The organism is Kribbella sindirgiensis (assembly GCF_004331435.1).
Taxonomy (GTDB): Bacteria; Actinomycetota; Actinomycetes; order Propionibacteriales; family Kribbellaceae; genus Kribbella; species Kribbella sindirgiensis.
Map to the genome: position 1 here is coordinate 57,672 of NZ_SJKA01000012.1, position 56,435 is coordinate 114,106.

General features: G+C 69.6%; 51 protein-coding genes and 1 pseudogene (2 of these 52 cut by a window edge). 26 read left to right on the forward strand and 26 right to left on the reverse strand.

Annotated elements, in window-relative coordinates:
- The 3 genes in view from E0H50_RS29230 to E0H50_RS29240 are tightly spaced (at most 39 nt apart) and all read right to left on the reverse strand, a layout consistent with a single transcriptional unit that may run on beyond the window.
- Nucleotides 1-500, reverse strand: the 5' end (the start) of a protein-coding gene (locus E0H50_RS29230) for an ABC transporter substrate-binding protein (RefSeq protein ID WP_131293755.1). It extends 1,015 nt beyond the left edge of the window; only the first 500 of its 1,515 coding nucleotides appear in the window; its start codon is at nt 498-500; its stop codon lies off the left edge, out of view.
- 21 nt (nt 501-521) lie between these two features.
- A complete protein-coding gene (locus E0H50_RS29235; protein WP_131293756.1) occupies nt 522-2,102 on the reverse strand; it encodes a sulfatase family protein in 1,581 nt (526 codons plus the stop codon).
- A gap of 39 nt (nt 2,103-2,141) precedes the next feature.
- Nucleotides 2,142-2,729, reverse strand: a complete 588-nt coding sequence (locus E0H50_RS29240; protein WP_131293757.1) for a PadR family transcriptional regulator — start codon at nt 2,727-2,729, stop codon at nt 2,142-2,144.
- 156 nt (nt 2,730-2,885) lie between these two features.
- Between E0H50_RS29240 and E0H50_RS29245 the strand changes: the two genes are divergently transcribed.
- The 5 genes from E0H50_RS29245 (at nt 2,886) to E0H50_RS29265 (ending at nt 8,491) form a co-directional block, all read left to right on the forward strand.
- On the forward strand, nt 2,886-3,881 hold the full coding sequence (locus E0H50_RS29245; RefSeq protein WP_238151339.1) for an acetylxylan esterase: 996 nt from the start codon (nt 2,886-2,888) through the stop codon (nt 3,879-3,881).
- A 106-nt stretch (nt 3,882-3,987) separates the two neighbouring features.
- Complete coding sequence (locus tag E0H50_RS29250) at nt 3,988-4,401, forward strand: glyoxalase superfamily protein (RefSeq protein ID WP_131293759.1); 414 nt, start codon at nt 3,988-3,990, stop codon at nt 4,399-4,401.
- Nucleotides 4,398-5,348 (forward strand): sigma-70 family RNA polymerase sigma factor, encoded by a 951-nt coding sequence (locus E0H50_RS29255; RefSeq protein ID WP_131293760.1) that lies wholly within the window; start codon nt 4,398-4,400, stop codon nt 5,346-5,348. Before E0H50_RS29250 ends, E0H50_RS29255 begins: the two co-directional genes overlap by 4 nt.
- A 20-nt stretch (nt 5,349-5,368) precedes the next feature.
- Entirely contained in the window at nt 5,369-6,121 is a 753-nt protein-coding gene (locus E0H50_RS29260) for a beta-phosphoglucomutase family hydrolase (RefSeq protein WP_131293761.1), read from the forward strand.
- Nucleotides 6,122-8,491 carry a glycoside hydrolase family 65 protein gene (locus E0H50_RS29265; protein ID WP_131293762.1) on the forward strand — a complete coding sequence of 790 codons (2,370 nt, stop codon included), beginning with the start codon at nt 6,122-6,124 and terminating at the stop codon, nt 8,489-8,491.
- A 23-nt stretch (nt 8,492-8,514) separates the two neighbouring features.
- Here E0H50_RS29265 and E0H50_RS29270 read toward each other — a convergent pair whose 3' ends face one another.
- A complete protein-coding gene (locus E0H50_RS29270) occupies nt 8,515-8,781 on the reverse strand; it encodes a GlsB/YeaQ/YmgE family stress response membrane protein (RefSeq protein ID WP_131293763.1) in 267 nt (88 codons plus the stop codon).
- Between the two features lie 116 nt (nt 8,782-8,897).
- Nucleotides 8,898-9,641, reverse strand: a complete 744-nt coding sequence (locus tag E0H50_RS29275; protein WP_131293764.1) for a hypothetical protein — start codon at nt 9,639-9,641, stop codon at nt 8,898-8,900.
- Between the two features lie 204 nt (nt 9,642-9,845).
- Here E0H50_RS29275 and E0H50_RS29280 point away from each other — a divergent pair, with 204 nt between their 5' ends.
- Both E0H50_RS29280 and E0H50_RS29285 read left to right on the forward strand, forming a co-directional pair.
- Nucleotides 9,846-10,949 (forward strand): DNA glycosylase AlkZ-like family protein, encoded by a 1,104-nt coding sequence (locus E0H50_RS29280; protein WP_131293765.1) that lies wholly within the window; start codon nt 9,846-9,848, stop codon nt 10,947-10,949.
- 60 nt (nt 10,950-11,009) lie between these two features.
- Nucleotides 11,010-12,392, forward strand: a complete 1,383-nt coding sequence (locus E0H50_RS29285; protein WP_131293766.1) for a ricin-type beta-trefoil lectin domain protein — start codon at nt 11,010-11,012, stop codon at nt 12,390-12,392.
- Here the strand turns inward: E0H50_RS29285 and E0H50_RS29290 are convergent.
- On the reverse strand, nt 12,389-13,255 hold the full coding sequence (locus E0H50_RS29290; protein ID WP_131293767.1) for a DMT family transporter: 867 nt from the start codon (nt 13,253-13,255) through the stop codon (nt 12,389-12,391). The two genes, E0H50_RS29285 and E0H50_RS29290, sit on opposite strands and share 4 nt — an antisense overlap.
- A gap of 81 nt (nt 13,256-13,336) precedes the next feature.
- Between E0H50_RS29290 and E0H50_RS29295 the strand changes: the two genes are divergently transcribed.
- Complete coding sequence (locus E0H50_RS29295; protein WP_131293768.1) at nt 13,337-14,233, forward strand: LysR family transcriptional regulator; 897 nt, start codon at nt 13,337-13,339, stop codon at nt 14,231-14,233.
- Between the two features lie 63 nt (nt 14,234-14,296).
- Nucleotides 14,297-14,881 (forward strand): superoxide dismutase family protein, encoded by a 585-nt coding sequence (locus E0H50_RS29300; RefSeq protein ID WP_131293769.1) that lies wholly within the window; start codon nt 14,297-14,299, stop codon nt 14,879-14,881.
- Here the strand turns inward: E0H50_RS29300 and E0H50_RS43970 are convergent.
- From E0H50_RS43970 to E0H50_RS29330, 5 genes are all read right to left on the reverse strand, one after another.
- Nucleotides 14,878-16,824: an HNH endonuclease signature motif containing protein gene (locus E0H50_RS43970; protein ID WP_238151340.1), complete on the reverse strand. Its 1,947-nt coding sequence runs from the start codon at nt 16,822-16,824 to the stop codon at nt 14,878-14,880. The genes E0H50_RS29300 and E0H50_RS43970 overlap by 4 nt on opposite strands.
- 127 nt (nt 16,825-16,951) lie before the next feature.
- Nucleotides 16,952-17,146 (reverse strand): DUF1918 domain-containing protein, encoded by a 195-nt coding sequence (locus tag E0H50_RS29315; protein ID WP_238151341.1) that lies wholly within the window; start codon nt 17,144-17,146, stop codon nt 16,952-16,954.
- A 34-nt stretch (nt 17,147-17,180) separates the two neighbouring features.
- Nucleotides 17,181-17,825: a LysE family translocator gene (locus tag E0H50_RS29320; protein ID WP_131293770.1), complete on the reverse strand. Its 645-nt coding sequence runs from the start codon at nt 17,823-17,825 to the stop codon at nt 17,181-17,183.
- Nucleotides 17,826-17,880: 55 nt separating this feature from the next.
- Entirely contained in the window at nt 17,881-19,176 is a 1,296-nt protein-coding gene (locus E0H50_RS29325) for a sensor histidine kinase (RefSeq protein WP_420323264.1), read from the reverse strand.
- Between the two features lie 132 nt (nt 19,177-19,308).
- Nucleotides 19,309-19,986: a response regulator transcription factor gene (locus tag E0H50_RS29330; protein ID WP_131293772.1), complete on the reverse strand. Its 678-nt coding sequence runs from the start codon at nt 19,984-19,986 to the stop codon at nt 19,309-19,311.
- 124 nt (nt 19,987-20,110) lie between these two features.
- On the opposite strand from E0H50_RS29330, the gene yicI reads away from it, so the two are divergent.
- Complete coding sequence (gene yicI, locus E0H50_RS29335) at nt 20,111-22,165, forward strand: alpha-xylosidase (RefSeq protein ID WP_131293773.1); 2,055 nt, start codon at nt 20,111-20,113, stop codon at nt 22,163-22,165.
- 1 nt (nt 22,166) lies between these two features.
- Here yicI and E0H50_RS29340 read toward each other — a convergent pair whose 3' ends face one another.
- The 4 genes and pseudogenes from E0H50_RS29340 to E0H50_RS43980 form a co-directional block, all read right to left on the reverse strand.
- Nucleotides 22,167-22,949 (reverse strand): ABC transporter permease, encoded by a 783-nt coding sequence (locus E0H50_RS29340; protein WP_238151385.1) that lies wholly within the window; start codon nt 22,947-22,949, stop codon nt 22,167-22,169.
- Complete coding sequence (locus tag E0H50_RS29345; protein ID WP_165547336.1) at nt 22,949-23,719, reverse strand: ABC-2 family transporter protein; 771 nt, start codon at nt 23,717-23,719, stop codon at nt 22,949-22,951. Before E0H50_RS29345 ends, E0H50_RS29340 begins: the two co-directional genes overlap by 1 nt.
- Nucleotides 23,716-24,180 (reverse strand): hypothetical protein, encoded by a 465-nt coding sequence (locus E0H50_RS43975; RefSeq protein WP_238151342.1) that lies wholly within the window; start codon nt 24,178-24,180, stop codon nt 23,716-23,718. Before E0H50_RS43975 ends, E0H50_RS29345 begins: the two co-directional genes overlap by 4 nt.
- A gap of 36 nt (nt 24,181-24,216) precedes the next feature.
- A pseudogene (locus tag E0H50_RS43980) lies at nt 24,217-24,709 on the reverse strand (ATP-binding cassette domain-containing protein); the annotation flags it as partial.
- Between the two features lie 103 nt (nt 24,710-24,812).
- On the opposite strand from E0H50_RS43980, the gene E0H50_RS29355 reads away from it, so the two are divergent.
- The gene (locus tag E0H50_RS29355) at nt 24,813-25,577 is read left to right on the forward strand and encodes a MerR family transcriptional regulator (protein ID WP_131293776.1); all 765 of its coding nucleotides are present in this window, start codon (nt 24,813-24,815) and stop codon (nt 25,575-25,577) included.
- Here E0H50_RS29355 and E0H50_RS29360 read toward each other — a convergent pair.
- The gene (locus E0H50_RS29360) at nt 25,514-28,393 is read right to left on the reverse strand and encodes a glycoside hydrolase family 3 protein (protein ID WP_131293777.1); all 2,880 of its coding nucleotides are present in this window, start codon (nt 28,391-28,393) and stop codon (nt 25,514-25,516) included. The genes E0H50_RS29355 and E0H50_RS29360 overlap by 64 nt on opposite strands.
- Nucleotides 28,394-28,627: 234 nt before the next feature.
- Complete coding sequence (locus tag E0H50_RS29365; protein WP_131293778.1) at nt 28,628-29,818, reverse strand: ROK family transcriptional regulator; 1,191 nt, start codon at nt 29,816-29,818, stop codon at nt 28,628-28,630.
- Nucleotides 29,819-29,926: 108 nt separating this feature from the next.
- On the opposite strand from E0H50_RS29365, the gene E0H50_RS29370 reads away from it, so the two are divergent.
- From E0H50_RS29370 to E0H50_RS29390, 5 genes are read left to right on the forward strand one after another with little or no spacing between them, the layout of a single operon-like run.
- On the forward strand, nt 29,927-31,588 hold the full coding sequence (locus tag E0H50_RS29370) for a type 2 periplasmic-binding domain-containing protein (protein ID WP_131293779.1): 1,662 nt from the start codon (nt 29,927-29,929) through the stop codon (nt 31,586-31,588).
- Between the two features lie 46 nt (nt 31,589-31,634).
- A complete protein-coding gene (locus E0H50_RS29375; protein ID WP_131293780.1) occupies nt 31,635-32,543 on the forward strand; it encodes an ABC transporter permease in 909 nt (302 codons plus the stop codon).
- On the forward strand, nt 32,540-33,442 hold the full coding sequence (locus tag E0H50_RS29380; RefSeq protein ID WP_131293781.1) for a carbohydrate ABC transporter permease: 903 nt from the start codon (nt 32,540-32,542) through the stop codon (nt 33,440-33,442). The genes E0H50_RS29375 and E0H50_RS29380 overlap by 4 nt, the downstream gene beginning before the upstream one ends.
- Complete coding sequence (locus E0H50_RS29385; protein ID WP_238151344.1) at nt 33,442-35,610, forward strand: WD40/YVTN/BNR-like repeat-containing protein; 2,169 nt, start codon at nt 33,442-33,444, stop codon at nt 35,608-35,610. Before E0H50_RS29380 ends, E0H50_RS29385 begins: the two co-directional genes overlap by 1 nt.
- A complete protein-coding gene (locus E0H50_RS29390) occupies nt 35,607-37,505 on the forward strand; it encodes a beta-galactosidase (RefSeq protein ID WP_131293782.1) in 1,899 nt (632 codons plus the stop codon). The genes E0H50_RS29385 and E0H50_RS29390 overlap by 4 nt, the downstream gene beginning before the upstream one ends.
- On the opposite strand, the gene E0H50_RS29395 is transcribed toward E0H50_RS29390, so the two are convergent.
- Nucleotides 37,481-38,506, reverse strand: coding sequence for a LacI family DNA-binding transcriptional regulator (locus E0H50_RS29395; RefSeq protein WP_131293783.1), 1,026 nt, complete (start codon nt 38,504-38,506; stop codon nt 37,481-37,483). The two genes, E0H50_RS29390 and E0H50_RS29395, sit on opposite strands and share 25 nt — an antisense overlap.
- Nucleotides 38,507-38,625: 119 nt before the next feature.
- On the opposite strand from E0H50_RS29395, the gene E0H50_RS29400 reads away from it, so the two are divergent.
- The gene (locus E0H50_RS29400; protein ID WP_131293784.1) at nt 38,626-39,318 is read left to right on the forward strand and encodes a glycoside hydrolase family 12 protein; all 693 of its coding nucleotides are present in this window, start codon (nt 38,626-38,628) and stop codon (nt 39,316-39,318) included.
- Here E0H50_RS29400 and E0H50_RS29405 read toward each other — a convergent pair.
- Complete coding sequence (locus E0H50_RS29405; protein WP_131293785.1) at nt 39,297-40,193, reverse strand: DMT family transporter; 897 nt, start codon at nt 40,191-40,193, stop codon at nt 39,297-39,299. The genes E0H50_RS29400 and E0H50_RS29405 overlap by 22 nt on opposite strands.
- A gap of 40 nt (nt 40,194-40,233) precedes the next feature.
- On the opposite strand from E0H50_RS29405, the gene E0H50_RS29410 reads away from it, so the two are divergent.
- From E0H50_RS29410 to E0H50_RS29430, 5 genes are all read left to right on the forward strand, one after another.
- Nucleotides 40,234-40,716 carry a MarR family winged helix-turn-helix transcriptional regulator gene (locus tag E0H50_RS29410; RefSeq protein ID WP_238151346.1) on the forward strand — a complete coding sequence of 161 codons (483 nt, stop codon included), beginning with the start codon at nt 40,234-40,236 and terminating at the stop codon, nt 40,714-40,716.
- 42 nt (nt 40,717-40,758) lie between these two features.
- Nucleotides 40,759-41,547 (forward strand): AfsR/SARP family transcriptional regulator, encoded by a 789-nt coding sequence (locus E0H50_RS29415; RefSeq protein WP_131293787.1) that lies wholly within the window; start codon nt 40,759-40,761, stop codon nt 41,545-41,547.
- A 41-nt stretch (nt 41,548-41,588) separates the two neighbouring features.
- Nucleotides 41,589-44,339: an AfsR/SARP family transcriptional regulator gene (locus E0H50_RS29420; RefSeq protein WP_131293788.1), complete on the forward strand. Its 2,751-nt coding sequence runs from the start codon at nt 41,589-41,591 to the stop codon at nt 44,337-44,339.
- A 40-nt stretch (nt 44,340-44,379) separates the two neighbouring features.
- Nucleotides 44,380-45,171: an alpha/beta fold hydrolase gene (locus E0H50_RS29425; protein ID WP_165547337.1), complete on the forward strand. Its 792-nt coding sequence runs from the start codon at nt 44,380-44,382 to the stop codon at nt 45,169-45,171.
- 81 nt (nt 45,172-45,252) lie between these two features.
- Nucleotides 45,253-46,698: a glycosyltransferase family 87 protein gene (locus E0H50_RS29430; protein ID WP_131293790.1), complete on the forward strand. Its 1,446-nt coding sequence runs from the start codon at nt 45,253-45,255 to the stop codon at nt 46,696-46,698.
- On the opposite strand, the gene E0H50_RS29435 is transcribed toward E0H50_RS29430, so the two are convergent.
- From E0H50_RS29435 to E0H50_RS29455, 5 genes are all read right to left on the reverse strand, one after another.
- A complete protein-coding gene (locus E0H50_RS29435; RefSeq protein ID WP_131293791.1) occupies nt 46,695-47,621 on the reverse strand; it encodes a threonine ammonia-lyase in 927 nt (308 codons plus the stop codon). The two genes, E0H50_RS29430 and E0H50_RS29435, sit on opposite strands and share 4 nt — an antisense overlap.
- A gap of 60 nt (nt 47,622-47,681) precedes the next feature.
- Nucleotides 47,682-48,533 carry an ATP-grasp domain-containing protein gene (locus E0H50_RS29440; RefSeq protein WP_131293792.1) on the reverse strand — a complete coding sequence of 284 codons (852 nt, stop codon included), beginning with the start codon at nt 48,531-48,533 and terminating at the stop codon, nt 47,682-47,684.
- Nucleotides 48,490-49,818 carry a glycosyltransferase 87 family protein gene (locus E0H50_RS29445; protein WP_131293793.1) on the reverse strand — a complete coding sequence of 443 codons (1,329 nt, stop codon included), beginning with the start codon at nt 49,816-49,818 and terminating at the stop codon, nt 48,490-48,492. Before E0H50_RS29445 ends, E0H50_RS29440 begins: the two co-directional genes overlap by 44 nt.
- 107 nt (nt 49,819-49,925) lie before the next feature.
- Nucleotides 49,926-51,176, reverse strand: coding sequence for a DUF2064 domain-containing protein (locus E0H50_RS43560; protein ID WP_131293794.1), 1,251 nt, complete (start codon nt 51,174-51,176; stop codon nt 49,926-49,928).
- Nucleotides 51,176-51,823: a glycosyltransferase family 2 protein gene (locus tag E0H50_RS29455; RefSeq protein WP_131293795.1), complete on the reverse strand. Its 648-nt coding sequence runs from the start codon at nt 51,821-51,823 to the stop codon at nt 51,176-51,178. The genes E0H50_RS43560 and E0H50_RS29455 overlap by 1 nt, the downstream gene beginning before the upstream one ends.
- A gap of 122 nt (nt 51,824-51,945) precedes the next feature.
- Here E0H50_RS29455 and E0H50_RS29460 point away from each other — a divergent pair, with 122 nt between their 5' ends.
- Both E0H50_RS29460 and E0H50_RS29465 read left to right on the forward strand, forming a co-directional pair.
- Nucleotides 51,946-52,641, forward strand: coding sequence for a response regulator transcription factor (locus tag E0H50_RS29460; RefSeq protein ID WP_238151347.1), 696 nt, complete (start codon nt 51,946-51,948; stop codon nt 52,639-52,641).
- An 11-nt stretch (nt 52,642-52,652) separates the two neighbouring features.
- Entirely contained in the window at nt 52,653-53,777 is a 1,125-nt protein-coding gene (locus E0H50_RS29465) for a sensor histidine kinase (RefSeq protein ID WP_238151348.1), read from the forward strand.
- Here E0H50_RS29465 and E0H50_RS29470 read toward each other — a convergent pair.
- Nucleotides 53,754-54,782 (reverse strand): NAD-dependent epimerase/dehydratase family protein, encoded by a 1,029-nt coding sequence (locus E0H50_RS29470; protein WP_131293798.1) that lies wholly within the window; start codon nt 54,780-54,782, stop codon nt 53,754-53,756. The genes E0H50_RS29465 and E0H50_RS29470 overlap by 24 nt on opposite strands.
- Nucleotides 54,779-55,531, reverse strand: coding sequence for an S-methyl-5'-thioadenosine phosphorylase (locus E0H50_RS29475; RefSeq protein WP_131293799.1), 753 nt, complete (start codon nt 55,529-55,531; stop codon nt 54,779-54,781). Before E0H50_RS29475 ends, E0H50_RS29470 begins: the two co-directional genes overlap by 4 nt.
- 76 nt (nt 55,532-55,607) lie before the next feature.
- Between E0H50_RS29475 and E0H50_RS29480 the strand changes: the two genes are divergently transcribed.
- Together E0H50_RS29480 and E0H50_RS29485 are read left to right on the forward strand one after the other, a co-directional pair.
- Nucleotides 55,608-56,102, forward strand: a complete 495-nt coding sequence (locus tag E0H50_RS29480) for a hypothetical protein (protein ID WP_165547338.1) — start codon at nt 55,608-55,610, stop codon at nt 56,100-56,102.
- Nucleotides 56,099-56,435: the 5' end (the start) of an RNA polymerase subunit sigma-70 gene (locus tag E0H50_RS29485; RefSeq protein ID WP_131293800.1), read on the forward strand. 614 nt of this gene lie beyond the right edge of the window; only the first 337 of its 951 coding nucleotides appear in the window; the start codon lies at nt 56,099-56,101; its stop codon lies beyond the right edge, outside the window. The genes E0H50_RS29480 and E0H50_RS29485 overlap by 4 nt, the downstream gene beginning before the upstream one ends.

The following is a 56,435-nucleotide window of genomic DNA, read 5'->3' on the forward strand; positions in this document are numbered from 1 at the left end:
GCGCCGCCGACGCTGGCCAGGTAGTCGATCAGCCCGGGATCGGGCGACTTCAGTTTCAGGTTGAGCTCGGTCGGGCTGACGATCTGGTACGTCGCGATCGACCGGCTCATGTACGAGTTCTGACCGGTCCCGGCGCCCAGGTTGACCAGGTTGTCCTTCACCGCGGTCGCGTCGAACAGGGTACCGTCGCTGAACTTCACACCGCTCTTGAGTTTGAGATTCAGCGTGGTGCGCGCGGCGTCGTACTTCCAGGCCGTGGCGAGCCACGGCTGCAGCTTGTTGTCCTTGTCGCGGGTCAGCAGTGTGTCGAAGACGGGTGACCAGTACTGCATCTGGTTGCCGATGTTCAGCTGGGTGGGGTCGAAGGAGTTGTTGTCCAGGACCGCGGCGATGGTCAGCGTCTTGGCCGCTGACGAGCTGGCGCCCGCGCCCGAGCAGGCGCCGGCACCGACGACGAGAGCGGCAGCGGCCAGGAGGGCGCTGCAGCGACGGATGAGCATGATCGGCTCCTTACGTGCGATTCAACGTGCGATCGGGACGTCTGCGCAGGGCTGGAAGCCGAGCCGCCAGGTCTTGACCCAGATCGGTGCGGATGGGGTGAACGGGGCGGTGTAGAGCTGCCAGCGGCGCCTTCCGACGATTGCAGAGCCAGCCGTCGGAGGGTCGGTGGTCCAGCCGATGAGGGAGCCGTCCGTCGAGCACGTGATCGCCACCAGGCCGTCACTGCTCTCGACCTCGGGCGCGGCCGTCTGCGGACGCTGCCCGTCCGGATGCCACTCGGCCAGCAGGTCCTGTTCGGGTCTTCGGCCGAGGTCGCCGGTCCGCTCCAGCCAGGAGTCCAGTGCGTCGGCGAGCCGCTGCTGTACGTCGGCGTACTCCGGCAACCCTGCGAGGTTGTGCTCCTCGTGCGGGTCGGCGTCGATGTCGTAGAGCTCTTCAGGAGCACGTTTGCTTGCGGCAACGATCGTGCGTTGCAGGTCGGTGAGGATCGACGGCGGTTCGCCGAACGCCAGCTGTTGCTGGGCTTCCTGCGCGAACAGCCGGCGGAGTTCCTTCCAGGTCCACAGGTTGTCCGGGTACTCGGTGTGGCCCATCGGCGAACGGTCCGGATGCAGATGGCGGGTGTAGCGGAACCGGCGGTCGCGGATCGAGCGGGAGGTGTCCTCGGCCTCACCCATCCGGTCCCGGGCGCTCACGACGTACTCGCTGCGCCGCTCGAACAGGACCTCGCCGTGCATGTGGCCAGGAACGTCGAGGCCGCACATCGACAGCATCGTCGGCGCGAGATCCATCAGCCCGACCGGTTCGGCGTACCTCGACCCGGCGGCGATCTTCCCCGGCCACCGGATGATCAACGGCTCGCGGAACCCGAGCTCCGTCGCCCACCGCTTGCCGCGTGGCATCCCGAGTCCGTGGTCGCTCCAGAACACCACGATCGTGTTGTCCGCGAGCCCGTCCTCCTCGAGCTGGTCGAGGATCGTGCCGACCCAGTGGTCCATCTGGCTGATCAGTTCGAGGTAGCGGCGCCACGACGTCCGGTACACCTCGGTGTCCGGGTGGTACGGCGGTACGTCGGCCTTCTCGACCCGCTGCGCATCGGCTGTTTTGCGGGCGAACTCGTCGTCGTCCTGGTAGAGCTGCGACTCGTGCGTGATCAGGCTGTGGAAGGCCATGAAGAACGGCTGCTCCGGGTCGTCCCGCAGCCGCCAGTGCGCGTGGTCGCCGAGTTCGTCGTACACCGGCTCGGGAACGTCGACCTGGAAGTCGGTGAACGCGGTGTTGCCGGTCCAGTAGCCCGCGGCCCGGAAGTACTCGGGCAGCAGCCGGACCTCCGGCGGGGGAGTGGCCCGCGTCCGCATGTGCATGGTGCCGATCGCCGGCGGGAAGCAGCCGGTGACGATCGCGCTCCGGGAGGGACCGCACACCGGGGCGGCGGCGAAGGCCTGCTCGAACAGCAGCCCGTCGGCGGCGAGCGCGTCGAGACGCGGCGTGGACGCCTGCTCGGCACCCGGCCAGATCCCGGCGTAGCACCCGAGATGCGGGTTGATGTCATGCGTGCTGATCCACAGCACGTTCGGCTGAGTCGACGCAGAAGTAGGCATAGCTGTGCTCCTGAAGGGGCGACTGGCGTGGTCCTGCGGTCAGTCGACCGCGCGGATGCGCCGCTGGGAGCTGCGACTCTGCAGCTCTTCGCGGAGCTCGATGCACCAGGCGACGTGCTGGTCCATGTGGAGCGAACCGAGCTCGTGCGACCGCTCCTCGACGAAGTCCTGGAGCTCCGCGTCGAACGGCAGCTCCGGCTCCCCGGGGACGGTCCGGTCCCGGTCGCGGTAGCGCTTGATCTGCAGCTGCCGGGCGAGGATCTCCCGATCGAGCAGCTCGATCACCTGGTCGGGCTGGAGGAACCCGCAGAACGCGAGCCGCCCGTAGAACCCGGGGTCCCGGGTGTAGATCGTGGTCGGGGAGTACGGCGCCGTGAGCCAGTCCATGAACACCGTGATCCCTTCGTCGGTGACCCGGTAGGTCTTGGCGTCCTGGGCACCCGGCCGCGGCTCGACGGTGTGCCAGACCCAGCCGCGCTCCTCCATCGAGGACAGACAGCGGTAGACCTGGCTCATCTGGGTGTTGGGGCGCAGGAACGTCCCGCGGGCGTCCATGTAGCGCTTGAGGTCGTACCCGGTGCTGGGGCGCATCAGCAGCACGCCGAGAAGGATGTGCTCGAGCTTCATGATCGCCTCCGGCCCTGGATGACACTGTATGACACAAGTGGAATACCCGTGAGGACACCACAAGTGGAATACCCCGTCAAGAGTTCGGCACAGGACCAGATGTGGACACCGCTGACCGGCAGGTGCCGCGTGGGCGTAGGTTTGGCGCTTATGGCCATGTTCGACCTTTCCCTCGACAAGCTCCGCGAGTACCGGCCCGATGTGGCCGCTCCCGCCGACCTGGTCGACTTCTGGCGCCGCTCCATCGAGAAGGCGCGCACCGACGACCTGTCCGCCGTGTTCACCCCGATCGACAACAAGCTCGCGGTGATCGACACCTACGACGTCACGTACGCCGGCTTCGGCGGCTCGCCCGTGAAGGGCTGGCTGCATGTCCCGGCCGGCACGGACGGCCCGCTGCCGACCGTGGTGCAGTACCACGGGTACTCCGGCGGCCGCGGCTTCCCGCACGCGACCACGCTGTGGGCCCAGGCCGGTTACGCGCACTTCGTGATGGACACCCGCGGCCAGGGCTACAGCTCCGGCGGCCTCGACGGTACGCCGGACGACACGCCGTACGCCGGTCTCAACCACACGCCCGGCTTCATGACCGCGGGCATCACCGACCCCGAGACGTACTACTACCGCCGCGTGTACATCGACGCGGTGCGGGCCCTCGAGGCGGCGCGGACGTCGCCGTTCGTGGATCCGGGTCGCGTGATCGTCAGCGGCGGCAGCCAGGGCGGCGGCATCTCGATCGCCGCGGCCGGTCTCGCCCCGATCGCGGGGATCGAGCTGCTCGGCTGCGCTCCCGACGTACCGTTCCTGTGCCACTTCCAGCGGGCGCTGCAGATCACCGACAAGGACCCGTACGGCGAGATCACGCGGTACCTGAAGGGGTTCCGGCACGACGTCGACGCGGCGCTGAACACCCTCAGCTACTTCGACGGCGTGAACCTCGGCCGGTTGGCCACGGCGCCGGCGCTGTTCTCGGTCGCGCTGATGGACGCCACCTGCCCGCCGTCGACGGTCTTCGCGGCGTACAACCACTACGGGTGCGACCAGAAAGACATCGAGGTCTACCACTACAACAACCACGAGGGCGGCCAGACGTACCAGCAGCTCGCCCAGCTCGACTGGTTCGCGCAGATCTTCGAGGCCGCCGGAAAATAGTCATCGATCGGCCGATGAGTTTCCGGTTCGCACCGCGTTACACGGGCATGGATGTCGGTCGGACTGGACCGACGGTGACCGCGGGAGGCCGTAGGAGATGGCACAGATGGACTGGAAACTCGAGCTCGTGATCGTGCCGGTGTCGGACGTGGATCGGGCGAAGAAGTTCTACACCGACCAGCTCGGGTTCACCGAGGACGTCGACCACCGGGCGGGCGACTCGTTCCGGGTCGTGCAGCTCACGCCGCCCGGGTCGGCGTGCTCGATCACCATCGGCACCGGGGTGACCTCGGCGACGCCGGGCACCTACCAGGGCACGCACCTGGTGGTGACCGACATCGAGGCGGCGCGGGCCGAGCTGGTCGAGCGCGGTGTCGAGGTCGGCGAGCCGTTCCACTTCGGCGCCCAGGGCAAGCAGGACGGTCTGCACCCGGAGCGCTCGGACTACAGCACCTTCCTGTCCTTCGAGGACCCCGACGGCAACGGCTGGACGGTCCAGGAGGTAGGGCACCGGCCGTGACAACACTGGAGGAGGCGGCGTTCGCGGGTGACGAGACCGCGTTCGCCGCCCTGGCCGGGCAGTACCGGCGTGAGCTCCACGTGCACTGCTACCGGATGCTCGGGTCGTACGACGAGGCCGAGGACGCGGTGCAGGACACGTTCCTGCGGGCCTGGCGTGCCCGCGACACGTACGACGGGCGCACGTACTTCCGGGCCTGGCTCTACAAGATCGCGACGAACATCTGCCTGGACGTCGTACGTCGGCCGGCCGCGCGAGACCTGGTGTGGCTACAGCCGTACCCGGACCGTTTGCTCGACGAGGTCGCTCCGTCCCACGATCAGCCTGACGTGGTGGCCGTGGACCGGGAGACGATCGAGCTGACGTTCCTGATCGCGCTCCAGGAGTTACCCGCTCGTCAGCGGGCCGCTCTGATCGCCCGCGACGTACTCGGCTGGTCAGCTGCGGAGACTGCCGGGCTGCTGGACACCAGCGTCGCCGCGGCGAACAGTGCACTCCAGCGGGCCCGGGTGACGATGCAGCAGCGGCTGCCGGCACGGCGTACCGACTGGAGTGTGCCGGAGCCGACAGCTCAGGAGCGAGAGGTGCTGGCGCGGTTCATCGACGCGCACCAGCGGTGTGACGCCGCCGCGGCGATCGCGATCGCGGCCGAGGACCTGCGGATCTCGATGCCGCCCGACCGGTTGTCGTTCGACGGCCTCACCGCGTGCCTGCCGCTGTTCGAACGCGGCCTCGGCCCCGACCGGGACGGCGAGTGGCGGCTGGTGCCGACGTCGGCGAACCGGTTGCCCGCCGCGGCGTCGTACCTGCTGCGGCCGGGGGACACCGTGTGGCGGGCGTTCAAGCTGGACGTGCTGTGGGTGGACGACGGGAAGATCACCGAGATCATGACCTTCGGCTACTCCCGCTTCCCCGCCTTCGGCCTCCCCGATCAGTTGACCCCCTAGCGGCCGCTACTGTGGGGAGCATGCTGGGACTACCTACGGGGATCCAGGCCTGTTTGTTCGACCTGGACGGTGTACTCACCGATACCGCTGCCGTCCACGCAGCCGCGTGGAAAGAGATGTTCGACGAGTTCCTCCGCGACTACGCGACACAGCACGGGATCGCCTTCCAGGCGTTCGACGCGCGCGCGGAGTACGACGCGTACGTCGACGGCAAGCCGCGGGCCAACGGTGTCCGGGACTTCCTGACCGCGCGCGGCATCACGCTGCCGGAGGGGACCGCCGACGACCCGCCGTCCGCGATGACCGTGAACGGCCTCGGCAACCGGAAGAACGAGGCAGTGCAGCGGCGGATCCGGACCGAGGGCGTGCACGTGTTCGAGGGCTCCCGGCGGTACCTGCAGGCCGCCGAGAAGGCCGGGCTCCGCCGGGCCGTCGTGTCCTCGAGCGCGAACACCCGCGAGGTCCTGGACGTCACCGGCCTCGCGCAGTACGTCGAGCAGATCGTCGACGGCGTGACGATCCGGACCGAAGGCCTGAAGGGAAAGCCGGCCCCGGACACGTTCCTCGCCGCGGCCAAGGGCTTCGGGCTCGAGCCGTCGCAGGCGGCGGTGTACGAAGACGCACTCGCCGGCGTGTCCGCCGGCCGGTCGGGCCGTTTCGGGCACGTGATCGGAGTGGACCGCGTCGGCCAGGCCGACGAGCTGAAGGCGCACGGCGCCGACGTGGTGGTCCGCGACCTCGCAGAACTCCTGTCGTCGAAGGTGGAGAACTGAATGATCGACCGAGGCCACCACCCGATCGAGCCGTGGCGGCTGCGGGAGACGCGGCTCGCCATGGACAAGCTGGCCCAGGCGGAGTCACTGTTCGCGCTGTCGAACGGCCACATCGGCCTGCGCGGCAACCTCGACGAGGGCGAGCCGTACGCGATTCCCGGCACCTACCTGAACTCGTTCTACGAGCAGCGTCCGCTGCCGTACGCCGAGGCCGGCTACGGGTACCCGGAGTCCGGGCAGACCCTGGTCGACGTCACCAACGGCAAGCTGATCCGGCTCCTGGTCGACGACTCGCCGTTCGACGTCCGTTACGGCTACCTGTCCAAACACGAGCGCTCGCTGGACTTCCGGACCGGCGTCCTCGAACGCGACGTGGACTGGACCTCACCCGGCGGCAAGCGGATCAAGGTCCGCAGCCGCCGCCTGGTGTCGCTCACCCAGCGCGCGGTGGCCGCGATCGAGTACGTCGTGGAGCCCGTCGACCAGCCCGCCCGCTTCGTGATCCAGTCCGAACTGGTCGCGAACGAGGCGCAGCCGAAACTGTCCGACGACCCGCGCGTGGCCGCCGTCCTGGACAACCCGTTGAAGCCGGTCAGCCACGACGGCGGCGAGCACGGGACCGTCCTGATCCACCGGACGACCCGCAGCCAGCAGTTGATGGCCGCGGCGATGTCGCACGAGGTGGACACCTCGGCCCGGTACGCGATGGACCAGGACGTCCGCGAGGACTGGGCGCGGACCACGGTGATCTGCCAGCTGCAGCCGGGCGAGAGCCTGCGCGTGGTGAAGTACCTGACCTACGGCTGGTCCAGCCTGCGGTCGGAGACCGCGATCCGGGACCAGGTCGCGGCCGCGCTCGCGAGCGCCCGGTTCTCCGGCTGGGACGGGCTGACCAAGCAGCAGGTCGAGTTCCTGGACGACTTCTGGGACGGCGCCGACGTAGAGGTGCAGGGACACCCGGAGCTGCAGCAGGCCGTGCGGTTCGCGCTCTTCCACGTCCTGCAGGCCGGTGCGCGCGCCGAGCGACGCGCGATCCCCTCGAAGGGCCTGACCGGCGCCGGGTACGACGGGCACACGTTCTGGGACACCGAGGGCTTCGTGCTGCCGGTACTGACCTACACGATGCCGGACGCGGCCGCCGACGCACTGCGCTGGCGACATTCGACGCTGCGGATGGCCAAGCAACGGGCCGAGGAGCTCGGGTTCAAGGGCGCATCGTTCCCGTGGCGGACGATCCGCGGCCAGGAGTGCTCTGGTTACTGGCCCGCGGGGACGGCGGCGTTCCACATCAACGCCGATATCGCCGAAGCCGTCATGCGGTACTACCGGGCCACCGGCGACGAGGACTTCCTCGACGAGGTCGGGCTGGAGCTGCTGGTGGAGACCGCCCGGTTGTGGATCTCGCTGGGTCACCACGATCGCTCGGGCCGCTGGCATCTGCCCGGCGTGACCGGCCCGGACGAGTACAGCGCAGTTGCCGACGACAACGTTTTCACCAACCTGATGGCGGCGCGCAACCTGCGGTCCGCGGCCGAGGTCGCGGCGAAGTTCCCGGCCAAGGCGCGCGAGTTCGGCGTCGACAGCGAGGAGGAGGCGGGCTGGCGGGACGCGGCGGCCGCCGTGTACGTGCCGTACGACGCGGATCTCGGCGTGCACCCGCAGTCCGAAGGTTTCACCGGGTACGCCGTGTGGGACTTCGAGGCCTACAAGGACAAGTACCCCCTGCTGCTGCACGCGCCGTACTTCCAGCTGTACCGGACCCAGGTGGTGAAACAGGCCGACCTGATGCTGGCGACGTACTGGTGCGGTGACGCCTTCACCGTCGAGGAGAAGGCGCGGAACTTCGACTACTACGAGCGGCTGACGGTGCGGGACTCATCGTTGTCGGCGTGCGTGCAGGCCGTGATGGCGGCCGAGGTCGGGCATCTGGATCTGGCCTACGACTACGCGTACGAGGCCGCGCTGATCGACATGCGCAACCTGCACCGCAACACCGGCGACGGGCTGCACATGGCGTCGCTCGGTGGTGCGTGGAGCGCGCTGGTGGCGGGGTTCGGCGGGTTGCGCGAACGGGACGGCAGCCTGTCGTTCGATCCGGCGCTGCCGATCGGCCTGGCCGGGCTGAGCTTCACGATCCGCTGGCGCGGCGTGCGGCTGAAGGTGGAGATCGATCCGGTCGCGGTGAAGTACTCGGTGCACGACGGGCCGGACGCGTCGATGACGATCCGGCACGCCGGCGAGGAGCTGACGGTCACCGCGAAGCAGCCGGTGGTCCGGACACTGGAGAAGCGCCGGCCGTTGCTGCCCCGGCCGCCACAGCCGCCGGGCCGCGAGCCACGGCCGGCGATGGCGATCAACGAGGACGGCTAGACCGACGCCCTACGGTCTTGTGGTCAGCGGGTGACGGTCTTCTTGTTGCGGGCAGCGAGCGACTCGGCGGTGCCGACAAGCAGCACCGACGAGATCACCGCGACGATGAAGCCGAGCACGTTGAGCTCGAAGATGCCGCCGGTGCCGAGGATGCTCGCGATGGTCCCGCCGATCACCGAGCCGGCCAGGCCGAGCAGCAGCGTGGCGAGCAGGCCGAGCTTCTGCTTGCCGGGGGTGAAGAGCCGGGCCAGCGCTCCGATGACGAGTCCGGCGATGATGAAGCCGATCATGGCTGATGTCCTCCGAGAGTCGAACGGTATGACACCAGTCTGCCGTCGCGTTCGGGCGCACGGCAGTGGAGTTCTCCCTGACCGGACCCGGAGCCGACCCTGGGTGCGGACCGTGGTCAGGACTGCGCGGTGATGCTGAACAGCCGGCTGTTGGCGAGCAGCCGGGGCGCGCGGCCGAGCCGTCCGATGACCGTGGCCTCGAGTCGCTCGATCGCATCGGCATCGCCGGCCAGCAAGGCCTTGTAGCCGGCCTGGCACAAGGACCGAGGGCTCAGGATCTCGACGTACAACTCGATGTCCGACATCTCCGGGTGGCTCGCGAGAACGATCAGGGTGCTCTTCGCGCAGCGCACGAGTGCCGGGCGGACCCTGTCCAAGCTGGTCCGGACGGCCAGTTGGTCGGCGAGCGCCTTCGTGACGAAGTACTCCGCGCTGGACTGCCGGTCCTGGAGGTACCGGACGGACGCAGTCTCTTCGACGCTGTCGGTGAGCGCGCAGACCGCCCACTGCGGCGGGATGGTGATCACCTGGGTCAGCGGCACGTATCGCGGTATGTCTGACATCTTCGCGCCGCTGTTGTTGACGGCGATCAACGCGGCCCGCGACGCCTGGTCCTGCGGGTTGGCGTACGGCGCGGCCACCAAGCGGCTGGTGAAGTTCACGTCCGGGATGACGACGACCGACAAGCTGCCGGTGTTCTTCAGGAGCAACGACGTACGGCTCGGATCGGTGCTGAGGGTCAGCTGGACGCCGCCGGTCTCCGACTCGGTCGGCAGTTCTTCGGTCGAGCGGGTGCAGTCGGTCGCGGGTCTGAGCGTCGTCGGTGAACGCGGTAGGACGATCGACGGGGTCGGCTGCACCGTGGGCGCCGGACTCGAACCTTCGGCGACCGAACAACCGGCGACAACCGCCGATGCCAGCAGAATTCCTGCACACGGTATGAGTACCCGACCACGTACCGCCACGATGACCCCCTGAAACTCCGAGCACCAGGTCCCCACCTGCTCGGTTACACCCAAATTCTCTCCCAGGATACTGTCCCCGCCATCCCCTAGCCTCGAATCGTGACCGTTCATCAACTGTCGAAGCGCGATGCGCGGCGGCTCGCCGTGCGCGCGCAACTGCTGACCAGCGAGCGGCCGGCGGACCTGTTCGAGGTCGTCCGCGGTCTGAACGTGCTGCAGCTCGACCAGACGGCGTACGTCGCCCCGAACGCCGATCTGGTGGCCTGGAGCCGGCTCGGTTCGTCGTACGACCCGGCCGAGCTGGCCGACGCGCTGGCCTCGCTGGAGCTGCTGGAGCTGCGCGGGTTCGTGCGCCTGCCGGAGACGCTGGCGCTGTTCCGGGCCGAGATGGCGGCATGGCCGAGCGACGGGGAGCCGCTCGATTGGCAGGAGTACCGGCGGGACTGGGTGCTGGCGAACGAGGGCTGCCGACTCGACATCCTCGAGCGGTTGCGGCAAGACGGTCCGCTGGTGATGCGGGAGCTTCCGGACACCTGCGTACGGCCGTGGAGGTCGAGCGGCTGGACCAACAACCGGAACGTGTCGCAGCTGCTGGAGTTCATGATGCAGCGCGGCGAGGTGGCGATCGCCGGCCGCGACGGCCGCGACCGCCTGTGGGACCTGGCGTCCCGGGTCTACCCCGACGATCCGCCGGTGCCGATCGCGAAGGCGGCCCGGATGCGGGACGAGCAGCGGCTGCGGTCCATGGGTCTGCTGCGGGCGAAGGGCCCGGCGTGCCCGGGTGAGCCGCTCGACGCCGGCGAGGCGGGGGAGCGGGCCGTCGTTGATGGCGTCCGCGGCGAATGGCGGATCGATCCGGAGCTGCTCGACCGGCCGTTCACCGGCCGGACGGCGATCGTGTCGCCGCTGGACCGCTTGGTGTACGACCGGAAACGGCTGGTGGAGATCTTCGACTTCGACTACCAGCTGGAGATGTACAAACCGGTCGCGAAGCGCAAGTGGGGGTACTTCGCGCTGCCGATCCTGCACAACGACCGACTGGTCGGGAAGCTCGACGCGATGTCGGACCGCAAGGCCGGCGTCTTCCGGGTCACCGCGATCCACGAGGACGAGCCGTTCTCCAAGACCCTCACAGCCGCCGTCCACCGCGAGATCCGCGACCTCGCCCGCTGGCTCCGGCTGGAACTAGGTCCTTTCTGGTAATCCAGAAAGGACCGGTGCCGACCTCTTGACCGATCAGGCTGTTTACGTAAACATCGCGGGGTGAAATCAACCGTCCGCAGTCTCCTCGCCGTTCTGCTGTGCTTCTTCGCGCTGTCCGCAGCGGTGCCCGGCGGCGCCGCCGCGGGGCCACCGCGCACGAACGACTTCCGCGGTGTCAACTGGGCCGACCCGCGCGACAACTACGCCAACGACGAGGTCGTCCCGTCCGGACTCAGTACGGCGGACGACTACGCGACGACGTACCGCAAGGCCGTCGGGATCGTGGGGGAGTTCCGCAAGGAACTGAAGGCGAACACGATCCGGCTCCCGATCAACCCGTCGAGTGTCGGCACCGACTGGTGGCGCTCCTACCGCGCGGCGATCGACGCGGCGACGGCCGGCGGTTTCAAGGTCATCCTCAGCTACTGGGAGGCCGACAACGCCAAGGACGGTCGGGTCGACGACCCGGCGGCGTACGCGGCGATGTGGGACACGGTGGTGCAGGCGTACCGGCGGAACCCGCACGTGTACTTCGAGCCGATGAACGAGCCGTTCGGGTACTCGCTGACCGAGTGGGTGTCACTGACGTCGTCGTGGATCGCGCGGCACAGCGATGTTCCGCGCGGGCGGATCGTGATCTCCGGGACGGGCTACAACGACAACGTGACCGGGGTCGGCGCCGCGCCGGAGCTGAACGGGACCTTGCTGTCGCTGCACTTCTACGGCTTCTGGGCCTCCGACACGAACGAGGCCGCCTGGCTGGCGAACCTGCGGCCGCGGATCGGTACGTACGGCTGGCGGACGATCATCGACGAGGCCGGCTCGCCGATGACGATCGGCCTGAACTACGGCAACCACGAGGGCAACGTCTACACGTCGTACCTGGCCGCGCTCACCCAGGTCGCTCGCGAGCAGCAGATGGGTATCGTCTACTGGCCGGGCCTCCGCACCGGCGACTCGTACTCGATGACGACACAGGTCGGCCCGGCCGATCTCCAGGTCAACAGCATCAGCGGACGCGACCAGCTGTGGTGGGGTTGGGGCCTGCTCAAGAGCGAGCCGACGAACGACGAGCCGCCTGCGCCGCCGGGTGAGCCGCTGCGCGGTGTCGCGAGCAACCGGTGCGTCGACGTACCGGGGTTCTCGACCAGCCCGGGTACGGCGCTCGACCTGTGGGACTGCAACAACGGCGGGAACCAGTCGTGGAACCTCACCGCCGCGAACCAGTTGACGGTCTACGCCGACAAGTGCATGACCGCGGGGGCCTCGGCCGTGACCATCGAGACGTGCACCGGCGGCGCCGACCAGGTCTGGCACCTCAACGCCGACCAGACCGTCACCTCGGCGGCCGGCTGTCTGACCGCCGCGGGAACGGAGAACGGCGCTGCGGTCGTAGTTGCCCCGTGCAACGGATCTGGCGACCAGAAGTGGACCCGCTCCTAGGCCGCCAACCCGACCGGGCTGAGGCCGGCCAACCGGTGTTTGCGTTCGATCGACTGTCCCCAGGTGGTGCCGGCCAGCATCAGGACTGCGCCGGCGACCGCCGGGACCGTCAGGCGTTCGTTGCCGAGGCTGATGCCGATGGCAACGGCCCAGATCGGCTCGGTGCCGAGTAGCAGGCTGGCCCTGCTGGCCGACGTCCGCTGGACCGCCCAGGTCTGGGCCAGGAACGCGAAAACGCTGCAGAACAAGGCGAGATAGACCATCTGCAACCAGGTGCCGACACCGGCGTGCGTCGGCAGGTGCGGTACGGCGGGTACCACGAACACCGCCGTACCGACGAGGGTTTGGACTGTCGTCAACTGCAGCGGGCGCGCACCGACGGCGAGCCGGCCGACGAGCGTGACGTGACCCGCGCGGACCACGGCAGCGGCGAGCATCAGCAGGTCGCCGGTGCCGGGGGAGCGGAGGCCGTCGGCGGAGATCAGCAGTCCGACGGCGATCATGCAGATCCCGGCCGCGAGATAGAAGCGTGGCGGTAGACCGCGTCCGTCGAGCAGCGGCGTGAGGACCAGCGTGAGGCTGATGATCAGTCCGGCGTTCGCGGCGCTGGTGTGCGTCACGCCGTACGTCTCGAGCACCAGGACCGACGCCTGCGTGAGGCCGAGGATCAGCCCGGCCTTCAGTTCCTTCCGGGTGATGCCGCGAACCAGCGGGACCAGCGCGAGCGCGGAGATGCCGTAGCGCAGGAACAGCACGGTCAGCACCGGCGCGCTGCTGGTCGCGGTCTTGGCGGCGAGATAGCTCGAACCCCAGACGACGGCGACCAGGAGCAGGACGAGATCGGTACGGCGGGATCCGGGCACGGGTCCAACGGTGAAGGCTTGTGACGTTGAAGCCAAGTACCAATGTCTTCAGCAACGCTGTAGGGCAGCTAAAGTATCTGGATGGACGAACGGCAGTTGCGGGTGCTCCGGGAAGTCGGTGAGCTGGGAAGCGTCACCGCGGCCGCGGAGGCGCTGCTCGTGACACCGTCCGCGATCTCACAGCAGCTGCGGTTGCTGCAGCGGTCGATGCCGGTGCCGTTGACCGAGCGCGACGGCCGACGGGTCGTCCTGACCGCCGCCGGCCGCGCGTTGGCCGGGGCCGCCGCGGACGTGGAGTCGGCGCTGGCGCGGGCCCGGCAGGTGGTGGACGAGTTCGCCGAGCAGCCGGATGCTGTGGTGTCAGTCGCCGCGTTCCACAGTGCGGCCGCGGCGTTCTTCCCTGCGCTGTTGCGGGCGGCGGACGGGCCGCGGGTCAGCCTGCACGACGAGGACGTACCGCAGGACGAGTTCCCGCCGTTGACCCGGGAGTACGACGTGGTGCTGGCGCATCGGCTGGATCATGCCGCTGCCTGGCCGCGGACCGTTGCGGTCACGCCGCTGCTGCAGGAGCCGCTGGACGTCGCCGTACCTGTCGATCATCAGTTGGCGTCGAAGCGCTCGCTGTCGCCGCGAGACGTGGCGGATGAGCCCTGGATCACGGTGCACGACGGGTTTCCGTTGATGGCGACGATCGAGGCGATCGGTGCGGCGGCCAACCGGCGGCTCGAGCTGGTCCATCGCGTGAACGAGTTCACCGTGGTCGCCGAGCTGGTGGCCGCCGGCGCCGGGTTGGCGCTGATCCCGCGGTGGACAGCCCGCTCGCATCCGGGTGTCGTGCTGCTTCCGATGCGAGGCGTGCACGCGCGGCGGCACATCGACGCGCTGCACCGGCCGGAGCGGACGGCTCGGCGTGCGGTGCGGACGACACTCGCCAACCTTCAGGCCGCGGCGGCGACGGTGCGCAGGCCGAGCGCTTGATAGCCTCGCGGCAGTTCGCTGTCACCCCGCCCGGGGCAGTGGTTCGGGTCCGGAGAGGGAGACATGACAGGAACTGTGCGTTGCGTCCTTGCCGCGGTCGGGGTGCTGGGAGTCATCGGTGTGCTCGCGGGCCCGGTGGCAGCGGCCCAGAAGCGTCCTCCCGGCGTACCGCCGGGTGAGGTCGCGATCCCCGTGGCGGGAAAGACGGACGTGGCGACGAGCAACGGACCGCTGCGTGTGCTGGCGCCGCACGGGCCGTTCGGAAGTGCGCGGGCGGTGATTGTGATGGTGTCGCAGGGCCCACGAACCACCGTTCGGCTGAAGGTGACCGGGGTTGGGCGTACGGCGGCCGGCCGCACGTTCGGCGCGCATCTGCACACCGGCCCGTGCGTGGCAGGCGACGGCGCCGCCGCCGGGCCGCACTACAACACCGACGTGATCAACGGCCACAAGCCGGTACGGGTCGACCACGAGCGCGAGATCTGGCTCGACTTCACCGTTGGTCCGAGCGGCGCGGCGACGGCGTCAACCGCCGTACGGTTCGTGCCGCGACCGGGCGACCGCGCCGTCGTCGTTCACGAGCACGCGACCGACCACCACGGCACCGCCGGCGCCCGCCTCGCCTGCCTCCCGCTGAGCTGGGACTAGGCCGAGCCGCCATTGCTCTTCAGGAGTTGGGCGTTGATCCACTGACCCTGGGGTGAGCAGAGGAAGCCGACGAGGTCGCCGGTGTCCTGCGGCGTGCCCAGGCGGCCGAGTGGGGTTTGCTGAAGGCAGGCATCGCGGATCTCGTCGGCCATCCAGCCGGTGTCGATCGGCCCGGGGTTGGGCCCCAGCGCATGCGATCGTCGTACGGCGTCCAGTAGCTGAAGGCGATGTCCCACCCGGACGCGGCCAGCCGCCGGGCGATACCGGCACCGATGCCAACGGTGCGCCCGACCCCGGTCAGGAGCACGACTGGGCGAACTGCCGGTTGGGCCGCTGCCTGGGCCGCTGTCTGAGCTGCAGTCTGGGCCGCTGTCTGGGTCATGCGAGCGATCCTGCTGGAACGCCCGCCGACCGGCAACCAGATTGTCCGACGTCCACCAGGGTGGGGAGCGGGGTGGGTGAGGGGGTGGGGTCACGAGGGGGAACGAAAGGGACGAGGGGACGGGGGGACGGGGGCGTGTGGGCGTGGGGGATCGGCCGGCGGGCGGTTGCCTGTCGGGTGTGCGGGGTGCCTTGGACCGGAGCTTCGGGCGCAGGGGGCAGGCTGATTGGCGCAGGGGTGGTGGGTCGGGGTCGGACCAGGTGGGGCGGGTCACGGTGGGGTGGCCGTTGGTGAGGGTGATGGTGAGTCGGCCTTGGTGGACGTTGATGTGGTCGCGTTTGCAGAGGAGGGCGAGGTTGTCGAGGGAGGTGGGGCCGCCGTCGGTCCAGTGGGTGATGTGGTGGGCTTCGCAGATGGCGGGTGGTGCGCCGCAGGCGATGCAGCCTTTGTCGCGGGTGTTGAGGGCTTGGCGGATGGCGCGGGTGACGAAGCGGTGTTCGGTGCCGACGTCGAGGGGTTGGGAGTTGGAGCCGAGGACCAGGGGGATGATGCCGGCGTCGCAGGCGAGTCGTCGGACGGCTGCGGCGGAGAGGGTGTCGCCGTGCACCAGTTCTCCCCGGCCCAGTTCTCCCCGGCCCAGCTCGCCCCGGCCCAGCTCGCCCCGGCCGAGCTCCGCCCGGCCTGGGTCGCCTTGGCCTGGGTCGTCTTGGCCTGGGTCGTCGGGGTTGTGGGTGTTGGTGGCGGTTTTGAGGTCTTCGAGGTCGATGGTGACGGTGATGTGGGGTTTGATGTCGCCGTGGCCGGGCACGGCGGTGCCGGTGCCGGCGGCGGTGGTGAGGATCGCGGTGAGGGCGTCGGCTTGGCGTTTGCTGCGGGGACGTGGGTCGCGCTCGCCGTCGGGGGTTTTGTGGGGTTTGGCGCCGGCGAAGATCAGGGTCTGGAGGAGTTCGGCGTTTTCGTCGGCGAGGTAGCCGCCGAAGGTGACGCCGCGGTCGGCGGGTTTGATCCACAGTGCCTCGCGAGACGATACGTCCTCGTCGTCGGCGCGGGGTTCGGGGCCGTCGGTGTCGAGCCGCTCGCGTATCTCTTTGCCGAGCTTGCGCAGGTCACCCGGCGGGAGCAGACCGGCCGCCTCGACCATGGCTTCTTCGGCGACGCGTAGGTCCTCCGCAGATGCACCGGCCGAGGTCGGCACTTTCTCGAGCGCGGAGACGATCGCGTCGGCCTGTCCCAGGTTCAGGTGGGTCTTGTCTGCAGAGTTGGCCGGGTTGGCTAGGTGGCCGGTGTCCAGGGCCGCGGTCACGGTGGGGTATTTGTGCAGGGCGCGGGCCAGGCGGAGGTCTCGGCGTACGTCGGCGGGATCCAGCCGGTAGCGGACCGAGAGTAGTTGCACGGTGTCGCGGGCGCCGAGTTCTTGGGCGTAGCCGTCGGTGTCGAGGCTAGCCGTCAGGTGCAGGCAGCGGATCTGGAGGCGGGCGATCTCGGCGTGTGTCGCGTCGAGGGCAGACAGCTTCTCGCTGCTGCTCATCGACCACACGGGTCGCTCGTCCAGGATCGCCATACCCAAGACCCTAGACACACCCACCGACAGTTTTCGAGCCAGAAAGCCCTTATCTGCAAGGGATCCCGCAATTGGCAACTTCCTGTCAACTTATCCACAGGAAGCACAGATGCCCGGGGTAGCCCTGCTAGCTGTCCGCGTGCACGATGTGGGCGTCTGGGCCTGGGAAGAAGAGTGACTCGGTGTCGGTGTCGGTCCAGTGCACGAGGTACGGCGGGGCGCCGTTCGGGTCGTGTACTTCGACGATCTGTCCTTCGCGCCGGTGTGCCGACAGGTGGCTACTCTCCACCACGACGTGGTCTCCTGCTGCAGCTTTCACCACACCCACCTCCTTCACACCCAGCTTGGTCCACTCCTCAGTGGATGTCGATGGCGAGCCGGGCGGCGAGTCCCGCGAAGATCGCCGCGGTGACCCGCTCGAGCCGCCGGCGGAGCCTGCTCCCGGCGCGGAAGAACTTCTCGGTCAGCGTGCCGGCCAGCAGCGCCGCACTCGCATCCACCGGGAAGCCGACCAGGATGAACACCGCGCCGAGGACGAGGAACTGGAGCGTCACCGGCCAGCTGCCGCTCCCGGTCGTGATGAACTGCGGAACGAACGCCAGGTAGAACAGGATCACCTTCGGATTCGCCAGGTTGGTGAGCGTCGCCATCACGTACGTCCGCCGCAGTGTCCGCCGGGGCAGTACCGGTGCGTCCTCGGGTGCCCCGAACTCCTCCCGGCTCGCACGCCAGGTCAGATAGGCCAGATAGAGCAGGAACGCCGCCCCCGCGATCCGTACGCCGTTCAGAACCTGCGGCGCCGCCTGGATCAACGCCCCCAGCCCGAGCGCCGCCGCGACGCTGTGCACCGCCAGCCCCGTCGACATCCCAGCCGCCGCGACGACCCCAGTACGTCGCCCACCGGCCGCGGCGTTCGCGACGATGAACAGCATGTCCGGTCCCGGCACGATGCTGACCAGGAAGACCGCCACCAGGAACCCGAGCACCACCGATACGTCCATACGTTCCATCCTGACCCACAGGTGCCGCCGGGTCGCCCGGGATTTCGGTCCGTGGTCAGTTCGGGAGGGTGACGGTGGCTGTGGTGCCGCCGGTGGGGGAGGAGGTCAGGGTGATGGTTCCGTTGTGCGCGCGGGTGATTTCGCGGGCGATCGACAGGCCCAGGCCGGAGCCGCCGCTGGTGCGGGAGCGGCTGGTGTCCAGGCGGACGAAGCGTTCGAAGACGCGTTGCCGATCCTGTTCGGGGATCCCGTCGCCGTCGTCGGACACCGTGATGATCGCGGACCCGTTCTGCTCGGCCGTGGTCAGGTGGACGGTGCCGTGCGCGGCGCGGGCGGCATTGTCGACGAGGTTCCGCAGTACCTGGCTCAACCGGGCCGGATCGCCGACGACCCGGACCGGATGCACGTCGCCGGTCACGGTCAGGTCGGGCGCCGAACTCCGCAGCCGCTGGATCTCGGCTGCGACCAGGTCGTCGAGGTCCACGTCGACCTGCCGCATCCGGATCCCGGTGTCGTCGGCCTTCGCGAGCAGGAGGAGATCCTCGACCAGTTGCCGCATCCGGTCGGTCTCGGTCTCCATCACCTGACGCAGCTCGTGCCACGCCTGACCGGTGGTGTCGGCCTCGATGACCTCCAACGCCGCCGTCAGCGTCGCCAGTGGCGACCGCAACTCGTGGCTGGCGTCCGCCACGAACGCGCGCTGGGTCGCCTGGCCGGTCTCCAGCCGGTCGAGCATCTCGTTCATCGTGACCGCGAGCCGCGCGATCTCGTCCCGGGTCTGCGGCACCGGAACCCGCTCGGTCAGGTCCCGGGTGCCGATGCGCTGCACCCGGCCGCGGATCCGTTCCACCGGCCGCAGTGCCTGCCCGACCATCAGCCACCCGGCAACGCCGACGACGATCAGCAACGCCGGGAACCCGATCGCCAGGTACTTCGCCACGGTGACGACCGTCTGCCGCTGGGTCTCCACCGACGACGCGACCACCACGGTGTACGTGCGGCCGTCGTACGCCGCTCCCTGCGCGACGATCAGGAACGAGTGGTCGTCGTCGATCAGCGGCATCTCACCGACCTGGGACCGCAGCAGCGCGTCGGCCGGCGGCCGCAGGTCGGTCAGCGGGGTGGTGTCGACCCGCGTCGACGAGGCTGCGACGACCCGGCCGGACGGGTCCAGAACCTGGATCAGCTGACCTGGACGCGTCGTCTCGCCGAGGTCGGTCGCGAGTCCCGCCGTACCCTTCGCGCTGACCTGCCGGGCGATGTCGCCGACGCGACCGTCAGCGGCATCGGAGACCTCGGTGATCAGCGCGCGCTGCAGGAGCAGCAGCAGCGCAGCCGCGCCGAGCATCATCGCTACGGCGACCACGATCACCGCGGCCGCGGTCGAACGGCTCCGCACACTGGCCTGCCGCAGACCGCCGGCGGTCCGGTACCACCCGTCCTTGCGACGTCGCACCACCGTGCTCACGCACCCTAGTGTCGCTCAGCCGCCTTCGGGGTTCATGCGGTAGCCCATGCCCCGGATGGTCTCGATGGCGTGACGCGCGAACGGGGTGTCGATCTTCTTGCGCAGGTAGCGCACGTACACCTCGACGACGTTCGGATCGCCGTCGAACGCCGGATCCCAGACCCCGGCCAGGATCTCGGTCTTGCTGACGGTGTCCCCGCGGTGCCGCATCAGGAACTCCAGGAGCCCGTACTCGCGGGGCGTGAGGGTGATCTCGCGCCCGTTGCGCTCCACCCGGCGCCGGGCCACGTCGAGCGTCAGGTCGCCGGCCGTCAGCACCACCGGACGCTCCGGGCCGCCGCGCCGGATCAGCGCCCGCAACCGGGCGACCAGGACCAGGAAGCTGAACGGTTTGGTCAGGTAGTCGTCGGCGCCGAGGTCGAACGCGTCGGTCTGGTCGTACTCGCCGTCCTTCGCGGTCAGCATCAGCACCGGCGTCCAGATCCCGCGCGCCCGGAGCAGCTCGAGCACGCGGTACCCGTTGAGCTTCGGCAGCATGATGTCCAGCACGATCACGTCGTAGTTGTGCTCGGTCGCTGCCCACACCGCGTTCTCGCCGTCGTGCACCAGCTCCACCACGAAACCGGCGTCCGTCAGCCCACGGTGCACCGTGTCGGCCAGCCGCAGTTCGTCCTCGACCATCAGCACTCGCATGTTCACAGTGTCACCGCAGACCGCTGAGAGTCCGCTGAGAGGGCCACAACTTGACGCCGTGAAGTCGCCGTACCTACGGTTGTCGAAGCGCTTCGATAACCCGCCCGCCCAGAGAGGCTCCGCGATGAAGTTCACCGATGGGTACTGGCAGTTGCGGGCAGGGCTCACGCGGTTGCGGCCGGCCGAGGTCGAGAGTGTGCGGGCGGGGGACCGGGACCTGACGGTGTTCGCGCCGGTCCGGCGGATCGAGCGGCGCGGTGACACGCTCAACCAGCCGATGTTCACGGTGACGTTCAGCTCGCCCGCCCGCGGCGTGATCGGTGTCCGGATCGCGCACCATCTCGGGGGCTTGCCCGCGCGCCCGTCGTACCGGCTGAACACCGACGACGAGCATCCGGTGAAGGTCGAGGTCGGCGCGACCGAGGCGCGGCTGACGTCCGGTGAGCTGAGCGTGGTGATCGCGCTCGAAGGACCGTGGGACGTGCGCTTCGAGCAGGATGGGACGCCGCTGACGAACTCGGGCGAGCGCAGCGTCGGCCTGATCACCGATGCCGACGGCAAGCGGTACGTCCATGAACAGCTGGCGCTCGGGGTCGGCGAGACGATCTACGGGCTCGGCGAGCGCTTCGGCGCGTTCGTGAAGAACGGGCAGGTGGTCGACAGCTGGAACGCCGACGGTGGTACGTCGAGCGAGCAGGCGTACAAGAACGTCCCCTTCTACCTGAGCAGCAAGGGGTACGGCGTCCTTGTCGACAGCCCTGCCCGCGTGTCGTTCGAGGTCGGCTCGGAGGTCACGTCCCGCAACCAGTTCAGCGTCGAAGGCGAAGAGCTCGCGTACTACGTCTTCGCCGGCCCGACGCCGAAAGACGTGCTGCGCCGCTACACCGCCCTCACCGGACGACCCGCCCGCGTCCCGGCGTGGTCGATGGGGTTGTGGTTGTCGACGTCGTTCACCACGGACTACACCGAGGAGACCACGAGCGCGTTCGTCGACGGGATGGCGGCGCGGGACCTGCCGCTGAGCGTCTTCCACTTCGACTGCTTCTGGATGCGTCAGTTCAACTGGTGCGACTTCATCTGGGACCCCGTGGCGTTCCCGGACCCGGCCGGGATGGTCCGCCGCCTCAAGGAGCGCGGTCTGCGGGTCAGCCTGTGGATCAACCCGTACATCGCGCAGCGCTCGGTGCTGTTCGAGGAGGGCCGCCGGCTCGGGTACCTGCTGAAGCGCCCGGACGGCTCGGTCTGGCAATGGGACATGTGGCAGGCGGGGATGGCGATCGTCGACTTCACCAACCCGGACGCGACGGCCTGGTTCCGCTCGAAGCTGCAGGCCCTGATCGGCATCGGCGTCGACTGCTTCAAGACCGACTTCGGCGAACGCATCCCGACCGATGTCGCCTGGTACGACGGTTCCGATCCGGAGCGGATGCACAACTACTACGCGCAGCTCTACAACGCCGCTGTCTTCGGGCTGTTGGAGGAGAACCGGGGCGCCGGTGAGGCGGTGTTGTTCGCCCGCTCCGCGACGGCCGGTGGTCAGCAGTTCCCCGTGCACTGGGGCGGCGACTGCGAGTCGACGTTCGAGGCGATGGCGGAATCACTGCGCGGCGGGTTGTCGCTGGCCTCGTCGGGATTCGGCTACTGGAGTCACGACATCGGCGGGTTCGAGGGCACGCCGGACCCCGCGATCTTCAAGCGGTGGGTCGCGTTCGGGCTCCTCTCGTCGCACTCCCGGCTGCACGGCTCGTCGTCGTACCGGGTGCCGTGGGCGTTCGACGAGGAAGCGGTCGACGTACTGCGGAAGTTCACCAAGCTGAAGCTGTCGCTGATGCCGTATCTGGTCGCGACTGCCGAAGAAGCCCATCGTGACGGCGTGCCGATGATGCGCCCGATGGTCCTGGAGTTCCCGGACGACCCCGCGGTCGCCTACCTGGACCGCCAGTACATGCTCGGCCCGGACCTCCTCGTCGCCCCGGTGATGAGCTTCGACGGCACGGTCTCCTTCTACTTGCCGCGCGGGCGGTGGACGTCGTTGCTGACCGGTGAGGTGGCGACCGGTCCGGCGTGGATCCAGCAGACGCACGGCTTCGACAGTTTGCCGTTGTACGTCCGCGAGGGCGCGGAGATCCAGCTGGCCGACCCGGTCGCCGTCGAGCGCTCACTGCGCGACGAAACGTGAGCTACGAGGTTGCGCCCGTGTAGCGCCGTACACCTAGCTGCCACAGGAGCAGGGTCGCGGCCGTGAAGACACCTCCGAGCAGGATCGCCGTGAGCAGGACGCCGGGGCCAGGTCCTCGGGTGAGGCTCTGGGCAGGCCAGGTCGTGATGGCTGCGACCGGGAACGCGAACGTCAGGAGTCGTCGGAGCCACCGTCCGTAGATGTCGACCGGGTAGCGTCCGGTCTGCCAGGCGGCGCCGTGCAGTACGCCGAGGCTGAGCCGCGGTGCCCAGAACGCCAGCGCGGCGAGGCCGACCGACGTGGCCCAGCCGATCAGCAGCCCGATCAGGGTGAGCAACGCCCATCCGGTCACGGCGGCAGGCGATGGAACCCGGCCCAGTTCGCGCAGTCCGACGATGATCACGCCGACGCCGAGCAGACTCTGCACGAGGGCGAGCGGCGCGTGCCGGGTACAGGTCGCGAGTACGACGCTGTTCGCCGGCCGGAGCAGGTACGCGTCGAGGCGGCCGTCGCGGATCTGCTGGGCGAAGTCCGCGAGGCTCGGGTCCAGGAACGCCGCCCGGAGACCGGTGATGAGCGCGTAGGTGCCGGTGAAGGCGAGCATCTGTCCGGCGGTCCAACCGGCGAGCAGACCTGTCTGCGTGAAGACGAGGCCGATCGTGGCGACCGACGCGGTCAGGTCGACGAAGGCCAGGACCGCATCGAAGAACAGGTTCGTCCGGTAGGCCAAGGCACGTCGCAGCGACAGCGAGAACGCCGTACCGAACAACCGGGCGACTCTCATCACGCCCCCACGGTGCTGTAGCGGCGGATGCCGAGACGCCAGGCGCCGACGGCACAGCCGGCCAGAACCACTGTCCACAGCACCGCCACCGTGTACCCCGCCGCCGCGTCCGCGGATGACAGGGAGCCGGTCGCCAGCTCGGCCGGAAAACCGAGCATGGATCGAAACGGAAGGACCTGGGCGATCGTCCGCAGCGGATCGGGGAGGAGTGCGTTCGGCGCGGCGGAACCGCCGAGCAGGAAGACCAAGACGGTGCCGAAGGCAACCACCGCGTGAACTCGCTCGGTCCAGAACGCCGCCATCGCCAGCGACCACACGAACAAGAAGTGCAGGACGGCCGCGAGCACGAGTGCCGGTACGGCGGCCAGTACCGCAAGGGGTGTGAAGTTCACGCCGGTCGCGAACCCGACCACGGCGAGCAGAGGGATCCCGAGAACGAACATCCAGAGGCGGATCGCCAGGTTCTCGCCCAAGGGCCCGATCACGGCGGGCTGCGGTCGCAGGAGCGCCGCAGCGATGCCACCGTTGTAGATCGCCTGCGCGAAGGTGTGGTTCTCGAACGACGCGGTCAGCAGGGCCACACCGATGACGGCGAGGTAGTAACTGCCGATCTGAGGACCCGCGCCAGGGACCTGCCGCCAGACGAAGAGCCCGAGCAGCGGGGCGACGGCCTGTCCGAGCACCAAGGTGACGATGAACCACCAGGCACCCGACCACCCGATGACCTGGCGCCAGATCTCCAGCCGGACGAGTCGCAGGATGCGGTTCACGACGCGATGTCCTTCGTCCGCCGCAGGCTGCGGTAGGCCTGGTCCATCACGTTCTCGAGCGACGGTTCCTCGACCGACAGGTCCGCGACCGCGAATCGGTCCAGCAGCCGGGCGGTCGTGGCAGGTACGACGTCGCGGGTGACCCGCAACAGCCACTGGTTGCCGTCGCGCCGCAGAACCTCGCCGTACGGCGACAGGTCCGGATCGTCGTCGATCACGGTCACCCGGATCAGCTTGGTCGGGGCGAACAGTGCGCCGAGTTCGTCGCGACGCCCGTCGAACGCGATCGCTCCGTCGTCCACGAGGATCAGTCGCGGACACAGCGATTCGACGTCGGCCATCGTGTGACTCGTCAGCAGCACGGTCGCACCGGTCCGGGCGGAGTACTCGGCGACGAAGGTTCTGATGGTCTTCGCCGCCGAGACGTCGAGCCCGATGGTGGGCTCATCGAGGAAGAGCACCCTCGGGCGGTAGACCAGCGCGAGCGCGAGGCCCGCCCTCATGCGCTCGCCGAGGCTCAGCGCGGACCTGTCGCTGCAGGATGCCGTCCAGGTCCAGCAGCTCGCTGAGCTCGGCCAGGTTGCGTCTGAAGTCGCCGTCGGAGATGTCGTAGAGGACCTGCTGGTAGTGGAACGAGTCCAGCACGGTGAGCTCGGGTGCGTCGCCGATCGGCTGACTTCCCCGGATCAGGGCGATCTCGCGGAGGTACTGGTTGTGCCGTCGCCACGGGACTTGGCCCAGCACCCGGACCCGTCCACTGGTCGGGTGCAGGATCCCGGCGAGGACCTTCAGCGTGGTCGTCTTGCCGGCCCCGTTCCGGCCGAGGAACCCCACGACCTGTCCGGCCGGGATCCCGAAGCTGAGGGCACGGACCGCTTCGACGTCGCGATACTGCCGCCGGACCAGCGCGCGGGCGGCCGCGACGAGGCCGCCGTCGCGGACCGGGACGCGGTACGTCATCGACAGTTCTTCCACTTCCACGGCGTCCATGCTTAAAGTTTATCGTTGAAGTTGAGTTTGACTGTTTGCCGCGGATCTGCTTGGAGTGCACGTGGAGAAACCCTCAAATGGTGCGTCAAGGACTGTGCGCGGGGTGACGCTCGCCCGGGAGGCCGGGATCTCGGTCCAGCAGGTGCGCAACTACGAGCAGGCCGGACTGCTGCCACTGGCGAGCCGGACCCCCGCCGGGTACCGGGAGTTCGACGAGTCGCACCGGCAGGCGCTGACGGCAGCGCGGGTACTCGTGCGTGCCTACGGCTGGGACGCCGCCGTGACGATCCTGGCGGCGGTGCACCGCGACGATCTGCGGACCGCGGTGGCGAGCGTCGATCATGCCCACGCCGCGCTGGACCAGGAACGGGAACGGATCCAGCAGGCCCTGCGGGCTTTCGAGGTCGTCGTCACGCATCCTCTCGACGCCGATCCGCGGATGGCGGCCGCGCTCGCCCAGATCGCCCGGCAGGACGCCCCGCTGCGGATCGGCCAACTGGCGAACCTGCTGGGCGTTCGTACGTCGGCGCTGCGCTTCTGGGAACGCTCCGGACTCGTGCGCCCGGTCCGCGAACGGACCACCGGCTATCGCAGGTACGACGTCGCCGCCGCGCGCGATGCCCATCTCGTGCGCCTGTTGCGCGAAGGGAACTTCTCGATGACGATCATCCGCGCGGCGATCGACGAGATGCACTCCTCACCGGACGGCCGCCCCGAGAGAGTCGGCGCCGAGCTCAACCGGCGCGACGCCGAACTGCACGACCGCAGCCTCGCGAGGCTCCGAGCGGACGCGGCCCTGGTCGCCTACCTGGACTGGCGGGCAGCCAATCCCTCGAGGACCACGCCGGCCGCCGAGAACACGACGTAGAGGGTGTGCGTCAGCTCGACAGTACGTATATGTCCACTGCCCGGTGGCTGAGCCGGATTCCCGGCGTGCGCCGCGGCGCGGTCGCCGCTAGTGGGCGTATACGTACTGTCGAGCTGCAGATCGCCGGCGATCGAGACCAAGCCGTCCGTGGGCAGCACTTGCAGGGTGCCGAGTAGTTGGCCGTGGAGCGGGTCGTCCAGGCGGAAGGTGATGGTGGCGGGGGAGTTGCCGCGGTTGGCGGCTCGGGCGTGGTACTGCGTTGGCTTGAGGTCGATGTCGTCGAAAGCCAGCCAGGCTTCGGGTTCCAGTGAGATGACAGCGTCGCCGCGATCGCGGGTGGCGGTGGTCATGGTCATCGCGCAGTAGTCGTCGAAGCTGGTGGCGGCGAGGTGGGCGAGCGTTCGCGGTGGGATCTGGTCGCCGCGCACGTCGAGGGTCGCGGTCAGACGGAGGTCGGTGCTGGACCGGCCGACCATGATGCTGTGGCGGGCCGTCTCGACGCAGCGCTGGTCTCGGGTCACGTCCCAGAATCCGAGGTCGGCCGCGGTGACGGTCAGCTCGACCTCGACGGTCTCGCCCGGTTCCAGGGTGACCCGGCGGAAACCGCGTAGCTGACGGAGCGGTTGCTTGACCCGCGAGCGCTGCTGCCGTGTGTACAGCTGAGCGAGCTCGGTCCCGGGTCGATCGCCGGTGTTCGTGACGGTGAACGAGACACGGACCTCGCCGTCCGCCGGCGTCGACGGTGTGCTCAGCCGCAGGTCGCCGTACGCGAAGGTGGTGTAGCTGAGGCCGTGGCCGAAGGGGTAGAGCGGTGTGCCTCGGTAGTACAGGTACGTCGCGTCCGTCGCGATGATGTCGTAGTCGAGCAGGCCGGGCAGGTCCGCGGCCGAGTGGTACCAGGTCTGCGTCAGCCGGCCCGCGGGGTCGTGGTCGCCGAGGAGTACGTCGGCGAGCGCGTGACCGTACTCCTGCCCGCCGTGCGCGGACCACAGGATCGCGGGCAGGTGCTGCTGCGCCCAGCCGATCGCGTACGGGTAGCTGCTGCTCAGCACCAGCACCGTCCGTGGGTTCGCCGCGTGCACCTGCCGGATCAGCCGGTCCTGCGCCGGCGGCAGGTCCAGCGTCTCGCGGTCCTCGGTCTCGCGACCGTTCACCAGCGGGTGGTTGCCCGCGACAACGATCGCGACGTCGGCGCGGGCGGCCAGCTCGGCGGCTGTCGCCGCGCCGTCGATCACCACATCGAGCTCGAAGGCGGTCCCGTCATCGGCGAGGCCGACAGCGCCGTCCGAGTCGACCTGGAGGTACCGGCCGCTGTGCAGGTGCTGGATCAGGACGGTGTTCGACGACTGCACGAGCCTGAAGGTCTGCTTGACCTCCCAGCCGTTCGGTCCGGGCTGGTCCGCGACCAGCTCACCGTCGTCGGTGACCGTCAGATGCCGGCCGTTCCGCACCGAGCGCAGCGCCCACGCGTCACCACCCCAGTCGAAGAGATCGAACTCGCCGGCGTCCGCGCCGGTCCGCAGTACGGCGTCGGCGCCGACGCACAGGTACGACGCCGAGCCCGCGATCCGGAGCGTGATCCGATCGACGCCCTCGCAGTACTCGACCTGGCCGAGCCGTTCCCGGAGGCCGTCCAGCGCGGTCACCTGATAGGGCAACGTCCCGGCGTACCAGTCCTCCGAGAGCGTGCCCGCGAGCGGGCCGACCACGGCGACGCGGGTCGAAGGGCCGAGGGGAAGGACCTGCTCGTCGTGCTTGAGCAGCACGATCGCCTGCCGGGCCGCCTCCTGCGCGAGCCGGCGATGGGCGGGGCAGTTGACCAGCTCGGGTTCGAGCGCCGCGTACGGGTCGAGGTCGTCGAATTCGCCCAGGCGGAACCGGATCGCGAGCGCTCGCCGTACGGCGGTGTCGAGATCCGCGAGCGTGATCAGCCCGCGGTCGAGGGCCGTCGTCAACCGTTCGATGGTCGCGGTGGCGTCGGTGCCGTCCTGGGTGAAGCTGTCCACGCCCGCCTTCAGTGCGGCGGCGTACGCGGTCGGTCCGTCGGGCAGGTACTGCTGCAGGCCGAACAGGTTGGCCGGCGCGTACGCGTCGCTGACGACCAGCACCTCGTCGGTCGTCCACGGGCGCAGGACGTCGTTGATCAGCGGGCTGAGGTGGGCGGGCCGTCCGTTCACCAGGTTGTACGACGGCATCACCGCGACCGCCGCGCCCGCCTCGATCGGAGCGCGGAACGCGGGCAGTTCGTAGTCGTGCAGGACCCGGGGCGGCAGGTTGCTCGAGGTCGTGCACCGGTCGGTCTCGTTGTTGTAGGCAAGGAAATGCTTCAGTGTCGGAGCGGTCTTCAGGTACGTCGGGTGGTCGCCCGCCAGACCGTGTCCGTACGCGGTCGCGATCACCCCGGTCAGCCAGGGATCCTCGGCGTACCCCTCCTCGTTGCGGCCCCAGCGCGGGTCGCGCAACGGGTTGACGACCGGCGCCCAGACGTTGAGGCCGACGCCGGCCGGGTCTTTCTGGTGGAACACGCGGACTTCGTCCCCGACCGCCGCGCCGACCGCGCGCACGAGGTCGGGGCTCCAGCTCGCGGCCAGGCCGATCGCCTGCGGGAACACGGTCGCCGGACCGTGCCAGGCGACACCGTGCAGGGCCTCGGTGCCGGTCCGGAACGTCTCCAGGCCGAGCCGGGCGACGGGCGGCTGGTACTGGTGCAGGAACGCGACCTTCTCGTCGGGGGTGAGCCGGGCGAGCAGGTCGTCGATCCGGGCGTCGATCGGCCGGGCCGGGTCGCGGAACGGGGGAGGAGCTGGAGTACTCATCGGCGGTCGACTCCACGGGCTGGTGTCGAAGCGCTTCGATTCAACCGGGCGGCGGAAGCTGGTCGAAGCGCTTCGACAGACGGGCGTGAACAGAGGGTTGCATCCCGGACGCGCATGGTCAAGACCTTGGCGAAGCGAGAAGGGCATGCGCTTTCCCCGGGCGGCGCGGGTGCGGACGGAGGTGCGGTCGGGTGCGGTGCAGGTCTGCGCGGGTGTGCGCGGGTGCTGGTGTGGTTAGCGGGTTGGGAGGCGGCCCTGGTTCAAGGGAGTCAGGGCGTGGGCGGTGGCGCCCAGGGGAGTGGCGGTGTGCGGGAAGGTCGAGGCGGCGATGGTGCAGCCGCCGGCGTCGGGGGCGATGGTGGCTTCGCGGAGTGCCTTGTCGATGGCGGGGGAGAGGTGGCCGGCGAGCAGGGCGTAGGCCCCGCCGAGCAGCACGACCTCGGGATTGAGGATGTTGACCAGCGCCGCGATCCCGTGGCCGAGGTGGGTGCCGGCCTCGGTGAGCACCTTCGTGACGGCCGGGTCCTGGGCGTCGGCGCGCCGGATCAGGGTCTCGAGCTGGTGCTGCGGGTCGTCGTCGATGCTGCCGTCGACCTGCTCCAGGATCGCCGGCAGACTCGCCAGCGCCTCGAGACAGCCACGACGTCCGCAACCGCACGCCGGTCCGTCCGGAACCAGGCGGAGGTGCCCGATCTCGCCGACGTACCCGAGATGTCCGGCGAGCGGCCGGCCGTCGGCGATGATGCCCGCGCCGACCCCGGTGTCGCCGGTGAGCTGGATGAGGTTCGGCGTACCGGCGTACGGCCCGTAGAGGTGCTCGGCCAGCACGCCGAGGGACGCGTCGTTGTCCACCGTCACCGGGATGTCCGGCCGTCCGAGCGCGGCCGCGAGCTCGGCCCGTAGCGGTACGTCGCTCCAGCCGAGGCCGGCCGCGAGGACGACGGCGCCGTCGCGATTGACCAGGCCGGGGACGCCGACGGTGATGCCGAGGACCTGCCGGCCGGAGGACTGGACCGTCGTGATCGCCCGGCGGGCCAGCGCGACCACGGCGGCGATCGTCTTCGCCGGGCCGGCGTCGACGCCCGGACCGGCGCGATGCCAGCGCAGGATCTGCTCACCGGCCGCGTCGCAGCCGAGTGCGGTCAGGCCGCGGGCGCCGACCTCGAGCCCGATCGTCGCGTACGCGGAACCGTCGAGCACGAGCAGCGTCGCCGGGCGGCCGACGTGGTTCTGGGTCTGCTGCGTCTCGCGGACCAGCCGGCGGTCCAGCAGGTCGCCGACGATGCTCGTCACGGTCGCCTTGTTCAGCCCGGTCCCGGCCGCGATGGCGGCCCGTGAGCAGGGGGCTTCCCGGCGCAGGTAGCCGAGCACCGCCGCCAGGTTGGTGGCGCGGATGTCGGTGTGGTCCGCGGTCTGTGTGCTCAAGGTCCGTCCCGTCGAAAGAAGTTCTTGGTCAGTTCTACACCTTGTCGTGCTGTCGGCTCTGCGTTAATTTGTTTGGCTACTAGCCCAACTAAGTCTAGGGGATGCGACGTGACCGGACCAGAGATCGGCGGCACCAGCCGCCGCACCTTCATCTCCCTGCTCGGCGTCGGCGCGGCGGCGGCCGCGGGCGGGGCGACGCTGACCGGATGCTCGGACGGCGGTTCGGGGTCCAGTACGACGGGACGCGCCGAGACCGAGGACAAGCTGTCCGGCCTGCTGCCGAAGTACATCCCGTACGAGTCGGTCAAGCCCGACCTGCCGGGCGAGAACGGCGCCTCGCCGGGCTTCTCGCACTATCCGGCCGAGCTGAAGCGGGCGGTGCCGGACAAGATGGTGCCGAGCGGCAAGGAAGTGTCGGCGATGACGCCGCTGTGGAGCCCGATCCCGCCGCTCACCGGCAATTCGTACTTCGCGGCGAACAACGAGCGGATCGGCGCGCCGGTCAAGTTCAACATCCTGAACGGCAACGACTACGGCGACAAGCTCGGGCCGATCCTTGCGGCCGGCAACATTCCGGAGCTGCTCTGCATCCCGGGCTGGAACATCTCCAGCCTGACCCGGTTCGGCCAGGCCGCGGACAAGCTGTTCGAGGACCTCACGCCGCACCTGGCCGGCGACAAGGTGTCGGCGTACCCGATGCTGGCCAACCTGCCGACCCGGGCCTGGGCGTACGGCGTCTGGAACTCACAGCTGAAGGCGGTGCCGTTCCCGTCGGACGGGTTCCCGTGGGCGCTGTTCTACCGCAAGGACCTCTTGGACCAGGTCGGCGCGGAGCCGCCGAAGACCGCCGACGACATGCTGGCGCTGGGCAAGCAACTGACCGACGCCAAGGCCGGTCGCTGGGCGTTCGGCTCGGTCGCCGACGAGATGGCCCGGGCATTCGGTGCGCCGGCCGGCTGGCGCAAGGACTCCAGCGGCAACCTGGTGCACAAGATCGAGACGCCGGAGTACGCGGAGTCGGTGGCCTTCGTCCGCGGGCTGTTCCAGGCGGGCTACGTGCATCCGGACGTGGTTGGCAACTCGGCGGATGAGAAGGCGCTGTTCGAGGGTGGCAAGATGCTGATCCGGCAGGATGGGTTGGGTGGCTGGAACGAGTCGCTGCAGCGGCAGTTGCCGATCAACCCGAAGTTCAACCCGCAACCGGCGCTGCCGTTCGCTCACGACGGCGGTACGCCGATCACCTGGGGCGGTGACCCGGCCGGCATCTTCACGTTCGTGAAGAAGGGGGTCGGCAAGGAGCGCGTCAAGGAGTTGCTCGGCGTGCTGAACTACACGGCGGCGCCGTTCGGGACCGAGGAGTACCAGCTCTACAACTACGGCGTCGAAGGCAAGCACTATGTCAAACAGCCTTCCGGAGCGCCGAAGCTCACTGCACTGGGACAGAAGGAGGTCTCGCAGACGTACATTTTCCTGGGTGGCCGGCCGACGGCGATCACCCAGAGCGAGTACCCGGGGTACGTCCAGTCGTTGAGTGCCTGGCAGAACGCGGCGGCGAAGGTCCGGGAGAAGAACCTGTTCGACGGCATCCGGGTCGAGCAGCCGGCCAAGATGGCGGCGCTCAATCAGCCGTTCGACGACGCTCTCCAGGACATCCTCCGTGGCCGCAAGCCGCTCAGCGAGCTGAAGACCGCCGTCAAGCAGTGGCAGGACAACGGCGGCAACGAAGGCCGCGACTTCTACGCGAAGGTCCTCAGTGACAACGGTCGGTAGGGTGCGCGTGCGCGGTGCCAGACCGCGTTCGGCCCGGGCCGGCGGGATGACGTTTCGGCATCGGTTGCGGCGGGACTGGCCGTTGCTGGTCATGGTTCTGCCGGTGACGGTGTTGCTGGGCGTCTTCCACTACTTCCCGACGCTCGGGAACGTGATCGCCTTCCAGGACTACTCGCCGTACGCCGGGATTCGGGGCAGCGAGTTCATCGGGTTCGGGAACTTCCAGCGGATGTTCGCCGAACCCGCCTTCTGGCAGGCGGTCGCGAACACGGTCACGATCACCGCGGTCCAGCTCGTGTTCTTCTTCCCGATCCCGATCGCGCTGGCGCTGCTGCTGAACAGTGTCCTGTCGTCGAAGCTGCGCAACCTCATCCAGGGCGTCGTGTACCTGCCGCACTTCTTCTCCTGGGTGCTGGTCGTGTCGCTGTTCCAGCAGATGATCGGCGGCGCCGGCCTGCTCGCCCAGACCCTGCGGGACAACGGCCATCAGGCGATCGACCTGATGACCAAGCCGGACACGTTCATCCTGCTCGTCACCGCACAGTCGGTCTGGAAGGACGCCGGCTGGGGCATGATCGTGTTCCTCGCCGCGCTGTCGACGATCAGCCCGGAGCTCTACGAGTCCGCCGCGGCCGACGGCGCGAACCGCTGGCGACGGCTCTGGCACATCACACTGCCAGGGCTTCGGCCGGTGATCGTCCTGCTGCTGATCCTGCGCCTCGGTGACGCGCTGACGGTCGGGTTCGAGCAGTTCATCCTGCAACGCAGTGCCGTCGGCGGCGGCGCCGCGGAGGTCCTCGACACGTACGTCTACTACCAGGGCCTGCTGGTCGGCGACTTCGGCTACGGCGCCGCGGCCGGTCTCTTCAAGGGCGTCGTCGGCCTCGTCCTCGTCCTGGTGGCCAACCGATTCGCGCACATGGTGGGCGAGCAGGGGGTGTATTCCAAATCATGAGTGCACGAGCTGTCTGGGAGGAAGAACCGACCGTCGCCGGCCGGCTGGGCAAGCCGGTGGTGCTGGCGCTGATCGCGCTGGCGGTCGCGTTCCCGTTGTACGTCGTGGTCGTGACGAGCCTGTCCTCGACCGAGGCGGTGACCCGGGCCGGCGGGCTGGTCGTCGTACCGCGGGAGCTGACCGTGGCGGCGTACGTGCAGCTGCTGTCGGGTGGCGTGGTGACTCGCGCGCTGGTGATCAGCGTGGCGATCACGGTGATCGGTACGGCGTTCAGCCTCGGGCTCACCGTGCTGGCGGCGTACGGGTTGTCGCGGCCGGGGTCGTTGTTCCATCGGCCGCTGCTGTTCGTCGTCCTGCTGACGTTCCTGTTCGGGCCCGGGATCATCCCGAGTTATCTGGTCGTCAACTCGCTCGGGCTGATCGACCACTACGCGTCGCTGATCCTGCCCGCGGCGATCTCGGCGTTCAACCTGATCGTGATGCGGTCGTTCTTCATGGGCATCCCGGGCGAACTGATCGACAGCGCCCGGATCGACGGCGCGGGGGAGTTCGCCATCCTGCGCCGGATCGTGCTGCCGCTGTCCAAGGCCGTGGTCGCGGTCGTCGGGCTGTTCTACGCGGTCGGGTACTGGAACGCGTTCTTCAACGCGCTGCTCTACATCAACGACAACAGCAAGTGGCCGTTGCAGATGGTGCTGCGGACCTACATCGTGCAGCAGGCGCCGCTCCCGACCGGAGCGGGCGGTGTGGCGAACGTCGGCCTCGGCCTGGCGCCGGCGCCAGGTCTCGCGATCAAGATGGCGATCGTGGTGATCGCGATCGTGCCGGTCCTGCTGGTCTACCCGTTCATCCAGCGGCACTTCCAGAAAGGCGTCATCATCGGCGCCGTCAAGGGGTGATGATCATCTTCGGACGCAGACAGTTCCTTGCCGTCGGCACCGGTACGGCGCTGGTGGCCGCCACCAGCGGCCAGGCAACGGCCCGCGCCACGCCGTCGGGCCGCTACCGCTGGCGCAACGTGGAGATCGTCGGCGGCGGTTTCGTCACCGGGATCATTCATCATCCGGGCAAGCGCGGTCTGGTGTACGCGCGCACCGACATCGGCGGCGCGGTCCGGTTCGACAACCGCACCCGGCGCTGGGTGCAGCTGCTGCACTGGGTCGGCTGGGACGAGTGGAACTGGTCCGGGGTCGAGAGTCTGGCGCTCGACCCGGCCGATCCGGAACGGCTGTACCTCGCGGTCGGCACCTACACCAACGAGTGGTCGCCGATCAACGGCGCGATCTTGCGATCGTGCGACCAGGGACGGACGTTCGAGCGGACCGACCTGCCGTTCAAGCTCGGCGGCAACGAACCCGGCCGCTCGATGGGCGAGCGCCTTGTCGTCGACCCCCGCGACGGCCGTGTGCTGCTGTTCGGTACCCGCAACCAAGGGTTGTGGCGTAGCGGCGATCGTGGCGTGAGCTGGTCCCGGGTGGACAGCTTCCCGGTGGCCGGGAACCCCGGCATCGGTATCGGCTTCGTCTTCGTCGACCGGCGCGACGGCACGATCTACGCCGGCGTCGCGGATCCGGCGAACCCGCTGTACCGCAGCACCGACGCGGGCCGCACCTGGGCCGCGGTCCCCGGGCAGCCGACCGGGCTGTTACCGCATCACGGCGAATTGGGGGCCGACGGCAACATCTATGTCACGTACGGCGATCTCCCCGGGCCGTACGAGATGTACGACGGCGCGGTGCACCGGCTGAACACCGCGACCGGCGAGTGGACCGACATCACCCCGTTGCGGCCGAACACCGGTACCGAGGCCGGGTTCGGGTACGGCGGTCTCGCCACCGACCCGCGCCGGCCCGGCACGGTGATGGTGTCGACGATGAGCCGGTGGGGTCCGGTCGACGACATCTTCCGGTCCGTCGACGGCGGCCGGACCTGGCACTCCGTCGGCGAGCGGATCGTGCTCGACACGTCCGGAGCGCCGTACCTGGACTTCCACGGCACGCCGAAGCTCGGCTGGATGATCGGCGACATCTCGATCGACCCGTTCGACTCGGACAAGGTCCTGTACGTGACCGGTGCGACGATCTTCGGCAGCGACGACGTGACCGGGGTGGAGGCGGATCGCAGTACGCACTGGTCGGTCCGCGCGCAGGGACTCGAGGAGACGGCCGTCCTCGATCTGATCAGTCCGCCGTGGGGTCCGCCGTTGATCAGCGCGCTCGGGGACATCGGCGTCTACCGGCACGACCGGCTGGACGTCGTACCGCCGGACGGGCAAGCGGCGAATCCGGTCAGCGGCACGTCGCCGAGTCTGGACTACGCGGCGCTCGCCCCCGGATTCGTCGTACGGCTGGCGAATGCGAACGCCGGTGAGCGGGGCGCGTACTCGACCGATGCCGGTCGCAGTTGGCAGCCGTTCGCGGGTGAGCCGCCCGGTCTGACGCAGACGGGTCGCGTCACAGCCGGCGCCGACGCGCGAACGATTATTTGGGCACCGGGAGATCTCGTCGCGCACTACTCACGTGATCGCGGCGCCACCTGGATCGCCGTCGCCGGTCTGCCGCGCGGATCGGTCCTGGTCGGCGATCGGGTCGACGGGAGCGTGTTCTACGGGTTCGATCCGGCCACCGGTACGGCGTACGTGAGTACGAACGGAGGCGCTGCGTTCACGGCGAAGGCGACCGGTCTGCCGACGGGCGCGGGGAAGCTCGAGACCGTGCTGGATCGGGCCGGACACTGCTGGCTCGCGGCCGGTGCCGGCGGGCTGTACCGATCGGTCGATCGCGGATCGACGTACTTGCCCGTGACAACGATCGAGGAGGCGTACACCATCGGATTCGGCAAGGCGGCGCCGCGGCGCTCGGAGATGGCCGCATACACGTCCGGGAAGGTCGCCGGCGTCCGCGGGATCTACCGGTCGGACGACAGTGGCGCCTCCTGGGTGCGCGTGAACGACGACCGGCACCAGTACGCCTCCACCGGTGACGCGATCGCGGGTGATCCGCGCGTCTACGGGCGGGTGTACCTGTCCACCAACGGTTTCGGGATCCCCTACGGTGAGCCGGTATGAAGCGACTCTGGTACGGCGGCGACTACAACCCCGAGCAGTGGGATCCGGGGGTCTGGAAGGAAGATGTCGCCCTGATGCGGCAGGCCGGCGTCAACGTGGTCACGCTCGGGGTGTTCTCGTGGTCGTCGCTGGAGCCCGCGCCGGGACGGTACGAGTTCGGCTGGCTCGACCAGGTTCTCGACCTGTTGCACGACGGCGGCGTCAGCGTCGACCTCGCCACTCCGACCGCGTCACCGCCACCGTGGTTCAGCAGGTTGCACCCGGAGGCGCTGCCGGTGACCGCGGACGGCGTACGGCTCACTCATGGCAGCCGGGACACGTACTGCGCGTGCGCCCCGGCGTACCGCGACGCGGCACGTGGGATCGCGCGGGCGCTCGCCGAGCGGTACCACGATCACCCGGCCCTGGCGATGTGGCACGTGCACAACGAGTACGGGACGACGTGTCACTGCTCGCTGGCGGCGGCACGTTTCCGCGAGTGGCTGCAGGAGCGGTACGGATCGCTCGACCGGCTGAACGAGGCGTGGACGACGGCGTTCTGGAGCCAGGGGTACGGTGACTGGACGGAGATCGAGCCGCCGCGGAAAACGCAGTACCTGGTGAATCCGACCCAGTTCCTGGACTACCGGCGGTTCTGGTCGGACGAGCTGCTGGCGGCGTTCCTGGAGCAGAAGGCCGAGCTGCGGACGTTCTCGGAGCTGCCGATCACGACGAACTTCGTCTTCGGCGGCTGGGTGCCGGTGAACCACGCCCAGTGGGCCGCGGCGGTCGACGTCGTTGCCATCGACGACTATCCGGGCCGGACCGACATCGGTGCGGAGGAGCAGACGGCCTTCGCGGCGGATCTGGCCCGCTCGTGGGCCGGCGGCGGTTCCTGGCTGCTGATGGAGCAGGCCGCCGGGACGCTCAACGACGGGCGCCGCTTGCGGGCGAAGGAGCCGGGCCGGATGGCGCGGCACAGCCTGTCGCATATCGCGCGCGGTTCGCAGGGCGCGCTGTTCTTCCAGTGGCGGGCGTCGCGTGGCGGGTCCGAGATGTACCACTCGGCGATGGTTCCGCACGCCGGGCCGGACAGCCGGATCTTCCGCGAGGTCGCGGAGCTCGGCGCGATCCTGCCGCAACTGGCTGATGTTGCCGAGAGCAAGGTCGAAGCCGACGTCGCGATCCTGTGGGACGTGGAGTGCTGGTGGGCGATGCAGGGCACGCATCTGCCGTCGTCGGCGCTGGACTACCTCGGCGCGGTACGGTCCGCGCACCGGCACTTCTGGCGGGCAGGCGTCACGGTCGACTTCGCGGCACCCACCGCGGACCTCTCGTCGTACACGACAGTGGTCGTCCCCAGCCTCTATCTGGTCAGCGACGAGGCGGCGGCAGCGCTCACGGCGTACGTCGAACGTGGCGGACAGCTGGTGGTCGGGTACTTCAGCGGGATCGTGGACCCCGACCTGCGGGTCCGGCTCGGCGGGTATCCGGGGGCGTTCACGGACCTGCTCGGCGTGCGGATCGAGGAGTTCCACCCGCTGCCGATCGGCGGCGAGATCGCCTTGGCGTCGGGAGGGCGCGGGCGGGTGTGGAGCGAGGACGTCCGGGCCGTCTCGGCCGAGGTGATCGATCGGTACGCCGGTGGCGTGCTGGACGGCAAGCCCGCGATCACGCGGCACGCGCTGGGCGCGGGTGTTGCCTGGTACGTATCGACCGAGCTGGACGACGAGACTGCTGCACGCGTGCTGGAGCTGTCGACGTCACCGGTCGAGACCGTGCGGCGGCGGCTCGGTGACACCACGTGGACGTTCCTGATCAACCACGGTGACACGGAGGTCGACGTACCGGGAGAGCTGGTCGCCGGTGAGCTGCCGGTGCCGCCTGGTGGTTATGCGGTGGTGAGGTCGCGGTGAGGGGCCGGGCAGCTGCTCTCGCGGGCCGTGAGCGACGGTGGCTGCAGAGTCAGTGCGGGGACCTCGCCGCCCTCGAGTTTGGTGATCAGCGCCTCGACCGCCTGGGCGCCGATCCGCTCCGCCGGGATCGAGACCGACGACAACTGCGGAACCTGCCGTTCGGCGACGTCGTCGGCGCAGATCGCCACCAGCGACATGTCGTCGGGAACCCGGCGGCCGAGCCGGCGCAGGACGTCCAGGAGCGGTCCGATGATCGGCTCGTTCTGCACGACCAGGCCGGTGATGTCCGGGTGCTCGTCGAGCAGCTGCCGCACCGTGTGCAGGATCGCGTCGAACGTGTGCTCACAGGGCGTCTCGACGCCCAGCACGCCGCGTCGTTCGGCCGCCTCCGCGAATCCGGTCAGTGTGCGTTGCGCGAAGCCCGTCTGCCGTTCGTACACCGCGGACGGCGTACCGAGCAGGGCCAGCGAGCGGTGGCCGAGGTCGGCCAGGTGGTCGACGCAGTGCGCGCCCGCGGCGACGAAGTCCAGGTCGATACAGGTCAGTCCGTCCGCGTCGTCCGGGTAACCGATCAGCACCGAGGGCATCGGCAGCTCCCGCAGCACCGGAACCCGTTCGTCGTGGAGCTCGATGTCCATCACCACGAGCGCGTCCACGAGCGAGCTCTGCGCGACCCGCTCGAGCCCGTCCGATCCTTCGTCGGCGGTCAGCAGCAGTACGTCGTGGTCGTACCGGCGGGCCGTGGTGACGACCGCGGCGGCGAACTGCATCATCACCGGGACGTGCATACCGGTGCGCAGCGGGATCACCAGCGCCAGCACGTTGGACCGCTGACTCGCCAGCGCGCGGGCGCTCGCGTTCGGGCGGTAGCCGAGGGCTCGGACGCTGCGCTGGACGCGTTCGCGGGTGTCGGTCGAGATCGTCCGCTTCCCGCTGAGCACGTACGAGACCGTGCTGGCCGCGACCCCGGCGTGCCGCGCGACATCCGCGATCGTGACCACGTCGTCCCCTCTCCTGAGCTTGTCCCAGTTCTACCCCAGTCGAAGCGCTTCGACACCAGTCTATTCCCTGTGTAAGCCCACGTTTTTCCCCTGCGTTCGCCCCAACGAGAGGAATGGAAATGCGGAAATGGTGGAAAGCAGCACTCGCGGTGCTGACAGTACTGGCTGCCGGCCTGGTGACCGCGGCCCCCGCCAACGCGGCGGCGTGGTCGTCGTCGGACAAGTGGGCCACCTGGTCCAACGGCGGGTACACCGTTCGTAACGATGTCTGGGGCAGTGGCGCCGGACCTCAGACCATCTGGGCCAACTCCTACAGCAACTGGGGAGTCTGGGCCGATCACCCGAACACCGGCGGCGTGAAGTCGTACCCGCACTCCGCGCGGAACATCGGCAAGCCGGTCAGTGCCATCGGCACGCTGAGCAGCAGCTTCAACGTGTCCCGGCCCGGTAGCGGATCGTACGCATCGACGTACGACATCTGGGCCGGTAACAACGCCTACGAAATCATGCTGTGGATGAACAAGCAGGGCGCGGTCGGGCCGATCGGTAGCAAGCAGACCACGGTGTCCGTCGGCGGTCATACGTGGGACGTCTACCGCGGCAGCAACGGCGCCAACGCGGTCTTCTCGTTCCTCCGCACCTCCAACACCAACGCCGGTTCCGTCGACATCAAGGCCGTCCTGAACTGGATCCGCGGCCAGGGCTGGATGGGTGACGCGACCGTGGGTGAGGTCCAGTTCGGCTTCGAGATCACCTCGTCGTCCGGCGGCCTGAACTTCACCAGCAACTCCTACTCGGTCACCTCCAGCTGACGGACGCGGGCCAATCGGGCCGGCGGGTTCACCCTGACTTGGCTGAGCGTGATGCCAAGCAGGACCAGGGCGAGCCCGCCGACCTGTCGCAGGGTCAGCACCTCTCCGGACACCAGGAGTCCGAGGAGTACGCCGGTGACCGGGTTCAGCAGCCCGATCAGGCCGACGGAGGCCGCGGGGAGTCTGCGAAGGCCTGCGAACCAGGCGGTGAAAGCGAGTGCGGTCGCGACGAGTCCGACGTACGCGAAACCGGCGACGGCCGGTCCGTCGAGGTGCGGTGGGGCGCCTTCGACGACGACCGCGCACGGGATCAGGACGAGACCGCCGGCGATCAGCTGCCACGAGGTCGTGGCGAGTGGGCCCTCGGTCGCGCGACCCCACTTCTTGGCGAGGACGTAGCCGCAGGAGGACATCGTCAAGGCTGCGGCCGACGCGGCGACACCGCGCACGTCGACCGAGGTCGAGGCGGCGCCGAGGAGCAGTACGACGCCGGCGATCCCGGCGGTCGCGCCGATCAGGACCTGTGCGGTGGGGCGTTCCGCGAGGAGGCCCCAGGCGAACAGCGCCATGGTGAACGGCGCCGCGGACATGATCGTCGACGCGAGACTGACCGGGAGCAGCTGGGACGCGAGGTAGATCAGTGCGAAGAACGCGCCCATGTTGCAGATCCCGAGCAGCAGCGATCGCCACCACCAGATCCCGCGGGGGAGACGGCGGGCGAGTGCGAGCAGGAGAAGTCCCGCGGGCAGCGCGCGGAACACCGCGCCGTACAAGGGATGTCCGGCCGGCAGGTACTCGTGGGTGACGAAGTAGTTCGTGCCCCAGGCGATCGGCGCGATCGCGGTGACGAGGCTCCAGCGGAAGGTATCTTCCATGGAAAGTATTATATCTTCCCGGGAAGATAGAGTGGAACCTGTGGACCACGTAGCGAGAATCCAGGCGGAGTGGAAGGTCGAGCGGCCGGATGTCGACACCGCCCCGCAGGGCGTGATCGGGCGGCTGCACCGGATCGCGAACCAGCTCACCGGCGAGCTGACGCTGCTCTACGCGAAGTACGGGCTGACCGAGGGGGAGTTCGACGTACTCGCGGCGCTGCGTCGGGCGGGTGCGCCGTACGAGCGGGCGCCGGGGGAGATCGCGCTGCACACGATGGTGACGACGGGCGCGGTCACGAAGCGGGTCGACCGGCTGGAGGAGGCCGGCCTGGTGAGTCGACGCCGCAGTGACGCCGACGGCCGTGGCCGAGTGGTCCGCCTGACTCCGGCCGGCCGCCGGCTCATCGACAAGGCCTTCACTGCCCACATGGCCAACGAGCAACGGCTCCTCGAGGCGCTGACACCGGACGAGACGGCTCAGTTGGAGAAGCTTCTCACCACTTGGCTCGCTCGGCTTGAGTGACCTTGCAGGTGAACTGCAAGGTCACGGGCCGACAGTGTGGGCATGACGACGATCAGTGTTGGCCAGCAGTTGTCGTGCCGGGTTCTCGGGCCGTTGGAGGTGGCGGTTGACGGCGTGCCGGTGGTGTTGAGCGGGGTGTTGGTACGGCGTTTGCTGGCGGCGCTGGTTCTGGCGGAGGGTCATGCCGTTCCGGACGATGAGCTGCTGGATCTGCTGTGGCCGGGGCAGCAGCAGGTGAAGGCTCTTCGGGTTGTTGTCTGGCGGCTGCGGTCGGCGTTGGGGACCGCGGCCGATCGGTTGGAGCGTACGTCGACGGGCTATCAGTTCCTGCTTCCTGAGCAAACCGACCAGCATCGGTTCACGGACCTGGTTGCCGCTGGACTGCGGCAGCAGTCGACCAGTGAGCCCGCGGCCGCGATTGCGACGCTGTCGGCGGCGCTGGACCTCTGGCGTGGCGATCCCTGGCAGGACCTCGCACCCGCGACCGGGGCATCCGGGCTGGTGCGGCGGCGGGCTGGGGAGCGGGCTCGGCTGGTGGAGTTGCGGGAGCTGGCTGTTGAGGAGCGTGAGGCTGCTCGGTTCGCGGTCGGCAGCCCTTGGCCGGTGGTGCGCACGCTGTCGCAACTCGTTGCCGACAGCCCGTACCGCGAGCGCCGCTGGGAGCTGCTGGCCCTGGCTCTGCAAGCAGCCGGTCGACCGGACCGAGCCGCCGCCGAGCTTCGCCGCTACCGCTTGATGCTCGTCGACGATCTCGGTCTGGATCCCAGTCCCACCCTCACAGCCTTGGAGCACCGACTGACGCCGAGGCGCCCAGGCTGGCGCTGGCGTTAGCTCATCCCGGGGCGACCCGGTGGTCGGCGTACCGTTGGGGAGTGCTGGAATGCCGGGTCCTGGGGACGGTCGGCCTGGTGGCGGACGGGGCCACGGTGGACATCGGGGGTGCGCTGCCGCGACGGCTGATCGCGACGCTCGCGCTGTGGGACGGCAAGGCCGTGCCCGACGATCGCCTGGCGCAGGCGATGTGGGCGGACGAGCCGCCGCCGAAAGCGGGCGCCGCGCTGCAGGCCTACGTGTCCAGGATCCGTTCCGCGCTCGGTCCGGCGTACCGTGACCGGCTGGGACGGACGCCGGGCGGCTACTTCCTGCACGCCGACGAGATCGACGTACGCCGGTACGCGACGCTGATCGAGGCGGGGCGGAGCCGTCTGGGTGGCGAACGCGCGGAGGCGGCGCGTGATCAGCTGACCGAGGCGCTCGGTCTGTGGCGCGGAGAGCCGTACCCGGAACTCACGACCGAGGCCGCCGAGGCCGAGCGAGCGCGGCTGAGCGAGCTGCGCGAAGGCGCGCTGGAGGACCTTGCGGCCGCCCGGCTCGCGCTGGGAGACGCGGCCGACGCGGTGGTGGCGCTGGAGCAACTCGTCCGGGACCAGCCGCTGCGTGAGCGTCGGTGGGCGTTGCTCGTCGTCGGCCTGTACCGGTGCGATCGGCAAGGAGACGCGCTCGCGACGCTCAGGAAGGTCCGCGAGCTGCTGTCCGATCAGCTCGGCGTCGACCCCGGGCCCGAGTTGCAGGACCTCGAACGGCAGGTGCTCGCCCACGATCCGCGACTTCGGCTGGCCGCGCCGCCCCGCGTGGTCCGGCCCGAGCCGATTCGCCGGCCGCGAACATCGTTCCTGGGTCGAGCCGCGGAGCTCGACCTCCTGGCCCGGCAGCTTGACCGGGAGCGTCTGGTGAACCTCGTCGGCCCGGCCGGCGTGGGGAAGACTCGGCTGCTGGTCGAGTACCTGGCGACCCTCGGGCCGGTGGCGGATCCGTGGGTGGCGCGACTGGCCGACGTACCGGACGGTTTGGGTGTCCCCGCCGCCGTTGCGGACGCGGTCGGGGTCGTCGTGACGACGGACGCGACGGCGGAGGTCGCCGGGGCGATCGGCGCCGCACCCGCGCTGCTGGTGCTGGACAACTGTGAGCACGTGAGCGAGGCAGCCGCGGATCTCGTGGACCGGTTGGTCGCGAGCTGCGCCAATCTCCGCATCCTGGTCACCAGCCGGGAACCGCTCGGCGTCGACGGCGAGGTACTGCTCCCCGTCGAACCATTGCCGTGGGCAACCGAATCCGGACCGGCCGTCGAGCTGCTGGTGGATCGCGTCCGCGCCGTCCGTCCCGGCTGGGACCCGTCGGCGACCGAACTCGCCGCCGGACGACGGATCGCCGAGGCGCTGGACGGCCTGCCGCTCGCACTCGAACTGGCGGCCGGCCGGGCCAGGGTCCTGGGGCTGGGCGAGATCGCGGACCGGCTCGACGATCGGTTCGCGGTGCTCGGCCCGGTCCCGCGCGGATCGCTGGCCAGGCACCGGACGCTGGAGGCGGCGATCGGGTGGAGTGTGGAGCTCCTCGATCCGGCAGATCGCGCGCTGCTGCTCAACCTGTGGGCCTTCGAGGGTGGGTTCACGCTCGAAGCCGCCGAGACGATCTGGCCGGACCGAAGCCCCGCCGTCCTCGAGTCGTTGTCGGCGCTCGTCACCCGCTCGGTCGTGGTCGCCGACACCAGCATCGAGCCGACGCGGTACCGGTTGCTGGAGAGCATCCGCGCGTACTGCCGGCTGGTCGACCCCGACCCCGCCCGGACCGAGGCTCTGCAGGCGAGCTGGGTCCACGTTCTCGCGGCACGCTGCGCCGAGTCGGTGCGCGGCGCCCAGGCCGGTTCATTCATCCGGATGATGAGCCGCGAGTTGCCCAACCTGCGAGCCGGTTTCGCCCACGACCTGACCGCGGACCCCGCTGCAGCACTGCGTACGGCAGTCGATCTCGGCGTCTACCTGTACCGCGGAGTCCACCACGGCGAAGCGATGCGAATGCTCCGGGCCGCACTCGACTCGGCCCCGGACGCGCCGGTTCTCGACCGCGTCCGCGCGCTCAACTCCTTGACCGCGCTCACGTACTTCTCCGGTGACCAGGAAGGTACGGCGAAGCTGGTGGCCGTCGTCAACGAACTGGTCCCCGAGCTTCCGGAGGACGCCGCGCGCGACTACGCCGAGGCGCTGTTCTTCTTCGCGGTGGGTGGCGCCGTCACCGCACAGGTCGACCTGACGGAACGCGTGACGCGCCGGATCATCGAGTACTCCGAGGCACACGATCTCGCGGGCATGATCCCGGCAGCCGAGAGCGTACGAACCGTGGCGCTGTTGAAGGCGGCGACCGACCCGGACGAGATGCGTTCGAACGCCGACGCGCTCCAGCGGATCAGCCGCGGCTGGAACAAGGGCTGGGCGCACCAGGTCGTCGGTGAGCTGTACCTCTACCACCCGGACCTGGCCCCGGACTCCGCCGAGCGGGCGCTGTCGGCGTTGCGTACGGCGCTGGCCCGCTTCCTGCACCACGAGGACTACCCGTACACGCTCAACACCCTCCGGATCGGTGCGCTCGCACTGGCCCGGGCCGGTCGCCCGGTGGAGGAGGCCGCGCGCCTACTGGCCGCCGTACGCACGCACGCCGATCGCCTCGGCCTGCGGACTCCAGGGCTGTACCGCCCGGGGGATCCGTGGATCGAGCAAGCGCTCCCTGCCTCTCCGGATGACCCCGACCTGTCCTGGAACGACATGGTCGCCCTGCTCGCCGACGACTGACTGCAAGCCAGGTGCAAGGGCCTCCGGGCACTGTTGCGGCATGGAGTTTCCGATCGGAGCCGGAGGACGCCGCCTGGACGGCGTACGACGCGGGCGGGGTGCGCCGTTGTTGCTGATCCAGGGGATGGCGGGCCACCACGAGATGTGGGGCGAGGAACTGCTGCGGGAGCTGGAGGGGCGGTTCGACATCGTCGCGTACGACCATCGGGGGGTCGGACGCGGCGATCGGGCCGACGAGCCGTTCACGGTCGCCGATCTCGCGGACGACGCGGCCGCGGTGATCGTGGCCGCAGGGTGGACCGGGGCGCATGTCCTGGGCGTCTCGCTCGGCGGAATGGTCGCCCAGGAACTGGTACTGCGGCATCCGTCGCTGGTCAGGTCCGTCGCGCTCGGGTGTACGACGGCCGGGGGAGCGGACGGGGTGATCTCGGAGACGTCGTACCGGATGGTCGAGGCGATCGCCACCCGGGACGTCGAGCACGGATTGCGGACGAGTTTCGAAGCGAACCTGTCCCGCCGGTACGCCGTGCCGGGTGCGCTGGAGATCTACCGCCGCAGAGCGCTGGCAGTGAAGGTGCCGGTGCCGGTGGTGCTGATGCAGTTCCAGGCGGCGCTCGCGCACGACTCCACGGACCGGCTGCGAGACGTCGACGTACCGGCGTTGATCCTGCACGGGACGGCGGACGCCGGGATTCCGCCGGTGAACGCGCGGCAACTGGCCGAGCTGCTGCCCGCGGCCGAGGTCGAGTGGTTCGAGGGCGCGGGTCACCTGTTCTGGTGGGAGGAACCGGACCGGACCGCTTCGGCACTGATCGCCAACGCCCTCGGTTGACGGCGCGCGGGGACAGCCTGCGCCCGCCTTCAGGCACAGGTGGGTAACCTCTGGTGGTCGCCAGGGGCCCGATAGGAGATGATGCCCACCGTGACCGGACCACAACGCGAGCTCGCGCAGACGCCGTCGGAGGCTGATCCGGCCGTCGCCGGCCTGACCGTCGGGCTCGGTGGACCGTCGGGGCGGTTCGCCCGGCTCAGCTCGTCGTGGTGGACGCCGCTGCGGATCGCGCTGGCCGTCTGCACGCTCACCTTCGGGCTCGGCGTCCTGCAGAAGGCGCCGTGCATGGAAGCCGGCTGGGACCGCCAGAGCTGGCGGCCGTTCAAGGCGCTCTGCTACTCCGACATCGGGTTCCTGTACCAGGAGCGCGGTTTCGCGGAGGGCAACCGGCCGTTCCTCGACACCGGCAACTACCCGGTGCTGGAGTACCCGGTGCTGACCGGCGGCTTCATGGAGGTCGCGGCGCGGATCACCTGGGTGATCACCGGTGACCCGAAGAAGGACCTGACCGTCGAGCAGAAGCGCGACACGGCCGGCGTGTTCTTCCTGGTCAACACCGTGCTGCTGTTCCTCTGCGCATTGCTGATCGTCGGCCTCACGGTCGCGACCGCGCGCGGAGTCGCGAAACGCCCCGGAGCGGCCCGTGGACAGCCGCTGGACGCCCTGTACGTCGCCGCGGCGCCGGCGCTCGCTCTGACGTCGACGATCAACTGGGACCTGTTCGCGGTCGCGTTGACCGCCGGGGCGATGTTCGCCTGGTCACGCGGGAAACCCATCTGGTTCGGCATACTGCTCGGGCTCGGGACCGCGGCGAAGTTCTACCCGTTCCTGTTGCTCGGTCCGTTGCTGATCGTGTGCATCCGTGGACGGAAGCTGTGGCCGTGGGTCCAGGCGACCGTGGCGGCTGCGGTCGCGTGGGGGCTCGTGAACGCGCCGATCTACCTGCTCGCGAAGAACGAGTGGTTGTCGTTCTGGCAGTTCAACGACGAGCGGGAGAGCGACTACGGCTCGATCTGGTACGTCCTCAAGCTCGCCAAGCACGAGGTCGCGGACGTCAACCAGCTGAACATCGTGATCTTCGCCGGGCTCTGTCTGTCGATCGCGATCCTCGGCCTGATGGCGCCGCGGCCGCCCAGATTCGCGCAGCTCGCGTTCCTGGTCGTGGCGGCGTTCCTGCTGATCAACAAGGTCTACTCACCGCAGTACGTGCTGTGGCTGCTGCCGCTGGTGGCACTGGCCCGGCCGAGGCTGCGGGACTGGCTGATCTGGCAGGCCTGCGAATGCTTCTACTGGATGCTGGTGTGGATGCATCTGGCGCAGTTCCTGGCGCCTGGCAACCCAGAGATCCCGGACCGGATCTACTGGTTGTCGGTGATCCTGCGGATGGCCGGCACGCTCTGGCTGATGCTTGTGGTCGCCCGCGACATCCTGCTCCCGGAGAACGATCCGGTCCGGCACGGTGACGTCGTCGACGACCCCAGCGACGGAGTCAGATCCCGGGCCCGGACCGACCTGGCAACCGCCTAGAACCTCAGCTTCGCGACGTCCAGGTTGCCGCCGCTCACCACGGCGGCGGTGACCCCTTCGGGCCGGAGATCCTCGAGCAGCGCCGCGAAGGGCGCCGCGGCCGCCGGTTCGAGGGCGAGCTTGGTCCGTGACATGACCAGGCGCGTCGCCTCGAGCAGTGCGTCCTCGGACACGCGGACGACCTCGTCGACGTACCGCTGGATGAGCGGGAGGTTGCGGGTGCCGCAGACGGGTGCCGCGAGGCCGTCGGCGATCGACCGGGCGGTCAAGAGCTTCTGCGGTACGCCGGCGGCGAGGCTGCGGCTGACCACGTCGGCCTGCTCCGGCTCGATCCCGATCACACGGATCGCCGGTTTGAGCAGTTTCACCGCCGTCGCGACCCCCGAGATCAGTCCGCCGCCGCCGACCGGGACCAGAACGGTGTCGAGGTCCGGGCGGTCCGCCAGCAGTTCCAGACCTAGGCCGGCATGCCCGAGGATCACGTCCTCGTCGTCGAACGGATGAACGCCGGTCAGCTGCCGGTCGTCCCGGATCCGCTCGTACTGCGCCATCAGGTCACCCTCGACGAGTTCGACGGTCGCGCCGTAGCCGCGGGCCGCGTCGATCTTCGCCGGTACGGCGGTCGCCGCCATCACCACCGTCGCGGGCACCCCTGCGTCCCGTGCCGCCCAGGCCAGCGCGCCGGCCGCGTTCCCCGCCGACACCGTGACGACGCCGCGCCGGCGCTCCTCGGCCGTCAACCGCAGGAGCTTCGCCAGCAGCCCGCGGACCTTGAAACTGCCGGTCTTCTGGAACAGCTCGGCCTTCAGCACCAGATCGGCCGCGAACCGCTCGTTCAGCGCGGACGAGGTCAGCACCGGTGTCCGATGGATCCGCCCTTCGAGCTCGCTGGCGGCCTGGCGGATGTCCTCGAGCGTCGGCATACCGCCGAGGATAAAAGTCCAGTAGGTAGATGGTATTTCAAGCTCAAAGGAACCGGCTGCTCATGAGAGGCGGGCGGCCACTGCGGCGGCGAGTTTGGCGGCGGCGGGTGGGGACTGCGGCAGGAAGAGGTACGGCTCGATGAGTTCGATCTCCATCAGCAGGAAGCGGTCGTTGACGACGACTCCGTCGACTCGCGCGTAGGTGGGCGTCGGGCCGGAGGCGGCCAAGGCGGCCTGGGCGCCCGCGAGTACGGCGGCGGGCGGGTCCGTCGGCGTCGTACGGCCGCCGTGCGACTCCTGGACCCGGTAGTCGCCGGCTGCCGGACGCTTGACCACCGCGTGGCTGAACTCGCCGTTGAAGAACAGCAGCGACCACTCGCCGTCGGACTGGATCTCCGGCACGAACGGCTGCACGAGGTACACCACATCGGGCAGCTCGCCGAGCGCCTGCTCGAACTCGGGGGAGCCGGCGACGCCGCGGACCGTGTGCAGGGCGTTGCCGCCCACGGTCGGCTTGACGACGATCTGCTGACCGGCGAGTCCGGCCACGACCTCGCGCAGGCACGCGCCGGCCGCGACCTGGGACGGAACGATCGCGACACCACGCTCGCGCAGTTCGAGCAGGTACTGCTTGTCGCTGTTCCAGCGGACCTGGTCCGTGGAGTTCAGGACAGGTACGCCGGCCTTGTCCAGCTGGGCGAGCCACTCGGTGAACTCGGCGTACAGCCAGAAGTAGTCCCAGACCGTCCGCAGCAGGACAGCGTCGTACGCGGACCAGTCGACCGACGGGTCGGTCCAGACCTCGACCACCGGGTCGAGGCCCGCGGCGCGGAGCGCGTCGAGGAGCGGGCGTTCGTCAGGGTGCAACTCAGCGTAGTCGGCCGAGGTTGCGAGGGCGATGCGATTCGTCACGCTCGCCAGTGTTGGCGGGGAGGGGTGGTGCGGTCAAACCTGACTTCGCAACGAGTTGGTGACGGATCGTGAGAGCGCCGGCGACGACGACAGCGGCGGCCAGGTGGATCAGGCCCTGGCGGGTGTCGTGCCCGAAGCTCGCGTAGGCGAGATACGACGCCAGCGGTACGGCGATCCACTCGGGGCGGCTCGCGAGCGCTGCGAGGGCGATCAGCGGCAGGCCGTACCACGGGTACGTCGGCGTGGCGATCAGGAGCGCAGCGCCGTACAGCCAGCAGCAGGTGAGGGCGAGCGGGTCACGCCGGGCGCGGTGGAAGGCGAGCGCGGCGAGGGCGAGCGCGAGGACCGCGGCGACGACCTGACGGGCCTCAGGAGGCAGCAGGAGCGCGAGAATCGCCGATCGGGAGCTGCCGTCCTCGAAGCCTTCCTGGTTCAGGTAGCCGGGGAGGAAGCCGAGCACCAAGGCGCCGACGGCGAGGACGTGCGGGAGGTACGAGGCGATGAAGGTGCCCAGGGCAACGAGTGGGCGGTGGCGCCGGAACGCGGGGAGCAGCAGGAGCGGGAGGAGCTTGACGCTGCCGGCCGCTCCGAGGAGGACGGCGGCGAGTTTCGGCCTGCGGGCGGCGGTGACGACGGCGGCCGTGATGAGGAGTGCGGCGAGGACGTCGACGTGGGCGGCGTTGCTCGCCTCGAGAGCGACGATCGGTGACCAACCCCACAGCGCGGCCCAGCGCGGGTTCTGTACGGCGAGTAGCCAGGTGAGTGCGATCGCGATCAATGCGGCGGCTAGTTGCAGGCCGAGGGTGCCGGCCGACCAGGGGGTGAACAGCGCGACCACGGTGAAGTAGGCCTCGGCGACCGGTGGGTAGATGGTCGGCACGCCGGGGCGGTTGATCCGCGTCCTGGCATCGTCGACCGGGAGCTGCGCCGGGTCGTCCGGGATGCTCGTCACCCCTGAGCGCTGATCCGGCGACAACCCCGGGAACAGCACGGGATCCCGCAGTTGCGCCAACCGGTCGTCCAGCGGCACATATCCGTACGGCGAATGCCCCGACAACTGCACGCGCCCGTCCCACACGTACCGGTAGGCGTCCGTACTGGTGATAGGCGCCTGCGTCAGCCCCGGCACCTGACACAACCCCGCCACAACCACGACAACCCCAACCCCCAACCCCCGCCCAAACCGCCACACCAGGACCCCGACCACCACGGTCCCCACCACCAACACCACGTCCGGCCACCACTGCCGAGCCGCCGCCCCAACCACGACCACCGCCAACGCCACCACAGCACCCCCAACCCCGATGTACCGGCGACTTTGTGCACCGTTCGACCATTTCCGGCGCCGGAATTTGACCGAACCGTGCACAAAGTTGGGGATCGCGGGGCGCGTCATGCGGTTCGGCGGAGGGTTAGGAAGGCTCGGTGGGGGGTTCGCCAGTCTTCGGTGGGGTGGAGGTGAGTGGTGCGGGCGTGGCGGATCAGGGCGCGGGTGCCTACTCTTGCCCAGGGCAACGGGGTGGAGTGGCGGCCGGTGGAGCTGCGCAGTACGATCGGGGTGCTGTCGTCGAGTTCGTCGTCCGGGTCGACCTCGACCAGCACGAGACCGTCGGGACGGACGAGCTCGGCGCAACGACGCAGCAGATCGGCCGGATCACCGCCGATCCCGATGTTCCCGTCCATCAGCAGCACACTGCCCCAGCGCCCCTCGCCCGGCAGCGGATCCTGCACCGGACGATGCAGCGCCGCCGCGCCCCGCGACGTCGTGAGTGAGACAGCCCGCGGCGACACATCGACACCGAGCGCCGGGATTCCACGCTCGGCGAGCGCGGTCACGATCCGCCCCGGACCGCACCCGATGTCCAGCACAGGCCCTTCGCACCGACTCAGCGCGAGCCGGTCCACCTCGTCCGCCGGCGCCGTCCAGCGCTCCACCTCGGACAGCGGCGGCACCGTCCGTCCATCGATGCCAGTGGCAACAACTCGCGCCGTACCGCCGAGTGCCTGCTCGAACAGCAACCCCGGATGCGCCGAATGCTGCAGCCGCCGGTAAAGCCGCGACACCCGCAATGACGGGAACTCGTCAGCGATGTACGCCGCATCCTTCGGCGTGTCCATGTCCCGCAGCGTCGGCAGGATCCGCACCCGCAACCCCAACGCCAGCAGCCGACGGAGCTGATCCCGCCCGGTGTGGTCCGTCGACATCGGTACGCCGACCAGCGCGCGCGGATCCGGCGTACGAAGCCCGAGGCACCAGTACCCGCCGTCGTCGGTCAGCCCGAGCACCGCGTCGTACCCGTGCCACTCGAACCCGAGCAGCTCCGGCCGCAGCTGCGGCGTGTCCATCCCGACGAGCAGCATCGGCGTACCGTCGTACACGTCCTCGAACGCCGCCGCGAGCCGCTCGTCGAGCCCGTCGCCACGCTGCTCCACGACCTCGAACCCAAGCGGCAGCCAAGGCCCCGGCGCACCCTCGAGAACGACCACACGCCGCGTCGCGGGCGCGAACTGGACCGCGCAGAGTGTGTCGACGAGCGACGCCCGAGCCAGCGCCGCCGCCTCCCGCGGGGTGAACTCGCTCTGCAGCCGCGTCTTCACCCGCCCCGGCACCGGCGCTTTCGCAATCACGATGAGCGTGCTCATCAGCGCAGCACCTTGGACATGTCCAGCACCGCGCGGGCGGCGCCGAGCGGCGTACCGGTGACCTTCGAGCGTCCCGAGCGCGGGAGGTAGTCGACGTCGACCTCCGCGATCCGCCACCCGGCGTCGGCGGCCCGGACCACCGTCTCCAACGGGTATCCGGACCGCCGATCCGTCAGCCCGAGGCCGAGCAACGCGGTCCGTCGGCCGGCGCGCATCGGACCGAGATCGTGCAGGGCGACGCCCGTACGGCGCCTGATCCGGCGGGACAGCTCCGCGTTGGCGAGCCGGAGGTGCCACGGCCAGACCTCCCGTGACACCGGACGCCGGCGGCCCACGATCAGATCCGCGCGCCCGGCGACGACCGGCGCGGTCACCCGGACCAGTTGCCGCGGATCGAGCGACGCGTCGGCGTCCATCACCGCCACGACGTCGGCCTCGGCGGCCGCCAGACCGGCATGGCACGCGGCGCCGTACCCCTTGATCTCGCACTGCACGACGGTCGCGCCTAGGTGGGCGGCGACGGCGGCCGAGTCGTCGGTGGAGCCGTTGTCGACGACGATCGCGCGGACGCCGGGCGGGAGCCGTTCGAGAACCCAGGGCAGGGCGGCCGCCTCGTTCAGGCACGGCAGGACGAGATCCACGGACATGCTTCGACGGTAAGGACGAACGCGCGTGGTCAGGGCCCGAACACGGCTACGGGTCGCTTACGGCGTACTGCGTTCCGGCGCCGATGCGGCTCGGGGACGGGCGAAGGATCTACGCTCGGACCGTGGCTACTCGTGTTCTTGTGGTGGACGACGACCCGACCGTGTCGAACGTCGTCTCGGCGTACCTGACCAAGGCCGGGTACGACGCCCGCGTGGTCGCGGACGGCGCCTCGGCGGTCGACGTGTGGCAGCAGTGGAAGCCGTCGGTCGTCGTACTGGACGTGATGCTGCCCGGACTGTCCGGACTCGAGGTGCTGCGCCGGATGCGCGCGGCCGACGACGGCGCCGCGGTGATCATGCTGTCCGCGCGCGGCGAGGAGGAGGACCGGCTGGTCGGGCTCGAGGTCGGCGCGGACGACTACGTGGTCAAGCCGTTCAGCCCGCGGGAGCTGACGCTGCGGGTGCAGGCGATGGTCCGGCGGGAGGAGCGCCTGGCCGGGCTCGACCTGACGCCGACCAAGCTGAGCGCGGGGCCGGTGGTGGTCGACACGGCGGCGCGGCGCGCGTACCTAGGCGAGGACGAACTGTCGCTGACGCATCGGGAGTTCGACCTGCTGGCGTACCTGGTGTCGCACGCGGGCAAGGCGTACACGAAGGCCGAGTTGCTCCGCCGCGTGTGGGGCTGGGACTTCGGCGACTCGTCGACCGTCACCGTGCACGTCCGGCGGTTGCGGGAGAAGATCGAGGCGGATCCGTCCGACCCGAAACTCGTGCTGACCGTTCCGCGGACCGGGTACCTGTTCGCCGGTGACGCCTGATGAACAGAGATATGGCGACGATCCTGGCGCTCACCACGCTGTGGACGCTGATCGTGGCGGCGGTCGGGGCGGTCGTGCTGTGGCGGTTCCGGCGGCGATCGTTGCGGATCACGATGATCGTGGCGGCGCTGGCGCCGATGGCCGGGGCACTGGCGGCGGTGCTGCAGAGCGTCCGGGCGATGTTCATCTCCGAGCACGACTCGTGGGTGGTGCTGTGGACGCTGGCGTTCGCGGCGCTGCTCGGGCTGGCGATGTCGGTGCTGCTCGGGCACTGGATCACCGTGGGGTCGCGCGATGTCGGACGGCGGTTGCGGCACCTCGGAACGTCGTACGAACCGACGGAAGCGGCCGGTGTCGTGGTCCCGGCGGAGCTGGCCGCGTTGACGAACGAGTTGGAGATGACGCGCAAGAAGCTCGCCGCGTCGCATCAGCGGGAGCGGGCGCTGGAGACCAGCCGGCGGGAGCTGGTGGCGTTCATGTCGCATGACCTGCGGACGCCGCTGGCCGGGTTGCGGGCCGTGTCCGAAGGCCTCGAGGACGGCGTGATCGACGACGTACCGGGTGCGTTGCGGCAGATGCGTTCGACGGTCGACCGGATGACCGGGCTGGTGGACGACCTGTTCGAGCTGTCGCGATTGTCGACGGCGCCGCCGCCGCGCCGGCGGTCGGCGGTGAGCCTGCGGGAACTGGCCGAGGACGTCGCGGGGGAGAACAACGAACATGCGCGGGCGGAAGGCGTTCAGCTGGCGCTGTCGACGCCGGAGGATGACGATCGGCTCGCCGTCCAAGGGGATCCGGACGAGTTGACGCGCGCGGTCACCAACCTGGTCGGGAACGCGATCCGGCACACAACGGCGGGCGGGACGGTGACGCTGACGGTCGACCGCGAACTCGACGGGCGGGTCCGGCTCGCGGTGACCGACGGGTGCGGCGGGATCCCGGCGGACGATCTGGAGCGCGTCTTCGACGTCGGCTGGCGCGGCGACGAGCAGCGCACGCCCGATGCGGGCGGCGGCGGTCTCGGGCTGGCGATCGCGCGCGGCGTGGTCGAGTCCCACGACGGGAAAATTGCCGTCAGCAACGTCGACGGCGGCTGCGCGTTCGAGATCGACCTACCACCGGTCCTGACCAAGTAGATCCTTGATTCCGGTCTGCAGGTCGTACGCCGGCTTCCAGCCCAGCTCGTTCTTCAGCCGGTCGGACGAGGCCGTGATGTGCCGGACGTCGCCGAGGCGGTACTCGCCGGTGATGACGGGCGGCTGGCCGCCGTACGCGCGGGCCAGCTCGGCGGCGACCTCACCGATCGTGGTGACGGTGCCGCTGCCGACGTTGTACGCCGTGAACGGTGGCCGGTGGGGGAGCGCGGCCGCCGACAGCGTGACCGCGGCCGCGACGTCGCGGACATGCACGAAGTCGCGGCGCTGGCGACCGTCCTCGAAGACCCGAGGTGTCTCGCCACGTTCGAGCGCGGACCGGAAGATCGCGGCGACGCCGGCGTACGGCGTGTTGCGCGGCATGCCAGGCCCGTAGACGTTGTGGAAGCGGAGCGCCGTGACGCGGCCGCCCGTCTCGCGGGCCCAGGCGGCGGCCAGTTGCTCACCGTTGAGCTTGCTCGCCGCGTAAGCGTTCCGCGGATCCATAGCAGCGTCCTCGGTGACGAGATCGGGGCGCAGCGGGGCGCCGCAGTACGGGCAGGGCGGCTCGAACCGGCCTTGTGCGAGGTCTTCGGTACGACGGGGTCCCGGCGCGACCTGTCCGTGGTCGTCGCAGTCGTAGCGGCCCTCGCCGTACACGACCATCGAGCTGGCGTAGACGAGGTTGTGGACGTTCCCGAGGGATTTCAGGAGGACCGCCGTACCGAGACTGTTGGAGGAGACGTAGTCGTCGATGTCGTCGAGATGGACGCCGAGGCCGACCTTCGCGGCGAGATGGACGACGGTGTCGATGCCGTCCATCGCTTGGGTCACGGCGTCCGCGTCGCGAACGTCCCCGATGATCAGACCGGGACGCGGATCCGGTCGGCGCGCGTGCACATCGGGACGGAACGAGTCGAACACCACCACGTCGTGGCCCTCGGCAACGAGTTGGTGGTGGACGTGGGTCCCGATGAAGCCGGCGCCGCCGGTGAGCAGGACCTTCATGACTGCCGGCAGGTGCAGTCGGTGTCGGGCTTGGGGAGTTGCGCGATCACGGTCCTCAGCAGCTCGCGGAGCCGTTCGATGCTCAGCTTGAACGCCGCGAAGACCTCGTCCTGGGTGACGCCGGTGCCGGTTTCGATGCCCGCGTCGTGGTCGGTGACGACGGCGATCGACGTGTAGCAGAGCGCGAGTTCGCGGGCGAGGGCCGCCTCCGGTGCGCCGGTCATCCCGACGACCGACCAGCCCTGCGCCGCATGCCACTGCGACTCGGCCCGGGTCGAGAACCTCGGTCCGTTGATCACCACCATCGTGCCGTCGGGTACGACGTTGCCCGCAGCAATCACCGTCGCGCGGCCGGTGGGGCAGTACGGGTCCGCGGCCGAGGTGTGGACCACCGGCGCCTCGTCGTACACCGTGTGCGCCCGGCCCCACGTGCGATCGACGTACTGGTCGGGGACCACGAACGTGCCAGGGGTCAGCTCGGGTTTGAGCGAACCGACCGCGCAGGGGCCGAGGACCTGGCGGACGCCGAGCTCGCGGAGCGCCCACAGGTTCGCGCGGTAGTTCACACGGTGCGGCGGGAACCGATGGTCGGCGCCGTGCCGCGGGATGAACGCGACCTCCCGCCCGTCGAGGTCACCGACGAGCGGCGGCTCGCTGGGTGCGCCGTACGGGGTGTCGATCTCGATGGTCTCCGCACCGGACAGGAACGAGTAGAACCCGGACCCGCCGATCACGCCAATCTCAGCCATGGTCCCGACGCTAGTGCCGCGAGCAGCCGCGACTACCAGATCCGGCTTGTCCGTCATCGCTCCGTAAGAATGGGGTGTGGAGATCTCGTGGGTGCTGCTCGCGGTGGGCGCGGTGCTGCTGCTGTTCGGCGCCTACGCGAGCTGGACCGCTGGCCGGCTCGACCGGCTGCACCACCGCGTGGAGCTCGCCCGCGCAGCTCTCGAGACTGAGCTCGCGCGCCGTTCCGCCCTGGTCGCGGAACTCGCCGGCAGCGACATCCTCGACCCCGCCTCCGCGCTCCTGCTCCTCGACGCGGCCCATCGCGCCCGGGCCGCCTCACTCGACGCGCTCGAACTCCGGGAACAGGCCGAGTCCGCGCTCACCCGAGCGATCCATGCCACCGGCACCGACATCGAACCCTGGGCAGGCGAACTCACCCTCGCGATGCGCCGCGTCCAACTGGCCCGCCGCTTCCACAACGACGTCGTCGTCTCCACCCGGGACCTCCGCCACCGCCGCCTGGTCACCTGGTTCCGCCTGGCCGGCCACGCCCCGATGCCCACCACCATCGAACTCGAGGACGGACGATGACCAGCTTCGAGGAGGACGTCGAGCGGTACCGGCACGAGCTACGGGTGCACTGCTACCGGATGCTCGGGTCGTTCGACGAGGCCGAGGACCTGGTGCAGGAGACATTCCTCCGTGCGTGGCGGGCGCTCGGGGAGTTCGAGGGGCGGTCGTCGGTGCGGGCCTGGTTGTACCGGATCGCGACGAACGCGTGCATCGACGTACGGCGTCCGCGGCGGGTGCTGCCGTACCAGCTGGAACCGGCGTCGTTCCCCGCGACCGCCCTGCCGGCACGGGAGGACGTTCCGTGGTTGCAGCCGTTTCCCGACGTACTGCTGGATCGGGCCGAGGAGCCCG

Bases quoted from the DNA above. Each gene is read 5' to 3' on its own strand.
- E0H50_RS29235 (WP_131293756.1), bottom strand. From the start codon at position 2,102: ATGCCTACTTCTGCGTCGACTCAGCCGAACGTGCTGTGGATCAGCACG.
- E0H50_RS29240 (WP_131293757.1), bottom strand. From the start codon at position 2,729: ATGAAGCTCGAGCACATCCTTCTCGGCGTGCTGCTGATGCGCCCCAGC.
- E0H50_RS29245 (WP_238151339.1), top strand. From the start codon at position 2,886: ATGTTCGACCTTTCCCTCGACAAGCTCCGCGAGTACCGGCCCGATGTG.
- E0H50_RS29250 (WP_131293759.1), top strand. From the start codon at position 3,988: ATGGACTGGAAACTCGAGCTCGTGATCGTGCCGGTGTCGGACGTGGAT.
- E0H50_RS29260 (WP_131293761.1), top strand. From the start codon at position 5,369: ATGCTGGGACTACCTACGGGGATCCAGGCCTGTTTGTTCGACCTGGAC.
- E0H50_RS29265 (WP_131293762.1), top strand. From the start codon at position 6,122: ATGATCGACCGAGGCCACCACCCGATCGAGCCGTGGCGGCTGCGGGAG.
- E0H50_RS29270 (WP_131293763.1), bottom strand. From the start codon at position 8,781: ATGATCGGCTTCATCATCGCCGGACTCGTCATCGGAGCGCTGGCCCGG.
- E0H50_RS29295 (WP_131293768.1), top strand. From the start codon at position 13,337: ATGGACGAACGGCAGTTGCGGGTGCTCCGGGAAGTCGGTGAGCTGGGA.
- E0H50_RS29300 (WP_131293769.1), top strand. From the start codon at position 14,297: ATGACAGGAACTGTGCGTTGCGTCCTTGCCGCGGTCGGGGTGCTGGGA.
- E0H50_RS43970 (WP_238151340.1), bottom strand. From the start codon at position 16,824: ATGGCGATCCTGGACGAGCGACCCGTGTGGTCGATGAGCAGCAGCGAG.
- E0H50_RS29320 (WP_131293770.1), bottom strand. From the start codon at position 17,825: ATGGACGTATCGGTGGTGCTCGGGTTCCTGGTGGCGGTCTTCCTGGTC.
- E0H50_RS29325 (WP_420323264.1), bottom strand. From the start codon at position 19,176: ATGATGCTCGGCGCGGCTGCGCTGCTGCTGCTCCTGCAGCGCGCGCTG.
- E0H50_RS29330 (WP_131293772.1), bottom strand. From the start codon at position 19,986: ATGCGAGTGCTGATGGTCGAGGACGAACTGCGGCTGGCCGACACGGTG.
- yicI (WP_131293773.1), top strand. From the start codon at position 20,111: ATGAAGTTCACCGATGGGTACTGGCAGTTGCGGGCAGGGCTCACGCGG.
- E0H50_RS29340 (WP_238151385.1), bottom strand. From the start codon at position 22,949: ATGAGAGTCGCCCGGTTGTTCGGTACGGCGTTCTCGCTGTCGCTGCGA.
- E0H50_RS29360 (WP_131293777.1), bottom strand. From the start codon at position 28,393: ATGAGTACTCCAGCTCCTCCCCCGTTCCGCGACCCGGCCCGGCCGATC.
- E0H50_RS29375 (WP_131293780.1), top strand. From the start codon at position 31,635: ATGACGTTTCGGCATCGGTTGCGGCGGGACTGGCCGTTGCTGGTCATG.
- E0H50_RS29380 (WP_131293781.1), top strand. From the start codon at position 32,540: ATGAGTGCACGAGCTGTCTGGGAGGAAGAACCGACCGTCGCCGGCCGG.
- E0H50_RS29385 (WP_238151344.1), top strand. From the start codon at position 33,442: ATGATCATCTTCGGACGCAGACAGTTCCTTGCCGTCGGCACCGGTACG.
- E0H50_RS29390 (WP_131293782.1), top strand. From the start codon at position 35,607: ATGAAGCGACTCTGGTACGGCGGCGACTACAACCCCGAGCAGTGGGAT.
- E0H50_RS29400 (WP_131293784.1), top strand. From the start codon at position 38,626: ATGCGGAAATGGTGGAAAGCAGCACTCGCGGTGCTGACAGTACTGGCT.
- E0H50_RS29405 (WP_131293785.1), bottom strand. From the start codon at position 40,193: ATGGAAGATACCTTCCGCTGGAGCCTCGTCACCGCGATCGCGCCGATC.
- E0H50_RS29415 (WP_131293787.1), top strand. From the start codon at position 40,759: ATGACGACGATCAGTGTTGGCCAGCAGTTGTCGTGCCGGGTTCTCGGG.
- E0H50_RS29425 (WP_165547337.1), top strand. From the start codon at position 44,380: ATGGAGTTTCCGATCGGAGCCGGAGGACGCCGCCTGGACGGCGTACGA.
- E0H50_RS29430 (WP_131293790.1), top strand. From the start codon at position 45,253: ATGCCCACCGTGACCGGACCACAACGCGAGCTCGCGCAGACGCCGTCG.
- E0H50_RS29435 (WP_131293791.1), bottom strand. From the start codon at position 47,621: ATGCCGACGCTCGAGGACATCCGCCAGGCCGCCAGCGAGCTCGAAGGG.
- E0H50_RS43560 (WP_131293794.1), bottom strand. From the start codon at position 51,176: ATGAGCACGCTCATCGTGATTGCGAAAGCGCCGGTGCCGGGGCGGGTG.
- E0H50_RS29455 (WP_131293795.1), bottom strand. From the start codon at position 51,823: ATGTCCGTGGATCTCGTCCTGCCGTGCCTGAACGAGGCGGCCGCCCTG.
- E0H50_RS29465 (WP_238151348.1), top strand. From the start codon at position 52,653: ATGGCGACGATCCTGGCGCTCACCACGCTGTGGACGCTGATCGTGGCG.
- E0H50_RS29470 (WP_131293798.1), bottom strand. From the start codon at position 54,782: ATGAAGGTCCTGCTCACCGGCGGCGCCGGCTTCATCGGGACCCACGTC.
- E0H50_RS29475 (WP_131293799.1), bottom strand. From the start codon at position 55,531: ATGGCTGAGATTGGCGTGATCGGCGGGTCCGGGTTCTACTCGTTCCTG.